Genomic DNA, 54916 nt, shown 5'->3' with positions numbered 1-54916 from the left:
CGAGGCGGGGACCCTGGCAGCACCAGACCACGGCGTTGCCGTGCAGCTCGCAGGGCAAGAGGCCAAAGCGTGGGCACGTCTCGGCGACCGACGACGCGTAGAAGTCGCGCTGGATCGGGGGCGCAACCTGCTGGAAGGGATGCCGCATCCCGAGAACCTCGACAACCACTTTGTGGTGGACCCGGCGAAGTTCGACTTCTACTCGATGGACTGCTACCGCCTGGTGGGCGAAGACAGGCTGGCCCGGACCCTGGCGGAGGAAGTTCTCCGGACCGGCACGGACTTCGACGGTACGGAGCGTTCCCCCATGCGCAACGCGGAAGCGCGGGTGACCTTGGGTGTCACGGCCGCGCGGGAAGGCGACCTGGACCAGGCACTCATCATGGGCGAACGTGCTCTCCAGGGGGAACGCCGTTCGGTCCCCTCACTCATCATGACGAGCCGCGAACTCGCAGCCGAGATGAGGCGCCGCTACGCCTCTGAGCCTGCCGCCCAGGAGTACCTCGGACACCTTCGCGACCTTGGGCAGACCACCCCTGGCTTCCTACCTCAGTAGGTCACGCTCCGTCTTGTACGGACCCCGTTTTCCTCCCCTCTGGGAAGTCCGCTACATCCGCTACGCCGCTACACGGCAGCTCAGACCCATGATCTCTGTAGCGGGCATGTCGGGTGTAGCGGACGCGGCCCGCTACACCCGAGCGTCTCGGCTACCGGCCGTGGTCGCGCTCGCAGTCGTTCGGCTGGAGGGGCAATGAGGACCGCCCTACGGGCGGGCGACCTTCGGGGCACCTCAGCGCCGTGGGAGCTCCCCGCCGTGGGCGCCTGCGAGTCTCGCAGGGTCGGGCAAGACTCTTCAGGGGGGCGGCCCTATCCCCTGAGGGCCGCTACTTCCGCTACCGCCGCTACCGCGCAGGTCAGACCCGTGATCGAGGTAGCGGGAACGGGTAGCGGTAGCGGATACCCCCCGCCTGGATTGCCTGAGGCCACTTCTTCAGCGGGGAGTGCCGCCCCCCTGGATTGCCTGAGGTTCGAGCAGCACTCCAGGGGGCGAAGAGCAAGAGGAGCACCCGGCGCGCTGGTGCTCCTCTTGCTCTTCGGACGCACTAACAGACAGATCTCACCCTCTCTTTTTCCTAAGTAAGAAATCCTGCGTCACCTGCGTCACTGCGTCACCGAATACTCTCTGACCTGCACGTATGGGGGTGACGCAGACGGCACCCTCTGCGTCACCCGCGTCACCGATGACGCACGCCTGCGTCACCAGTGACGCACTCGCAACGCTCTGCGTCACCCGGAAACTGCAGGTCAGACGGCCTGGGTGACGCAATGACGCAGGTGACGCAGAAATCCCCACCTCGGACAGACACAGCAATCCAGGCGGGGGGTATCCGCTACCGCTACCCGTTCCCGCTACCTCGATCACGGGTCTGACCTGCGCGGTAGCGGCGGTAGCGGAAGTAGCGGCCCTCAGGGGATAGGGCCGCCCCCCTGAAGAGTCTTGCCCGACCCTGCGAGACTCGCAGGCGCCCACGGCGGGGAGCTCCCACGGCGCTGAGGCGCCCCGAAGGTCGCCCGCCCGTAGGGCGGTCCTCATTGCCCCTCCAGCCGAACGACTGCGAGCGCGACCACGGCCGGTAGCCGAGACGCTCGGGTGTAGCGGGCCGCGTCCGCTACACCCGACATGCCCGCTACAGAGATCATGGGTCTGAGCTGCCGTGTAGCGGCGTAGCGGATGTAGCGGACTTCCCAGAGGGGAGGAAAACGGGAGCGCCGAATCGTCATCGCGTACAACGCTCGCGCCGGTAAGCGGAATCGCTATGTTGACTCCTCAGGGAGGCAGGCATACCCCCTTCCGGAAGCCTCCGGAAGGGGGGTTTCGCTGTCTGACCTGCACGCCTCCCTGCCTCCCTGATCTCTGATCTACGCAGGTCAGATACGGGGAGGCGCCCCAGGGAGGCACACAGGGAGAACTCCCTGCCTCCCCGTCGCCTCCCCGGGCGCCTCCCCGGCGAAGCGGAACGAAACGGCGCCCCGTAGATGAAGCCGTGCAACCGCTCGACCGGGGTGTCACGGTCCGCCGGATGCCGGCTGTCAGACTGCGTCAGTCCCCGCTGTCAGGAAGCGTGACACCCCTGCCCGCCTAGAGATTCCGGTGTCACGGCCCCTGACTGTCAGAAGGTGTCAGGCAGGCTCTAACACGGCGGTCCGCTCGGCGTGCGGATCGCCGTGCGGCGGTGTGACGAGCGACTGTGAAGGCGCGTCACACGCGCTCCCGCCTAGGGGTTTTGGTGTGACGCGCCCTCACACCGTGACGGGCGTTGGACGGCGTTACGCACTATCTGCGATACAGGAAGCCGTTGACCACTGCCCGACGTTACGAAAAGTGCTGGTCAGAGAGCAATCGCAAGCCTGATCACGAATGTGCTCCGGAGCCGTGTGCGCAGGTTCGAATCCTGCCGGGGGCACACTGTGTAAGTGTGACCTGGACCCCGTCACCAGCGGAGACGCTGAGGGCGGGGTTTTTGCGTTCCGGTCTTGCCGGCTCATGTCGAGGCGTGCGCTCCCCAGTCCCACAGGGCCTGCAGGACAGGCCCGAGGCGGTGGCCGCTCGGGGTGAGGGTGTAGCGCACGCGCGGCGGCCAGCCCGGGCGGCGGTCGCGTGCGACGACTCCGGACTCGCGAAGCTGTGACAACCGGTCGGACAGCACCTTGTCCGACACCGTGGGCAGGGCCGCGCGCAACTCGCTGTAGGAGCGGTCGCCGCGCAGCAGTTCACGGACCACCAGCGTGGTCCAGCGGCCTTGCAGGGCCGCCAGCGTGATCTCCACCGGGCACTCGGGAGTGGGTGCGGTGACGTCCGCGCGCGGGTCGTCGGGGAGCCCTGCCGGGTGACCAACCGTTCGGTGAGTCACGAGATCGCCTCCTAGCGTGTGGGGCAGTTCGATTCTCCCGGCCCGGAAGGACGTCTGTCGATCATGCGAAGCCTGGCCGATCGGCCCGAAGAGGTGCCCGCGGTGTTCGCGGAGCGGTTCAACAGCGGGGACGCCGTCGCGTTGGCGGAGGTTTACGAGGACTCCGCGGTGCTGGTCCCGCAGCCGGGGACGCCGGTGACCGGCCCGGATCTGCGTGCCGCGAACGGCCGTCTGCAGGAACTGGGGGTTCTCATCTCGGTCCGGCCGCGGCACGTGTACCGGAGCGGGGACGTGGCGCTGCTGATCGTCGACTGGGTCATCGACGGGACCGGCCGGGAGGGACAGGCGGTGCACGTCGAGGGCACTGCCACCGACATCGCCAGGCAGGGTTCGGACGGCCGGTGGCGGTATGTCATCGACAACCCCTTCGGCACCGGCGCACAGCCTGGCTCGCCCTCGCCCGCGCCGATGAACCGGGCGTGAGCACGTCCGCGGTCCCCTGACGGTCACAGACCGTTGACGGTCAGTCCTGCGAGTACGCCGTAGCCCACGGGCAGGACGTAGGCGACGCGGGAGGCCGCCGGGTGCTCCCTGACCCGCTCGATCAGTGCCGCCGTCGCGATGCCGAACACCGCGGCGAACAGGACGAGATCGGACCAGTCGACCGCCTGCCAGTGCCCGGCCGCCAGGGCAGTCACCACCATCGAGCCGCCGAACAGCGCGCCGGCCGACAGGGCTTCGTTCTCCACGACCGCCGGTCGCCCGGCCGTATCGGTGCGGAACGCCTGCCGCACGAGGCGGGCGGCCACCGCCATCGCGGCCAACGTCGCCACAACGAAGGAGAGTTGGAAGAGCAGTGTCATGACGCGTACCTCCTTCCGGGGCGATGCGACGTCCCGTCACGGAGCCACCGATCGTCGCGATCACCCCGGCCTGCACGGCCTCGTCGCCCGGCATGGCCTGGCGATGCCGACTGCTCCCGTCCCTGGTTGCGCAAACGTATCGACCTGTGAGCAGGTCCTTCAATTTCAAGGCAGGTGAGCATGATCACCTGTGAGATAGCAATGAAGAGGCAACCTTTCTTTCGATACGCCACTCCCTGTGCCGGTTTCGCCGGCGTGCCTCCCCGTCCGCCCGGGAGGGGAGGCACGCCGGCCGTACGCCGGTCGACTCACGCCAGGGCCAGTACCGCCCGTACGACCTGACGCAGCATCGCCTCCGGGTCCGGGGCCGGGCCCGGGGAGCGCCAGGCGACGAAGCCGTCGGGGCGGACGAGGACCGCGCCGCCGCGGGTGACGCCGTGGGACCTGGCCCAGTCGGTGTCCTCGTCGTCCGCGGGGGTCAGGTCGGCGTCCGGGCCGGCGCCCACGCGGTAGGACTTCAGCGGGACGCGCAGGTCGGCCGCCAGACGGGTGGCCGCCTCGTGCCAGCCGGTGGGCTGGGAGGCGTCGCTGAGGAGGACGAGGGAGTCCTCGTAGAGGTCGAGGGTGGAGACGCGGGCGGCGTCACCGTCTCCGGGGCGGTGGAGCCAGAGGTGGGGGGCGCGGCTGCCGGGGGCGCCGGTGAGGTCCAGGCCCTCGGGGACGACGGGGGTCGCCGGGTCGGCGCCGACCACCGCGCCCTGGGGGTAGCGGTAGCCGAGGGCGACGTTGAGGATGCCGCGCTGCGGGCCACCGCCGGGACCGCCCGGGCCGCCGGGTCCGCCGGGTCCACCGGGTCCGCCCGCAGGTCCCTGCCCCGGCCCTCCCGCAGGTCCGCCCGCAGGTCCCTGCCCCGGCCCTCCCGCAGGTCCGCCCGCAGGTCCCTGCCCCGGCCCTCCCGCAGGTCCACCGGCAGGTCCGCCGGCAGACCCGTGCCCAGGGCCGCCTCCCATCCCCGGCGGCGGCGCGAAGCCCGGATGGCTGTGTTCCACCGAGCGGCCCGCGGCTCGGGCGCTGGTGGCCTCCGCCACCGGGCGGCGTTCGGTGTCGTAGGTGTCCAGGAGGCCGTCTCCCGCCCAGCCCTCCAGGACCGCGGCCAGTTTCCAGGCCAGGTTGTGGGCGTCCTGGATGCCGGTGTTGGAGCCGAAGGCGCCAGTGGGGGACATCTCGTGGGCCGAGTCGCCGGCCAGGAAGACGCGGCCGGAGCGGTAGCTGCGGGCGACGCGCTGGGCGGCGTGCCAGGGAGCCTTCCCGGTGATCTCGATGTCGAGGTCCGGGTCGCCGATCGCGCGGCGGATGTGGTCGGCGCAGCGCTCCTCGGTGAAGTCCTCGACCGTTTCGCCCTGTTCGGGGTGCCAGGGGGCGTGGAAGACCCAGTTCTCGCGGTTGTCGACGGGCAGGAGCGCGCCGTCGGCGTCCTCGCTGGTGAGGTAGCAGACGATGAAGTGGCGGTCGCCCACGACGTCGGCGAGGCGGCGGGAGCGGAAGGTGAGACTGACGTTGTGGAAGAGGTCGCCGGGACCGCTCTGGCCGATGCCGAGCTGCTCGCGGACGGGGCTGCGGGGGCCGTCGGCGGCGACCAGGTAGTCGGCGCGGATGGTGGTGTGCTCGCCGGTCTCCCGGCTCTTCACGATGGCGGTGACGCCGTCGGCGTCGGCCTCGAAGGAGAGCAGTTCGGTGCCGAAGCGCAGGTCGCCGCCGAGGTTGGTGGCGTGGGTGAGGAGTTCGGGCTCCAGGTCGTTCTGGGAGCACAGGCACCATGAGCTCGGGCTGAAGCGGGCCAGTCCACCGCCCGCGTCCATTTCCTTGAACAACCACTCACCCGCGTCGCCGACCAGGGTGGGCGTCTGGAGGATGCCGTGGTTCTCGGCCAGGGTGGCGGCGGCCTTCCTGATGTCCGGTTCGGTGCCGGCCACGCGGAAGATCTCCATGGTGCGGACGTTGTTCCCGCGCCCGCGGGGGTGAATGGACGTGCCGGCGTGGCGTTCCACCAGGGTGTGCCGGATGCCCAGCCGCCCCAGGAAGACCGAGGTCGACAGGCCCACCAGGGACCCGCCGACGATGAGTACCGGGACGCGGTGGACCACGCCCCCGGGGACGGCCCCACCGGGCCGCTCGGCTCTTTCGTTCATTGATCGTCCTCCGTTGTGACGGATGTCGTCCTTCGCGGAGCGCGCGTTCGGGCTCCGTGCGTCGGACCGTCGTCGCTGGACTCGTCCGGCGACAGGTGCGCGCCGGGTCTACATGCATGCCCCCTGCGGCCCGGTGAGGCCCGCGGCGGCGCAGGCTTCACCCGCTTAACCCTCCTGGTTCGCGGTCACCGCGTGCACGGCTCACGATCGTGCTTACCGCGACCGCCGCACCACGCCGGAGCAATCGCGCACACCGCGACGATCGCGCCCCAGTCCACGAGGAAGTTCCCCGGAGAAGAGGTGGGCCGGATGACGGTCTCTCCCGTCGTAGCGACGGATACCGCGTCGGCGGATGCCCAGACCACAGGAGTCACGGCAGCATCGGGCACCGTGTCCGCGGACACGGGCGGCGTGACGGTATCCGCGTTCGACGGATCCCGCGTGCGGGTCGTCCTGATGCTGGACATCCACGACGGAAAGCAGCAGGAGTTCCTGGACGCCTACGACGGCATCCGCGACCGGGTCGCCGCCGTTCCGGGACACGTCAGCGACCAGTTGTGCCAGTCGGTGGACAATCCCACCCAGTGGCTCCTCACGAGTGAGTGGGAGAGCGCGGAACCCTTCCTGGCCTGGGTGAACAGCGAGGAGCACCTCGACACGGTGGAGCCCTTGCAGGACTACGTCAGGGACACCCAGTCCCTGCGTTACAGCGTCCTGCGGGAAACCGCCGCCGAACAGCCCCCGTCCGCCGCGGACGGCGCGGCGCTGCGGGCCGCTCCCCGGATCGGCGGCAACGTCGTACGGCACGCCCTGACCTTCACCGTGAAGCAGGGCAGCGAGGAGGAGGTCGCCCGGCTGCTCGCGGGCTACACCGCGCCCGAGGCCCGCGTCGACGAATCCGGCCGGCTGCTGCGCACCTCGGTCTTCCTGCACGGCACCCGGGTCGTGCGGGCCGTGGAGGTGCGGGGCGACCTGCAGACCGCGCTGCGCCACGTCGCCCGGCAGCCCGCGGTACGGGCCGTCGAGGAGGCCCTCAACCCGTATCTGCAGCAGGAGCGGGACCTGCGCGACCCCCGGGCCGCCCGGCGGTTCTTCACCCGGGCCGCCATGCCGGCCGTCCACCACGTGGCGTACCGCGAGGGCTCCGGCGCGCGCACGGGGCGGCTGGCGCTGCTCTACCCGGTGCGGGCCGGCGCCGGTCCGGAACTGGCCCGGCTGCTCGCCCGCCAGGACGCGGTCGCCGCCCACGCCCCGGACAGCCCGGTCCTCGCCGCCACCGTCTTCCACCGCGACGACCTCGTCGTACGGCTCGTCGACGTGGACGGCGAGCCGGAGGACGCGCCGGCGTTCGTCCTGGGGCTGCACGGGTCCGCCGACACACCGGGAGGCCTCGGGGACGCCGGGGCCGCCGTGGCGGAGCGGCTCCTCGACACCGCCGCCGTCGGCATCGACGGCCCCCTGACGGAGGGCCGGACGCTGTCGCTGCTGCTCGCGCGGGCCCGCATGACGCCCCTGACCGACCGGCGCTCGCCCGCCACCTGAATGGCGCGCCGCCGGGAAGCTCCTCGCCCGACCACCCACCGGGCCGACGGCACCGGCCCCGCGACCGATGTGACCGGCTTCCGCGACCGACCCCCGCGAACCGGACCTCCGCGACCGCCCCCACGACCCGACCACGACCCGACCCGCGACCCGACCCGCGACCCACCCCCGGCAGCCGGCCCGGGCCCGACGACGCGCCCGCCCCTGCCACCACTGCCAGGGCCGGCACGGCTGCCACGGCCCGCGCACGGGTCGCCCCGACCTTCCCACCGCCTCCCCTCACCCGGAGTGAACGACATGACAGACCAGCAGGTACGCATCGTCTCCCTCGGCGACATCGCGCCGAACCGCCGCCGCGGCGGAGACCTCCGCGCCCTCCTCACGCCCACCACCGCCGGGTCCACCAGCGGCTTCATGGGTGTGGCCATCGTGCAGCCGGGCGAGCGCATCGCCGAGCACTACCACCCGTACTCCGAGGAGTTCGTGTACGTCACGGACGGTGCGCTGGAGGTGGACCTGGACGGTGTGCCGCACGCCCTCGGCACCGGGCAGGGTCTGCTGATCCCGCAGGACATGCGCCACCGCTTCCGCAACACGGGGGACACCGAGGCCCGGCTCGTCTTCCACCTGGGTCCGCTGGCCCCGCGGCCGGAGATCGGGCACGTGGACACCGAGGACGCGGCGGGCAACCCGCTGCCGCTCCCGGAGCACGCGGGCTGCGCCGGGCACGAGCGGCCCGCCGCCACGGCCGAGGCGGTGTCATGACCCGGCGTCGGGTCGCCGTCACGGGCATAGGCGTCGTCGCCCCCGGCGGGATAGGCGTGCCCCAGTTCTGGGGGCTGCTGTCGGACGGCCGTACGGCGACGCGCCGCATCTCCCTGTTCGACCCGGCCGGGCTGCGTTCGCAGATCGCCGCCGAGTGCGACTTCGAGCCGCTGGAGCACGGGCTGGACCTGGCGACGGTCCAGCGCAGCGACCGGTACGTGCAGTTCGCGCTGGTCGCCGCCGCCGAGGCGGTGGGCGACGCGGGTCTCGACATGGCCCGGGAGGACCCCTGGCGGGCCGGTGCCACGCTGGGCACGGCGGTCGGCGGCACCACCCGGCTGGAGCACGACTACGTGCTGGTCAGCGAGCGCGGCTCGCGCTGGGACGTGGACGACCGGCGGGCCGAGCCGCACCTGGAGCGGGCCTTCACCCCGGCCACCCTCTCCTCCGCGGTCGCCGAGGAGTTCGGCGTGCGCGGGCCGGTGCAGACCGTGTCCACCGGGTGCACCTCCGGCCTGGACGCGGTGGGGTACGCCTACCACGCCGTCGCGGAGGGCCGCGTCGACGTGTGTCTGGCGGGCGCGGCGGACTCGCCGATATCGCCGATCACCATGGCCTGCTTCGACGCCATCAAGGCGACCTCACCCAGCAACGACGACCCCGAGCACGCCTCCCGGCCCTTCGACGCCGACCGCAACGGCTTCGTCATGGGCGAGGGCGCCGCGGTGCTCGTACTCGAGGATCTCGAGCACGCACGGGCCCGCGGTGCCCACGTGTACTGCGAGATCTCCGGCTACGCCACCTTCGGCAACGCCTACCACATGACCGGGCTCACCAAGGAGGGCCTGGAGATGGCACGGGCCATCGACACGGCGCTGGACATGGCCGGGCTGGACGGCTCCGCCATCGACTACGTCAACGCGCACGGCTCCGGCACCCAGCAGAACGACCGGCACGAGACCGCGGCCGTCAAACGCTCGCTGGGCGAGCACGCCTACGCGACGCCGATGAGTTCGATCAAGTCCATGGTGGGCCACTCGCTCGGCGCGATCGGCTCCATAGAGCTGGCCGCGTGCGTGCTCGCGATGCACCACCAGGTGGTGCCGCCCACGGCCAACTACACGACCCCCGACCCCGAGTGCGACCTGGACTACGTGCCGCGCGAGGCACGGGAGCGGACGCTGCGGCACGTGCTGTCGGTGGGCAGCGGCTTCGGCGGCTTCCAGTCCGCGGTCGTGCTGAGCGGCTGTGAAGGAGGGCTGCGATGAGCGGAGCACAACGGACCAGGCGCCGTGCGCAGGACGGAAGCAGGCGTGCCGTCGTCACCGGCCTCGGCGTGGTGTCCCCGCACGGCATCGGTGCCGAGGCGCACTGGAAGGCCGTCGCCGACGGCGCCAGCGTCCTCGGGCCCGTCACCCGCGAGGGGTGCGAGCACCTGCCGTTGAAGGTGGCGGGCGAGGTGCGCGGCTTCGACGCGACCGAGACCGTCGAGGGGCGGTACCTCGTCCAGACCGACCGGTTCACGCACTTCGCGCTGACCGCCACCGACCTGGCGCTGGAGGACGCCCGGTTCGGCCGGGCCGACGTCGAGTCGCCGTACTCGGTCGGGGTGGTCACCGCGGCCGGTTCGGGCGGTGGCGAGTTCGGGCAGCGGGAGCTGCAGAACCTGTGGGGGCAGGGCTCGCGGTACGTCGGCCCGTACCAGTCGATCGCCTGGTTCTACGCGGCCAGCACCGGCCAGATCTCCATCCGCAACGACTTCAAGGGTCCGTGCGGGGTCGTCGCCGCCGACGAGGCGGGCGGCCTGGACGCCCTGGCGCACGCGGCGCTGGCCGTGCGGGGCGGCACCGACACGGTGGTGTGCGGCGCGACGGAGGCTCCGCTCGCCCCGTACTCCGTCGTCTGCCAGCTGGGCTACCCCGAGCTGAGCGCGGCCGGTGACCCCGACCGCGCCTACCGCCCGTTCACCGAGGCGGCCTGCGGGTTCGCGCCGGCCGAGGGCGGTGCCGTGCTCCTGGTCGAGGAGGAGCGGGCGGCTCTGCGGCGCGGGGCGGACGTGCGGGCGACGATCGCCGGGCACGCGGCGACCTTCACCGGGCCGTCCCGGTGGGCCGAGTCCCGCGAGGGGCTGGCGCGTGCCGTCCAGGGCGCGCTGGCCGAGGCCGGGTGCCGGCCCGAGGAGGTGGACGTGGTGTTCGCCGACGCCCTCGGGGTGCCGGAGGCGGACCGGGCCGAGGCTCTGGCGCTCGCCGACGCGCTCGGTGCGCACGCGCGGCGGGTGCCGGTCACCGCGCCCAAGACCGGCACCGGACGGGCGTACTGCGCGGCCCCGGTGCTGGACGTGGCGACGGCGGTGCTCGCGATGGAGCACGGGCTGATCCCGCCGACCCCGCACGTGTCCGACGTCTGCCACGACCTGGACCTGGTCACCGGCCGGGCCCGGCCCGCCGAGCCGCGTACGGCACTGGTCCTGGGCCGCGGGCTCATGGGCTCGAACGCGGCGCTCGTCCTGCGGCGGGGCGGCTCCGCACCGCTCACCGCCTGAGACCCGACCGACCGACGCCATCCGAGTGAGCGCCCGCCCGAGGGCGGGTGCCACCCCGAGTGAAGGAGGACCCGCATGACCGACCAACTGGACTACCAGGTGACCGTCGAGGAGCTGTCGGCGCTGATGAAGCGCACCGCCGGCGTGCACGTCGATCCGGTCACCCTCCGGCAGCAGGCCGACGACGGCTTCGACACCTTCGGCCTGGACTCCCTGGGCCTGCTGGGCATCGTGGCCGAGCTGGAGAAGCGGTACGGGCTGGGCCTGCCGGAGCAGGCCGAGCGCTGCAAGACGCCCGCGGATTTCCTCGCGCTGGTCAACGGCGCCCTGAAGACGGGAGTGTGAGATGGCAGGCCACACCGACAACGAGATCTCCATCGCCGCGCCGATGGAGCTGGTCTGGGACATGACCAACGACATCGACAACTGGCCGCGGCTGTTCAGCGAGTACGCCTCCGTGGATGTGCTCGAACGCGACGGCGACCGGGTGACCTTCCGGCTCACCATGCACCCGGACGCGGACGGCAAGGTGTGGAGCTGGGTCTCCGAGCGGGTCGCGGACCCGACGACGCGCACCGTGCGCGCCCACCGGGTCGAGACCGGTCCCTTCCAGTACATGAACATCGTCTGGGAGTACGCGGAGACCGCGGACGGCACGCGGATGCGCTGGATCCAGGACTTCGCGATGAAGCCGGACGCCCCGGTGGACGACGCCTGGATGACGGACAACATCAACCGCAACTCGCGGACGCAGATGGCGCTGATCCGGGACCGCATCGAGCAGGCCGCGGGCGAGCGGCGGACCGCCGCGGTACTCGCCGACTGACACCCACGGAGGGCATCTCCCCATGCACCACACCCTGATCGTCGCCCGGATGGTCCCGGGGGCGGCACCGGACATCGCGAAGGTGTTCGCCGAGTCGGACAGCGGCGAGCTGCCCCACCTGGTGGGCGTCAACCGGCGCAGTCTCTTCGAGTTCGGTGACGGCGTGTACATGCACCTCATCGAAAGCGACGAGGACCCGGCCCCGGCGATCGGCCGGCTGACCGGTCATCCGGAGTTCCGCAAGGTCAGCGAGCGGCTGGAGCCGTACGTCTCGGCCTACGACCCGGCCACCTGGCGCGGCCCGAAGGACGCGATGGCGCGCTGCTTCTACCGCTGGGAGCGCGGCACCGTCGGCTGACGGACCGGCGGTGGACGCACCGCGCCGGGGCCGACCGGCTCACGCCGGGCGGCCCCGGCGCACGTGTGCGTGCCCGAACGGACACAGCCGGTCGCCCGTTCTCCTGTCCGCCGCTCGCGGACCGTCCGGACCGTCCGAAGGTTGCACCCCTGAACCGAACAGGCGTGCGAGAAGCCCCACTTCGGAGCCGATGACGTTTCGGCACGTCCTTCCGCTTTGATCGTCGTGGCGACAAAAGCACAGCGGAGTCCGCTGTGCGCGCCCCGCCGACCAGCAGAGAGGACGCACGTCGTGGGCCGATCCACCGCCCGCCAGACCCGCCGAAGAACGACGCCGGGCGGTGACCGGCGCGCCTCCCGCGCCCGCAGGAAGAGCCTCCGCCGGTCCACCCGCCTGGTCCTGGGCGGCCTGACCTCCGGTGCCGTCCTGCTCGCGGCGGGCGCCGCCGTCGCGCACTGGGAGCACACCCGGCCCACGGTGACCGACGACCAGGCGGCCGACGTCGCCGACGCCCTGGACGCCGCCGGGGGCACGGACGCCCCCGACGCCCCCGACGCCCCGTCCGGGACGCCGTCCGGGACGAGCCCGAGCCCCTCCGCGTCGCCGTCCGTCAAGGCGTCCCCCTCACCGTCGCCCTCCCCCTCCGTCATCGCCGTTCCCGCGACCGGCCCCGGCACCTTCGTCACCGCCGAGGCCGACGGCTCGACCGTGGGTGACGGCAGCCGCCTGCGCCGTTACAAGGTCCTGGTGGAAGAGGGCATCGACATCGGGGCGAGCGCCGCCGCCGCCGAGATATCCGACGTGCTCGCCGACCGCCGCGGCTGGACCAGGGACGGGATCAACTCCTTCCGGCTGGTCAGCTCCGGCTCGTACGACTTCGTGGTGAAGATCGCCACGCCGGGCACCGTCGACGAGATCTGCGGCGCCTACGGCCTCAACACCCGGGGCGAGGTGAACTGCGCGGTCGGCACGGACGTCGTGGTGAACCTCAAACGCTGGGTGCTGGGCTCGCCCCAGTTCGACGGACCGATCGGCGACTACCGGGCGCTGATCATCAACCACGAGGTCGGTCACCGCATCGGCCACGGCCACGAGACCTGCCCGGGCCCCGGCCTGCCCGCCCCGGCGATGATGCAGCAGATCAAGGGGCTCAAGGGCTGCGTCGCCAACGCCTGGCCCTACGACCGGGACGGCGACTACCTCGGCGGGCCCTCGGTCGCCTGAGCGGCGGACGGTTCGGGGGACAGCGGGCGGGGCCGGGGGCGATGATCGGCCCATGACCACCACACCGCGTTTCGATCCCCGCGCCCTGCTGGCCGAGAGCCGGCTCGGCGTGCTCGCGACGATCAAGGCGGACGGCCGCCCGCAGCTCTCCCCCGTCATGCCCGCCTACGACCCGGAGGCTGACGTCATCCGCGTCTCGACCCGTGACGGCCTGGCCAAGACGGCGAACCTGCGCCGGGACCCGCGGGCCGCCCTGGAGGTGACCGCCCCGGACGGCAGGTCCTGGGCCACCGCCGAGGGCGTAGCGACCCTCACCGGCCCGGGCACCGACCCGCACGGCCCGGAGGTCGAGGCTCTGGTGGAGTACTACCGCGCCGCCGCCGGCGAGCACCCGGACTGGGACGAGTACCGGATGACTATGGTGTCCGACCGGCGGGTGCTGCTCACCATCGCGGTGGAGCGCGTGTACGGGGCCGACATCGGGTGAACGGCCCCCCAGCGCGATTTCCTCGCGGCGACGGTGAAGGATCCGCGCGCCGTTTCCGTACCTCCTGGCGTACCCGTCCCCGTCCACGGACGTGGACGAGACTCTCGCGTCGCCCTGGAGGCATCATGCGGCTGTCCCGCAACAGGATCGGAGCCGTCGTCCTGTTCGGTGTGATGACCCTGACCCTCACCGCGCTGGCCTTCCCGGCCGTGCTCGGTCTGGACAAGGCCGACGGAAACCAGGACCGGGTCATCGCCAGTACGAAGTTCGGGCCGGTCACCGAGGCCGACCGGGACTTCGTGGTGAAGGTCCGGGCCGCCGGGCTGTGGGAGTACCCGCTGGGCGAGATGGTGATGGAGCGCGGCACGACGAAGGAGATGAAGACGGCCGGTGAGCACCTGGTCGTCGGGCACGCCGGGCTGGACGCGATGTGCCGGGAGATCTCCCCGGAACTGGGCATCACGCTGCCCAACCGGGCCTCCCCGCAGCAGGAGGGCTTCGTGGCGACGGTGGACGCCAAGAGCGGCAAGGAGTTCGACTCGTCGGCCGTGAACATCATGCGGGTGACGCACGGTCAGATCTTCCCGGCCATCGCCAAGATCCGGGCCACCACGAAGAACACGCTCGTGCGGCAGCTGGCCGACCTGGCCAACGACACCGTGCTGGACCACATCACAGTGCTGGAGAAGACCGGACTCGTCGAGTACGACAAGGTCACCTTCCAGCAGACCGGGCCGGCGAAGCTGCCGAGGGAGAAGGTCACGCCGCCCCCGCCGCAGCCGGGCGAGCGGGTGCTGGTGCTCAAGCCGCGCCCCGACCTGGACGTGAACACCGCCTCCCCGACGCCCACACCGTCACCGGCGGCCGGGTGACCCGAGCGGCCCGCCGCCGGGCCGGTGCCGGGCGTCGCGGGCGGCGGTGACGTCCGCCGTCCCGCCCGGCGGGTAACGGTCGGCGAGCGCGACCAGCTTGGTGTCGCCTCTGGTGAAGAGCCCCATCGGTCGACGCCGGCCAGGCCCTCGGCGGACGTCTCACGCTCCGGCACATGCCCTTCCTCCGTGCCGAAGTCCCTGCTCACTCACCTGATCGGCACACCAGGGCAGCACGTCCGCGCACCCTCTGCCGGCACCCGGGGAACGGCGGCCACCTCCAGTACATCTTTCCCCTGTGCAAGGGTGGGAACGGATCCCCGGACCCGGAGGACGGCGATGACACGAGGGACACCCGCGGTGGCACCGGGAACGGCCCGGAGCCCCCGCGCGTTCACGGGGTTGGCGGTGGACGGTCAGCGGGCGCCGCTGCGCGGGGCGAAGACGGAAGGAAGAGCGGGATCATGACCGCTTCCGGGCCTAGCGGCGGCGCGACACCGAACGAGCCGCACGAGCCGGGCGGTGTGCCGCCCGTGTCCGAGGACGTCTGGCGGAAGTTCCTCGAGGACGACGAGCGCGCCATCCGCGCCTCCGCCTTCCGGGAACCCGCGGCGCGCGAACGGACGCCGGGATGGCGACCCGCGCCGCCCCCCGCCGCGGTCGGTGAGCTGTGGCGCCCGGAGGACCCGTGGCCCGGACCGTCCTGGCGCGAGCTGGACGGCCGCGCCCGAGTCCGGCGGATCGGCCGGGTGATCGGCACGGCCGCCGCGGTGGCCCTCGCCCTGACCGCGTGGTCCCAGCTGTCCACCGGCCCCGGCACGCCCGGTGGCGGACCGGCCGACACGATCGGGCGGCGCCTGGAGGAGAGTCCCGTGCTGCCCAGCGCCGCCACCCCCGCGCCGACGGCGTCCGCCGCCACCAACCCGGCGGCCTACGAGCCCGACCCGTCCGCCGTTCCTCGGGCGTCCCTCTCCCCCTGGACGTACGACTGAACGCTCGTTTAGCATGTTGTACATGCGTTCAACCCCGGAGGACCGGACCACCCGGGCCCTCATCCGCGACGAAGCCCTCGGCCTGTTCGCCGCCCGCGGGCCGGACTCGGTGACCGTGCGGCAGATCGCCACGGCGGCCGGCGTGTCGCCCGGGCTCGTGGTGCACCACTTCGGCTCGAAGGACGGGCTGCGCCAAGAGGTCGACCAGTACGTCGCGGCCGCCTTCGAGGCGATGCTGGGCGAGCTGACCGGCGAGGGGAGCGACGCGCCGCTCGACTCCGGCGCCGGGGCCGCCTCCCTGAGCGCGGCGTTCACCCGCCACTTCCCGGCGGGCTCGCCGCTGCCCGGCTACCTCCGCCGCCTGCTGCTGGCCGACTCGGAGGCCGGGCGACAGCTGTTCGGCCGCCTGTACGAGCTGAGCCGCGCCGCCCTGAAGGACCTGGCGGCCGCCGGGCTGGCCGTACCGGGCCGGGACCCGGCGGCCCGCGCGGCCCTGCTGCTCGCCAACGACCTGGCCGTGTTCCTGCTGCGCGACCGCATCGGCGAGGTGCTGGGCACCGACCCGCTGTCGGCCGACGGCATGGCCCGCTGGGCGCCCGAGGTCCTCGGCATCTACACGGGCGGGCTGAACGCGCCACCTCCCCCGGTGGGACCCCGAGAAGCCTAGGAAGGCAACGGTGACCGCACATGCCGACCGACCCGCCACCCACACCGCGCACACCGTCCACGCCGCAGGCACCGTCAGCACGACGGCCGCCGTCCACACCCGCCGCGCCCGACCCCGCCTCCTCCCCCGTCCTGCACGCCCGTGACCTGCACAAGGCGTACGGCAGCCACCGGGTCCTGCGCGGCGCCGACCTCACCGTCGCCCCCGGCCAGCTCGTCGCGGTCGTCGGCGAGAACGGCGCCGGGAAGTCCACCCTCCTGAAGGCGCTCGCCGGCACCCTGCCCCTGGACCGCGGCGAGGTCCGGCTGACCGGGACGCTCGGCTACTGCCCCCAGGACCCGGTGCTGAACGGCAGCCTGACGGTCGAGCAGCACCTGCGCTACTTCGCCGCCGCCCACCGCCTCCCCGGCCTGGACCGCGGCCGGGACCTCGTCCGTGCCCTGGGTTTCGAGCGCTACGAGCGGACCCCCGCGGGCGAGCTGTCCGGCGGGACCCGGCAGAAGCTCAACCTCGCCCTGGCCCTGCTGCACGACCCCGACGTACTGCTGCTCGACGAGCCCTACCAGGGCTTCGACTGGGAGACGTACCTGCGCTTCTGGGACCTCGTGGAGGGTCTGCGCACCCACGGCAGGGCCGTCGTGGTCATCACCCACCTCGTCTTCGAGCAGGACCGGTTCGACCTGCTGGCCGACCTCGCCGAGGGCCGCCTCACCGCGCGTGCGGCGGCCGGAAGGGAACACCGCCGTGTCGACGCCTGACCTGACCACCCGTCCGGGACCGCTGTACGGGCAGTTCCCGACCGCCCTGCGCTTCTCGGTGCGCGACCAGACCCGCAACCGGCTCGCCGGCCTGCTGCTGGTGGTGTTCGTGCCCGTCTGGTACCTGGTCATGAACGCGATGGCCGGGGGCGAGCCGCTGGACTTCAAGCTGTACGCCACCGGTGAGGTGCTGCACGTCGACGGCGGACACCTCACCCTGATCACGGCGGGGCTGAACTCGGTGACGATGATCGCCGGGTTCGTCGTCTTCGACGCCGTGCGCAAGTCGCTCGCCTTCGACCGGCGCCTCGTCTTCGCCGGGTACCGGCAGTCCACCCTCATCGGTGCCAAGACCCTGGCGGTCGCGGCGGTCGCCACGGGTATCGCCCTCTACACCGCGCTGGCGGTGCTGGTCTTCTGGCGCCCGGCGGCGGGCGCGTGGTTCGCCGTGCTCGCCGGGTTCACCGTCATCGCGCTCGCCTACGGCGCCCTGGGGCTGCTCCTCGGCGTGCTGGTCAAGCGCGACCTGGAGGGCTTCTTCCTGATCATCATGGGCGGGCTGATGGACACGTTCCTGCAGAACCCGCTGGGCAACCCGCTCGCCAACGAGCCGATCCTGCAGTGGTTCCCGTCCTTCGGCCCCATGCAGCTCGCGGCCGGCGGCGCCTTCGCGGACGGCGCCCTGTGGGGGCACCTCGGGCTGGGACTGGCCTGGGCCGCCGGGTTCAGCGCGGTGGGGCTGGTGATCTTCCGGGTGCGGACCCGCGACCGCGTCCGCTGAGGCGTCAGGCGCTGTGCTTGCGGGACGACGTGGTCTTCCTGGCGGTGCCCTTGCCGGCCGTACTCTTGCCGGCCGCGCTCCCGTTGGCCGCCTTGTCCGCCGTCTTCTTCGCGGAGGCCCGGCCCGCCGCCTTCTTCGCGGAGGCCCGGCCCGCCGCCTTCTTCGCGGGCTGGGCGGACTTCGCCGTGGACTCACGGGCGGCCGGCGACCGCGGCTTCCCGGACGCCGTCTTCTTCGCGGCCGTGGACGCCGACTTCCTGCCGCCGGTCTCCCCGGATGCCCGACGGGCCGGCCGCTCACGCTGCGGCAGGGTCCTGACCTCGGCCTCCTCGGCCCGCCCCGCGCCTTCCCCGCCCCGGGACTCCCGGGCGGCCCGCACGCTGCTCTCCAGCGCGGCCATCAGATCCAGCACCTTGCCGGGTGCCGCTTCCGCGGGGGCCCGCGGGGGTGCCTCGCCGGCCGCCTTGGCGGCGATGACCTCCTCCAGCGCCTCGCGGTACTCGTCGTGCAGGTCGTCCAGGTCGATCCCGCCGAGCGTGTCCATCAGCGCGTCGGCGAGGTCCAGCTCCTGGTCGCGGACGGTGACGCCGCTGTCGGGGACGACCCCCTCCGGTGTGCGCACCTCGTCCGGCCACAGCAGCCCGTGCATCGCGATGGCGTCGCCGACGACCCGGAGCATGCCGAGGCGCTCCCGGCCCCGCAGCGCGAACTTGGCGATGGCGACCCGGTCGCTGCGCCGCAGCGCCTCGCGCAGCAGCGTGTACGGCTTGGCGGCGGTCGCGCCGTTCGCCGCGAGGTAGTACGCGGAACCCATCTGGAGCGGGTCGATGCGCTCCTGCGGGACGAACGCCACGATCTCGATCGTCCTCGCGGTCGGGACCGGCAGGTGGGACAGGTCCTCGTCGGTGATCGGGATCATCGAGCCGTCGGCGTCCTCGTAGGCCTTGCCGATCTCGGCCTGGCTCACCTCGCGGTCCTCCAGCTCGCAGACCTTGCGGTAGCGGATGCGGCCGCCGTCCTCCGTGTGGATCTGGCGGAAGGAGACCGAGTGGCTCTCGGTCGCGTTCATCAGCTTGACCGGGATGCTGACCAGGCCGAAGGAGATGGCGCCGTTCCAGATGGATCGCACGTGCCGCACCTTTCCTGTCGGCCGACTGCCGGGTGACCGTCGGGCGATCTGTCAGTGTTTCGTGAGATTGTCATGGTATGGCGCCTATCACCGAGGTGGAGGGGCGGCGGGTCGCACTCAGCAACCTGGACAAGGTGCTGTACCCCGAGACCGGCCTCACCAAGGGCGAGCTGCTGCACTACTACGCGACGACCGCCGGGGTGCTGCTGCCGCACCTGCGGGACCGTCCGGTCTCGTTCCTGCGTTACCCGGACGGTCCGGACGGCCAGGCCTTCTTCACCAAGAACGTGCCACCGGGTACGCCCGAGTGGGTCACCACGGCCGAGGTCCCCCGTTCGGAGGGACCGGCCCGGATGGTGCTGGTGCAGGACCTGGCGAGCCTGATGTGGGCGGCGAACCTGGTGACCGAGTTCCACACCCACCAGTGGACCGCGAGCGACCCCGACGAGGCCGACCGGCTGGTCTTCGACCTCGACCCCGGCCCGCCCGCGACCGTCGTGCACTGCTGCGAGGTGGCGCTGTGGCTGCGGGAGCGGCTGGCGGCGGACGGGATCGAGACGTACGCCAAGACCTCCGGGGCGAAGGGGCTGCACCTGCTGGCGGGGGTGCGGGGGTCCTCGTCGGAGCGGGTGTCGGAGTACGCGAAGGCGCTGGCCGTGGAGGCGGAGCGGGCCCTGCCGAGGCTCGTGGTGCACCGGATGACGCGGAGCCTGCGGCCGGGGAAGGTGTTCGTCGACTGGAGCCAGAACGCCGCCCGCAAGACCACGGCCACCCCGTACACCGTGCGGGCCCGCGCGGTGCCCGCCGTCTCCACCCCGGTGACCTGGGAGGAGGTGGCCGGGTGCGGGCGGGCGGAGCAGTTCGTCTTCCGGACCGAGGACGTGGGACCACGCGTGCAGGACCACGGCGACCTGATGGCGCCGCTCTTCGACCGGCGGCGGGCGGCCGCACTGCCCTGACCACGCGGGGCCTGTGGGTGCCCCGCGTGCGCCGGGCGGGTCCTCAGACGGGTGTCCAGGTACCCCGGTCCCGGGCCATGGCGTGCAGGGCCTCCACGTCCGCCGGTTTGAGCGTTCCGCCCAGGCGGGCCAGGTGCGGCAGCTCCCCGTCGGTGAGGACGCGGACCGAGCGCGGCGGCTCCTGGACGGTCACGTCCGCCGGGTCGACGAGGACCAGGACGGCGTGGACCTCGGCCGTCAGGGCGTGACAGGCGCGGTCGGCGTCGGCGCGGACCCGGCGCAGCAGGGGCAGGGGCTCGCGGCGGCCCAGCGCGACCAGGGGGCCGGTGACGTGGACGCGTTGCCGGCGGGCGGGCAGCGTGTGGACGGCGAAGAGGCCGCCGGGGCCGATCAGCAGGTGGTGGATGCGGTCGCCGCCGGGCAGCGGGACGGAGTGCAGGGTGCGCCAGCCGGCGCCGTCCAGGCGGTCCAGGGCCGCTCCCGCCGCCTGCTCGGCCGCCAGCGCCCGGCGCCGCGGGTCGGGGCGCAGCCGGTGCGGCGGGCCGGGCTCGCGCTCCAGGGCGACCAGGAGCTGCTCGCCGGGCCGGTTGGGCGCGAGGTCGTCGTCCGGGTGGAGGGTGAGGCGGGCCAGCTCGGCGGGGGTCGGGACCGGTGGCGGGCCGACCGTGACCGGGCCGGTGAGGAAGGGGCCCAGCGCCGCGAGGACCTCGCTCTCCCGGTCCTCGCGCAGCAGGTTGACGCGGGCCGTCTCGCGGTCGTACCAGGCGACGCTCCCGCCGTCCGGGAGGCAGACGTACAGCCGTTCCTGACCGTGCCGCCAGGTCGGTATGACGCGCAGTCCGTTCATGCACCATCACCCCACGACCATGGGAACAGGCGGGGTGCTGCCCGGGCAAGGACCGGGCTACCTTTGACAGCGGTTGGGAAGATCCGGGCCGGACAGTCCCCGGGCCGGTCTGCTCGGACGGGTGTGGGGAGGCGCCGTGCGTACCCGTGGGCAAGGACCCGACGTACCGGCTCCGGGCCGGCCGTGGACGGAGATCGTGCCGGGGCTGTGGATGGGCGGGCACGAGTGCCGGCGGCAGGCCGGGCGGGTGGAGCCCGTCGTCGTGCGGGACGAGTTCGATCTCGTGCAGACCCTGCTGCGGCTGCCCGGACACGGGCCGGATCCCGGTGTCGAGCACCATGTGTGGCCGATCCCCGACGGCCCCCTCGACGGCACCCAGCTGGCGGGGGTGATCCGGCTGGCCCGGGCCGCGGGCGAGGCCCTGGACGCCGGCCGCACGGTCCTCGTCCGCTGCTTCCACGGGTACAACCGCTCCGGTCTCGTCGTCGCGCACACGCTGATGCGGCGGGGCGCCGACGCGGACGAGGCGGTACGGCTGATCCGGGCCCGCCGCTCGCCGTGGGCGCTGCACAACGAGCTGTTCGTCGAGTACCTGCGGGCCGGCCTGGACACCGTGCGGCTGCTGGAGGAGCTGGCCGAGTAGCCCGCCTCGCGGGGCCGCGCGCAGAATGGACTCCCGTACGAACGATCTACGAATGATCACCGAACGCCAGGAGTGCAGTGGTCCCGAGCCGCCGCGGGCGTCCCGTCCGCGTCCCAGCCGCCCTCGCGCTGCTCGCGACGGTGACGGCGACCGGGGCGCTGGCCGCGTGCGGCGACTCGGGCGGGCTGCGCGGCGCGGGCGCGACACCGGCCGCGCAGAGCCCGGCCCGGCTGTGGCCCGACCTGACGCCGGCGTCGAGTCCCGCCTACGACATCGGCGAGGTCGACCACGAGGCGGTCGAGGGCGTCGCGGTCCCCGGCGGCGACGTCCGCCGGGCGGACCCGGTGGCCGTCGTGCGGGCCGAGATCGCCGCGCACCCCGGCGAGTACCAGGGCGCCGGGGCGCCGTACCGCGAGACGGCCGACCGGATGGCGGACTGCGGCGAGGGCGCCGGGGGCGGCCGGTGTCCGGTGCTGCGGCCGTACTACCGCGACCTGACCGGCGACGGGCGCCCCGAGATGGCCCTGGGTTTCCGGCTGCTGCCCGAGAAGCTGACCGCGGTGCGCGTCTACACCGTCGACGGGGACCGGCTGGTGCGGATCATGTCCTACGAGGACGCGGTGAGCGCGGTGGCGCTGGCCGGACGGAAGGTGATCGTCCGTTCCCCCTCCGAGGTCGCGGGCTACGAGTACCGGCTCCAGTGGACGTGGGACCCCGACCAGCGGGCCATGCTGCTGACCAGCGACGAGATGCTGCCCACGGACCAGGGCGGCAAGCGTACACAGCGACCGTCGGCGTCCGCGTCCCCGTCGGCGAGCGCCCGGTGAGGCTCGCGCTCCCCCGGTGGACCGGACCGCTCGCGGTGAAGGCGGCCGTCTTCATCACCGTGATGTGCTGCGCGCTCGCCGCGCTGCTCGGCGTCCTGGTGCACGTCTCGGTGACCAACCAGACCGTGGGGCAGGCCCGGGACACGGCCCTGAGCCGGCTGCGGGAGGCCACCGAGGCGTACGAGGCCGGGGACCCCCTGCGGCGGAGCGCCGGCGTCGATCCGCCGGGGCTGCCCGGGTCGCTGCGGGAGCTGGCGGTGTCGGGCCGGCGCGGCACGATGGTCGCCGAGTACGACGGGCGCCCCACGATGTGGGCGGCGGGGCCGGTCACCGGCGGCCGGGCGCTGGCGGTGCGGGTCGACCACACTCAGGGCGAGCGCACCATCGACGGTCTGGACGGCGCGATCGTGTGGTCGTCGGCGCTGGCGATCGGGGCGACGCTGCTGGTCGGCGCGTTCGCCGTGACGCGGGTGACCAGACGGCTGCACGCGACGGCGCGGGTGGCCCGGCGGATCAGCGCGGGCGACCTCGACGCGCGGGTCGGCGATCCCCGCGCGTCGGACCCGACCCGCCCCCAGGACGAGGTGGCCTCGGTCGCCGCCGCGCTGGACTCCATGGCGGCGTCCTTGCAGGGCAAGCTGCTCGCCGAGCAGCGGTTCACCGCGGACGTGGCGCACGAGCTGCGCACCCCGCTCACCGGCCTGCACGCGGCGGCCGAGCTGCTGCCGCCGGGCCGCCCGACCGAGCTGGTGCGGGACCGGGTGGCCGCCCTGCGCACGCTCACCGAGGACCTGCTGGAGATCTCCCGGCTGGAGAGCGGGCGGGAGCGGCTGGAGACGGAGCCGGAGGCGCTGGGCGACCTGGCCGCGCGGGTCGTGCGGGGCTCCGGCACCGGCACGCGGGTGGAGGTCGTACGGGACGCGCGGGTGGAGACCGACCGGCGGCGGCTGGAGCGGGTGCTGGGCAACCTGGTCGCGAACGCGCACCGGCACGGGCGGGCGCCGGTGGTGCTGACCGTGGACGGCCCGGTGATCACCGTACGGGACCACGGGGACGGCTATCCGGAGTACCTCCTCGTCCACGGGCCGCAGCGGTTCCGCACGGAGAGCGGGACCAAGGGGCACGGTCTCGGGCTGACCATCGCCCTCGGGCAGGCGGAGGTGCTGGGCGCCCGGCTGGAGTTCGCGAACCCTCCGGACGGCGGGGCGCTGGCGACACTGACCCTGCCCCGAAAGCCCTGACGCGCCCCGTACGGACGGGACCGTGCCCCGATGGCGCAGTGCGACGGGCGGACCGTACCCGTCGCTCCTAATGTGGCGATCAGTCACGCCCCGTCCGCTGCCCGGGAGGTACTCCCATGTCCCTGCTGAACGCACCGTCCCCGCGCTCGTCCCTCTTCCGCGGCCTGGCCACCGCGGTCGCCGCCGGGGCGCTCGCCACCGCCGTCGCCGTCACGCCCGCCGTCGCGAACGACGAATGGGGCGGCGACTCCGGTTCCGGCAGCTCCTCCGCCGGCCCCACCGGTGGAAACGGCGGTGACGGCCGGCACGAACAGGGCCGGTACCGGGGCGTGGTCACCGCCGACAGGCTCGCCCTGCGCACCTCGCCGACCCGCGGCGGGGAGGTCATCCGGTACGCCCACCGGGGCGAGACCGTGCACATCTACTGCAAGACCCCCGGCGACAAGGTGCACGGCAACCCCCTCTGGTACCTCCTCACGGACGGCACCTGGGCGTGGGGCGCGGCCCGCTACATCGACAACATCGGTCCCGCGCCGCGCTGGTGCTGATGCGAACGACCGCCACACCACACCATTTGGGTAAGTTCCGGACATGACGAAGGCCGGAACCGGAACCGGAATCACCGTGGCCCAGGCGGACACGCCCGCTCCCGTCGCCCGGCTCCCCCGGCGCCGCGGCATCGAACTCGCGCTGATCCTGGTGGCCGTGCTGCTGTCGGTGTTCGGCTACTGCAACGTCGGTCTCGCCCAGCACGGCACCCTCCCGCCCGGCGCCGCCGGTTACGGCGCCGGGCTCGGCGTGCTCGCCCTCCTCGCCCATCTGGCGGTACGACTGCGCGCCCCGTACGCCGATCCGCTGCTGCTGCCCATCGGCGTGCTGCTCAACGGCCTCGGCCTGGTGCTGATCTACCGGCTCGACCTGGAGACGCCGGGCGACCGGGCGGCCCCCACCCAGCTGGTGTGGTCGACGCTGGGCGTCGCGCTGTTCATCGTGGTCGTCCTGCTGCTGCGCGACCACCGCGTCCTGCAGCGCTACGCCTACGTCTGCGTCGCCGCCGCGCTCGCCCTGCTCATCGTCCCGATCTTCTTCCCGGCGGTGAACGGTGCCCGGATCTGGATCCGGATCGAGGGCTTCTCCATCCAGCCCGGCGAGTTCGCGAAGGTGCTCCTCGCCGTCTTCTTCGCCGCCTACCTGGCCGCCAACCGCAGCGCCCTGGCGTACGCGGGCCGCAGGGTGTGGCGGCTGCAACTGCCGACCGGACGCGTGCTCGGCCCGATCGTCGCGGTGTGGCTGGTCAGCGTCGGCGTCCTGGTCCTGGAGCGCGACCTCGGCACCTCGCTGCTCTTCTTCGGCCTGTTCGTGGTCCTCCTCTACGTCGCCACCGGCCGTACCGGCTGGATCGCCGTCGGCCTGCTGCTGGCCTCGCTGGGCGCGGTCGCCGTGGGCTGGCTGGAGCCGCACGTGCACAGCAGGGTGGAGGACTGGCTGCACCCCTTCGCGTCCATCGAGGCGGGCGACGGGCCGGGCCAGCTGGCCCAGTCCCTCTTCGCCTTCGCGGCGGGCGGGGTGACCGGCACCGGCCTCGGGCTCGGGCACTCGATCCTCATCGGCTTCGCCGTCAAGTCGGACTTCATCCTGGCGACCGCCGGGGAGGAACTGGGCTTCCTCGGCCTGACCGCGATCTTCCTGCTGTACGCGCTGCTCGTGGAGCGCGGCTACCGGGCGGGGCTGGCCGCACGGGACCCCTTCGGCCGGCTGCTCGCGGTCGGCCTCTCCTCGATCGTGGCGCTCCAGGTGTTCGTCATCGCGGGCGGGGTGACCGGGCTGATCCCGCTGACCGGCATGGCGATGCCCTTCCTGGCACAGGGCGGCTCGTCGGTCGTCACCAACTGGGCGATCGTGGCGCTGCTGATCCGGGTGAGCCACGCGGCACGGCGCCAGGCGGGCCCGTGACCCGGCACATCCGGCACGCCGCCGTCTTCTGCGCCCTGCTGCTGGTCGCCCTGCTGGTGAACGCGGCCCGGGTGCAGATCGTCCAGGGCCCGGAGTACGACGACAACCCGGCCAACCGCCGCCCCGACATCGCCCGCTACCAGCAGCCGCGCGGCGACATCCTGGTGGGCGGCGAGCGGGTCACCGGCTCCCGGGACACCGGCGAGCACCTGCGCTTCGAACGGACCTACGCGGACGGTCCGTTGTACGCGCCGATCACCGGTTTCGCCTCGCAGGCGTACGGGACGACCCTGCTGGAGCGCGCCGAGGACGGCCTGCTCTCCGGCGCCGACCCGCTGCTCGCGCCGCTCCCCTACTGGAACGACGTCACGGGGGCGCACAACCCGGGCGGCGACGTCGTGACCACGATCCACGAGGCGGCACAGCGGGCGGCCTTCGAAGGGCTCGGCGGACGCAAGGGCGCGGTGGCCGCGGTCGAACCGTCCACGGGCCGCGTCCTGGCCCTGGCCTCCACCCCCTCCTACGACCCCCAGCTGCTGTCCGGCAACAGCGCGGACGCCACCCGGACCTGGGCCCGGCTGAACGGCGACCCGGACCAGCCGATGCTCAACCGGGCGGTTCGCCGCACCTATCCCCCGGGTTCGACGTTCAAGGTGGTCACCGCCGCCGCGGCCCTGGACGCCGGCGTCGTACGGGACCTCGACACACCGACCCGCTCGCCCGATCCGTACACCCTTCCCGGCACCCGGACCCGGCTGACCAACGAGACCGACGGCTGCCGGGACGCCACGCTGCGGGAGGCGTTCGAGTGGTCCTGCAACACGGTGTTCGCCAAGCTCGGCGTGGACGTCGGGGTGCGCGACATGGCGGCCACTGCCAAGGCGTTCGGCTTCAACGACGACGGGCTGCGCATCCCGTTCGCGGTCTCGCGGTCCACCTTCGACACCTCGGTGGACCGGGCGCAGCTCGGGCTCTCCTCGATCGGGCAGTACAACACGCGGGCGACCCCGCTGCAGATGGCGATGGTGGCGGCGGCGGTGGCGGGCGGCGGCCAGGTGCGCTCGCCGTACCTGGTGGAGCGGACCCTGAGGGCGGGCGGCAGCCTGGTCGCGACGGCCGGTTCACGGCCTTCCCGGGAGGCGATGCGGCCGTCCACCGCGGCGCGGCTCAAGGAGCTGATGCGGGGCGTGGTGGAGAACGGCACCGGCGCGAACGCGGCCATCCCCGGTGCCGTCGTCGGCGGCAAGACGGGCACCGCCCAGCACGGCGTCGGCAACTCGGGCACGCCGTACGCCTGGTTCGTCTCCTGGGCGCAGGGCGAGCGGGACCTGGAGCCGAAGGTGGCGGTCGCGGTGGTGGTGGAGGGCTCGGCGGCGGACCGGGAGGACATCAGCGGGGGCGGGCTGGCGGCGCCGATCGCCCGGGAGGTGATGAAGGCGGTGCTCGATGGATGAGACGGGGGGTACCGCCGCCCCGGCGCACCGACCTAACGTTCGGTACATGACTGAAGCCGTCGCGCACGAACTCGCCCAGGTCAACATCGCCCGCCTCAAGGCCCCCCCTCGGCACCCCCCTGTTGAAGGACTTCGCCGACTCGCTCGACCCGGTGAACGCCGACGCGGACGCGGCGGACGGGTTCGTGTGGCGGCTGCAGAGCGAGGAGGGGGACGCGACCGGCATCGCGGTCTTCGAGGACTCCTGGCTGATCATCAACATGTCGGTGTGGCGGGACGCGAACGCGCTGACGGCTTTCATGTACCAGGGGCGGCACCGGGAGATGTTGGCGCGGCGCCGGGAGTGGTTCGAACGGGTCTCCGAGGCGATGACGGCCCTGTGGTGGGTCCCGGCGGGACACCGGCCGACGGTCGCGGAGGCGGAGGAGCGGCTGCTCCACCTGCGGGCGCAGGGGCCGACGCCGTACGCGTTCACCTTGCGGACGTCGTTCCCGGCGGGGGCGTCGGTGCCGGTCGCGGGTGAGGTGCCCGCCGGGCTGGGGTGCTCGGTCTAGCGGCGGCGGTCGACCGCGGTGAGGTCGATGTCGATGGGGAAGGGGACGGTGAGTTTGAGGCGGTTGTGAAAGATGCCGGTCAGACAGTACGCCTGGGTGGCCGGATCGATCTCGTACACATAGACAACCGGAAGCCCTTCATTCTCTTCCACGCGCCAGTAGTAAGGAATACCCGCCTGCGCGTACTTCCGCGGCTTCACCTCTCGGTCCCGGTCCTCCGATTCCTCCGACACGACCTCGACAGCGACCACCACGTCTTCCGGCAGGTACCAGGTCTGCTTCGGACCAGTGTCGGCATCCGCACGGAACACGAGAACGTCGGGCTCCGGGCGGTTGCGCTTGTTGAGCTTGACGGTCATCTCCCGGATGACATCCAGCTCCTCCGGCGCCTGCGCCAACAGCGCGTTGTCCAACAGCCGGACGACACGTGAGTGGGAGTTGGTCTGCGGACTCACGAAGACAAGACTCCCGTCGATCAGCTCCGTGTGCGGAGGCAGGTTGGGAAGCTCGTCGAGGTCGTCCGCCGTCCAGCCGCCCTCCGGCGGACGGGGCCACTGGTAATCGTCGTCCAGCCCGTAGTCGCGTGCGGCGCTCATGATCGCTCCCATGTGCCGGGGTCCGACTGACGTGGTCAGCGTACCCAGGGCGAACGCCCCGCCGAGCGCTCCACCGAGTGATGCCGCGCCGGACGGTTGACGACCGCGCCACCTTTACCCCCGGTCAACAAGTCCCGCCCAAGGGATTGACGCGCTTGCTGACGCGCAGTCTCATAAGTCGGAGTGAGTCAGAGTGACCGCGGGTAACACGACGAGGTGGACACCATGAGGACCCTGACGGAAGCCGACGCGCTCGACGGCCTGCGCGACGCGCTGGGCCTGCTCAAGGACCGGGAACAGGTGGCCGAGCGGCTGCTCGAATCCTCCGCCAGGCACTCCTTCGACCCGGACAAGGAACTGGACTGGGACGCGCCCTTCGAGGAGGGCAAGTGGTTCTGGCCGCCGGAGCTGGTGTCGTTGTACGACACTCCGCTGTGGAAGCGGATGGGTGAGGAGCAGCGCGTCCTGCTCTCCCAGCACGAGGCCGCCGCGCTCGCCTCGCTCGGCATCTGGTTCGAGCTGATCCTCATGCAGCTGCTGGTCCGGCACATCTACGACAAGGCGGCGACGAGCGCCCACGTCCGTTACGCGCTCACCGAGATCGAGGACGAGTGCCGGCACTCGAAGATGTTCGCCCGGCTGATATCCCGGGGCGACACGCCGTGGTACCCGGTGAGCCCCGTCCACCAGCACCTGGGCCGCCTCTTCAAGACGATCTCCACCACGCCGGGCTCCTTCACCGCGACCCTGCTGGGCGAGGAGGTCCTGGACTGGATGCAGCGGCTGACCTTCCCCGACGAGCGGATCCAGCCGCTGGTCCGGGGCGTCACCCGCATCCACGTCGTGGAGGAGGCCCGGCACGTGCGCTACGCCCGTGAGGAGCTGCGCCGTCAGATGGTGACCGCGCCGAAGTGGTCGCGGGAGTTCACCCGGCTCACCTCCGGCGAGTTCGCCCGCGTCTTCTCCGTCGCCTTCGTCAACCCCGAGGTGTACACCAACGTCGGCCTGGACAAGCGCGAGGCCATGGCGCAGGTCAAGGCCAGCGGCCACCGCCGGGACATCATGCAGACCGGCGCGAAGCGCCTGACCGACTTCCTGGACGACATCGGGGTGCTGCGCGGGGTCGGGCGGCGGATGTGGCGGTCGTCGGGGCTGCTGGCGTAGTCCGCCCGGTCCGTTCCGCCGGTACGGGTGGCCGCCGGGGTCCGCGGGTTACGCTGCGGGTCATGACCCCGCAGGCCCCCACCCCCGCCTACCGCCGGCTCAGTGTCGAGGAGCGCCGCGTCCAGTTGCTGGAGGCCGCGCTCGCCCTCTTCGCGCACCGGCCGCCGGAGGAGGTCTCCCTGGACGACGTGGCCGAGCAGGCCGGGGTCTCACGGCCGCTGGTGTACCGGTACTTCCCGGGCGGCAAGCAGCAGCTGTACGAGGCCGCGCTGCGGTCGGCCGCCGACGAGCTGCGGCTGTGCTTCGACGAGCCCCGCGAGGGCCCGCTGCTGGCCCGGCTCTCCCGCGCCCTGGACCGCTACCTCACCTTCGTCGACGAGCACGACACCGGTTTCAGCGCCCTGCTGCGCGGCGGCAGCGTCGCCGAGACCTCCCGGACCTCCTCCATCGTGGACGGCGTACGCCGGGCCGCCGCCGAGCACATCATGAGCCACCTGGACGTCGCCGAACCCGGCCCGCGGCTCCACATGACCGTCCGGATGTGGATCACGGCGGTGGAGGCGGCCTCGCTGATGTGGCTGGACGAGGACAAGCAGCCGTCCCTCGCCGAGATGCGGGACTGGCTGGTGGAGCAGTTCCTCGCCGTCCTGACGGTCACCGCCCGCCGGGACCCGCAGACGGCGGCGCTGGTCGAGGCGCTCGCGGCGGACCTCTGACACCGGCCGGCGGATCACCGAGACTGGTGCCGTGAAGAGCGAAGACACCCCCTTCGAGGGCGGCCCGATGGACGGGCGGGTACTGCCCGTGCTGGTCGGGATGACCGGGCACCCGCCGAAGACCTACCGCGTCCCCGTACCCGACCCGGACGGCGGGCCGCCCACCGTGCTCGTGTACCGGAGGGAGCCCCGGGACGCGCGGGGCGGGCTGCGGTTCGCGCGCTGGAAGTACGTCCACGACCCCAATGGCAAGAAGGCCTCCGGCCGGAAGTGGCCCTGGTCGAAGCCGGACCGCCCGGCAGCCGCCGAGCCAGACGCCACGCCGGGCGGCAAGCCGGACGACGCCGACGGGTGACCCCGTTGCGCCGAACCGCGCACACCCGGCGCGCGGAGCCCGCCGGCCCGCCACATGCTCACCGTGCGGAGCGGACCCACCGCCCCGCACCGGAGGTGATGGCGTGTCAGGAATGCTTCTGCGTCTGGTGTGCACGGCCGCCGTGGCGGCCGGGATCGTGTTCGCGCCCGGACCCGCCGCGGCCGACCCCGCGCCCGGCACGGCCGACGACCGTACCGTAGCCGGGTTGCTGACGGACCTTCAGCGGCTGTACCGGGAGGCGGAGAAGGCCACCGAGACCTACAACGGCACCGAGGAGCGCCTGAAGAGGCAGCGCGCCGAGGTGCGGCGGCTGGACGCGGAGCTGGCGCGGACCCGCCTGTCCCTGCACGACAGCCGTGGCGCGGCCGGGCGGCTGGCCCGGCAGCAGTACCAGAGCAGCAGCAACCTCTCCCCATACCTGCGCCTCCTGCTGGCCCGCGACCCGCAGCACGCGCTCGACCAGGGCCATGTGATCGGCCGGCTGGCCCGGAAGCGGGTCGAGACCGTGGGCCGGCTGACCGGCGCGGAGAAGAAGGCCGAGGACCTGGCCCGGCGCTCCCGCCAGGCTCTGGACCGGCAGGTCGCGCTCGCCGAGAGCCAGGAGGAGCAGCGCGACGACGTGCGCGAGCGGCTGCGCGCCGTGGAGGAGCTGCTCGCCTCGCTCACCCCCGAGGAGCTGGCCGCGCTGGCGGAGCTGGAGGAGAGCGGGATCGCCGAGGAGCAGGAGCGGTTTCTGGCGTCCGGCGTGCTCGGCGACGACGACAAGCCGTCCGCCGGGGGCGAGAGGGCGGTGCGCTTCGCGGTGGAGCAGCTCGGCAAGCCCTACCAGTGGGGCGCGGAGGGCCCGGCCTCCTACGACTGCTCGGGGCTGACCTCCGTGGCCTGGCGGCGGGCCGGGACGCCGATCCCCCGGACCAGCCAGGAGCAGTGGGCGCGGCTGGAGCGCGTGCCGCTGGACGAGCTGCGCCCCGGTGACCTGGTCGTGTACTTCCCCGAGGCCACCCACGTGGCGATGTACCTCGGCGACGGCATGGTCGTCCAGGCACCGCGTCCCGGCGCCGAGGTCAAGGTGTCACCGATCGCCGCCAACCCCGTGCTGGGCGCCGTACGGCCCGACCCGGGCGGGGAGCCGCTCGGACGGTACACGCCGCCGAGGCTCCCCGCGGGGGCGACGGACGGGTCGGACCGGGGGTACGCGGAGGCTCAGGCGCCCGCGGCGCCCGAGACCTCCATCAGGTAACCCTCGGTCTTCGCCGGGTCGTAGAAGAAGTTCTCGAAGTCCGCCGGGTCGTTGAAGCCGTTGGCGAAGCGGTCGGCGACGGGCTGGAGCTGGCCGGCGGCGCCGATCAGGTTGAGGACGTGTTCCGGCGGCGGGGCGAGCATGGTGTTCGTCCACTTGGTGACGTGCTGGGCCGTCTCCCAGTAGCGGTCGAAGGTCTGCTGCATCCAGGCCTCGTCGAACTCCTTGTCGCCGTGCTCCAGGATCGACGCGAGGTAGGAGGCGGCGCACTTCGAGGCGGAGTTGGAGCCCTGGCCGGTGATCGGGTCGTTGGCGACGACCACGTCGGCGACGCCGAGGACCGCGCCGCCGCCGGGCAGGCGGCCGATCGGGTTGCGCACGGTCGGGGCGTAGCGGCCGGCGAGGGTGCCGCCGGCGTCGGTCAGTTCGACCTTGGTGGCCCGCGCGTACTCCCACGGGAGGAACTTCTCCATGAGTTCCAGGGTCAGGGAGAGGTGCTCCGAGGGGTCCTTGACGTCCTTGAAGGCGTCCAGCGGGCCGCCGGGTATGCCCTCCCAGAAAAGGATGTCGGCGCGGCCCGAGGTGGTGAAGGTCGGCATGATGAACATCTCGCCGACGCCCGGGACCAGGTTGCAGCGGACGGCCTCCGTCTCCGGGTGCTCGGGGCGCGGGCCCATCCCGTGGACGTAGGCGACGGCGAGGGCGCGCTGGGGCTCGCTGTACGGGGAGCGGGAGGCGTCGCGGCCGAACATCTGGACCAGTTCGCCCTTGCCCGCCGAGACGAGGACGAGGTCGTAGGCGCGGGAGAAGTAGTCCAGGTCGCCGACGGCGGCGCCGTGGATGACGAGCTGGCCGCCGCGCTGGGCGAAGGTCTCCATCCAGCCGGCCATCTTCACGCGCTGGTCGACCGACTGGGCGAAACCGTCGAGGCGGCCCAGCCAGTCGATCGCCCGCTGCGAGGGACCCGGGTCGAAGGAGCCGGGGGCCGCCACCGAGACGCCGAGTCCTTCGATCTTCGGGGCCTGGGACTCCCAGAAGTTCAGCTGGAGGTCGCGCTCGTGCTGGAGTGCCGTGTGGAACATGCACTGCGTCGACATGACCCGGCCGGTGCGGATCTCGTCCGCGGTCCGGTTGGACATCAGGGTGACCTCGTAGCCGTGCGACTGCAGGCCGAGGGCGAGCTGGAGACCGGACTGGCCGGCTCCGACGACGAGTATCTTCCGCATGCGGTTTCCGTCTCCTACTCGGGGTCGTCTACTCGGGTGTTTCGTCGAGCGCGTGGCCCACGAGGGACAAGAGGGTCTCGATGGCCGAGATCCGGCGGCGCGCATCCATGATCATTACAGGTATGTGCGCGGGGATCGTCAACGCCTCCCGCACGTCCTCCGCCTCGAACAGCTCGCTGCCGTCGAAGTGGTTCACCGCCACGACGTACGGCAGTCCGCAGCTCTCGAAGTAGTCCAGGGCCGGGAAGCAGTCCTTGAGGCGGCGGGTGTCGGCCATGACGACGGCGCCGATCGCGCCGCGCACCAGGTCGTCCCACATGAACCAGAACCGCTGCTGGCCCGGCGTGCCGAACAGGTAGAGCACCAGGTCGTCGTCGAGCGTGATGCGGCCGAAGTCCATGGCCACGGTGGTGGTCAGCTTGCCCGGCGTGGCGGTGAGGTCGTCGGTCTCCTCGCTCGCCTCGGTCATCAGTGCCTCGGTCTGCAGGGGCGTGATCTCCGAGACGGCGGTGACCAGGGTGGTCTTGCCGACGCCGAATCCGCCGGCCACCACGATCTTCGTGGCGATGGGCGCACGGGTGCGGTCCGCCTGCCAGGGCTGCATGGGCTCGTCCGGGTCGACGAGCGGGGAGACGCCGGAGGCGGCGGCGTCAGAGACGACGGAGTCCACTGAGCACCCTTTCGAGCAGAGCGCGGTCCGGACGGCCCGTTCCGTGGCCGGTTCCGGTGCCGTACACACGGATCTTTCCCTGGTCCGCCAGGTCGCTGATGAGGACGCGGACCACGCCGAGCGGCATCTTCAGCAGCGCGGCGATCTCGGCCACCGTACGCATGCGGCGGCACAGTTCGACGATGGCCCGCATCTCCGGCATCACGCGGGAGGTGAGGCTGCCGTTCGTCAGTTCCCTGCGCTCCTCGGCGGCCTCCAGCGCGGCGGTGCCGGCCGTGGCGCCGACGAACGTCTCCACGAGCAGGACGTGGCCGAAGCGGGTGCGGCCGCCGGTGAGCGAGTAGGGGCGTACGCGGGCGGGCTTGCGGTCGGCGCCGCGCACGGGGAGGTTCCCCCGGCCGTTCTTGGGGGTGCCGCTCATCGGAGACTCCCCGTCGACTCGGACTCCAGGGACTGCCGCAGCTCACTGCGGAGTTCGGGGGTCAGCACGTGCCCGGCGCGGCCGACGAAGAGCGCCATGTGGTACGCGACGACGCTCATGTCGCAGTCCGCGGAGCCGTGTACGCCCAGCAGCGAGCCGTCGCTGATCGACATCACGAAGAGGCTGCCCTCGTCCATGGCGACCATCGTGTGCTTCACGTTGCCGTAGTCCATCAGCCGGGCGGCTCCGACGGTGAGGCTGCCGACGCCGGAGACGACCGTGGCGAGGTCGGCGGCGGAGCCGCGCGGTCCGGTGCGGCGCACGGCCTGTGCCTCGCGGGCCGCCTCGTTCCGCTCCTGGTCGGAGGAGAGGAGCAGCAGGCCGTCGGAGGAGACCACGGCGACCGATTGGATGCCGGGGACCTCCTCGACGAGGTTGGTCAGCAGCCAGTGGAGATTGCGGGCTTCACTGCTCAGTCCGAAGGTACTGGGCGCGGTCAACTGCTTGCCTCCTCGACAGTGCCCCCCGTGGCTTCTTCGGTTGTCCCCGCCGCGGCGGACGGCGCCTCGTGCTGCTCCGTCCGGTCGGCGATCTCCGCCTCGACGTCGCGCCGGCCGGCCTCCGCACCGCGGCGGAAGCCTCCCAGGCGACGGCGGAGTGCGTCGGCGTCCACGGAACCCGAGTTGCGCGGTTTCGGTGCCGCGGCGGGGGTGGTGAGTTTCGGGGTCCGCTTGGGCAGGCCCTTGTCGGTGACTGGTTCGTCCGGTTCGCCGTCGGCGTCCTCGCCGGTCCGCGGCGTGCCCTCGTCCGGCGTGCGGTCGTGGGCCTCGGGGCCGATGGCGTACGGGTCGGATGCGGGCTCCGGTTCCGGGGCGCGCATGGGCTCCGGGGCGCGCATGGGCTCCGGTTCCGGCTCGGGCTCCGGCGTCCGGGCCTGCCGTCCCGTCTGGGCCGGGATCAGCAGGGCCATCGTGGAGTCGTCGGGGAGATCGTGGCCCGGGGCGGGCGCGGTCTCCGGTTCCGGGGCCGTCTCCGGTTCGGTGGCGGCCGGGGGCGTTTCCGGGTCCGCCGCCGGGTCCGTGCCGTGCGGCTCCGTGCCCTCGGGCGCCGTGCCCTGCGGCTCCCCGGCGTCCTCGGACGCGTCCGTCGCGTCGGCCTCCGCACGCCGTACGGCCTGCTCCGCCGAGGCGACCAGCGGGTCCGCGTCCTTGTGCGTGCCCTTCTCCGCACGGCCGTGCAGGACGTTGGAGTTGGCCTCCGCGTCGGCGCCCGGCAGCGAGAAGGACCCCGTGTCGGTCATCGGCACGCTCGGTGCCGGCGCCGCCGGCGGGGCCGCCGCGAGCAGCGGACCCGGGAGCACCACGACGGCCGCGACACCGCCCTGCTTCTGCTCCCGCAGCCGCACCCGTGCCCCGTGCCGGTGGGCGAGCCGGGCCACCACGTACAGGCCGAGCCCGAGACCGTCGTCGCCCTCCTGGTCGTAGGGCGCGTCCGGGTCGAAGTCGGTGAGGCGGGCGTTGAGGCGCTGCAGGCGTTCGGTGGCCATGCCGATGCCCTCGTCCTGGACGGAGAGCATCACCTCGCCGTTCTCCAGCAGCCAGCCGGAGACCTCCACGGGCAGGTCCGGCGGCGAGAAGGAGGTGGCGTTCTCCAGCAGCTCGGCCAGCAGGTGGGAGAGGTCGTCGGCGGCGAAACCGGCAACGTGCGCGTGCGGCGGCAGCGCGGCGATGCGGACCCGCTCGTACCGCTCGATCTCGCTGACCGCGGCCCGGACCACGTCGACCAGCGGTACCGGCGAGGCGCTGTGCTGGACGTGCTCGGTGCCGGCGAGGACCAGGAGGTTCTCGCTGTGCCGGCGCATGACGGTGGCGAAGTGGTCGAGCTTGAACAGGGTGGCCAGGCGGTCCGGGTCCTGCTCGCGCTCCTCCAGGCTTTCGATGACCGCGAGTTGCCGCTCGACCAGGCCGAGGGTGCGCAGCGCCAGGTTCACGAAGGTGGAGCCGATGCTCTTGCGGACCACGTCCAGCTGGGCGGCGGAGCGGTCGAGTTCGGCACGCAGTTCCTCACGGGCGTCGGCCATCTTCTGCCGCTGGCCGACGAGGTGCTTGCGGTCCGACTCCAGGGTGTTGACGCGCTCGGCGAGCGTGACGGCGTGCGCGTGCAGGGCGTTGACGGAGCGGACGACCTGGGCGAACTCGTCGTTGCGCCCGGTGAAGGCCACGGCCTCCTCGGCCGTCGGGTCCTCGGCGCCCGCCAGCCGGGCCGAGCCGCGGCGCAGCACCGACAGCGGGCGGGTGAGGGTGCGGGCCATGGCGGTGGCGATGCCCACGGCGACCAGGAGCAGGGCGGCGAGGGCGGCGATCCGGATCTCCAGCGCGGTGACGTCGTCGTCGCGCAGCTTCTCCAGGTCCGTGACGCGCTTCTCGTAGAGGGCGGACTCGGCGCCGCGCATCGCGTCGACGCGGGCGGAGAGCGCGGCGTCGAGCCGCTTGGTGCTGGTCTCCAGGTCGTCGTCGGAGAGCGTCGGCTCGTCGGTGAGGGCGGCGAGGTACTTGTCGGCGGAGTTGACCTCGGGCCCGGCGACGGTGGCGTCGAAGCGGTCCCGCGCCTCCTTGGGCGCGCCCTCGCGGAAGTCGGCGAGGGCGGCGTCGGAGCGCACCCGGGCCTGCTGGGCGGCGGCGGCGAGCGCGTCGCGCTGCTCGGCGTCGGCGTCCGAGGAGGTGGACGTCTCCGTCGGCAGGCCCGTGATCGGGTCGATGACGGTCTCGGTGGTGCTCGGCACGTTCAGGGCGGCGAGCAGCAGTCCGCGGGTGGCGGAGGCCTGCTGGACGGCGGTGTCCAGCTCGGCGAGGGCATACGCTCCGGCCCCGGCGCGGGGCGGCATCTGCTCGGCCAGTTCCTCGGCCAGCGCGTGGAGTTCGGTGATCGCCTCCGAGTACGCCTCGTGCGCTTCGAGGGCGGTGCTCTTGCCGGTGAGGGCGGCCCGGCGCAGGGCGGCGATGGCGTCCAGGTCCTCGCGCAGGGAGGCGGGCGTGTCGGTGTCGGCGCGCAGCTCCTCGACCTGCCGGTCGACGCGGGCGCCGCGCTGCTCGGAGGGCGCCTTGGACTTGGGGCGGCCCGCGGCGATGTAGGGGGTCACCTCGTCGCGTTCGTCGGCGAGGGAGTGGGCGAGGGTCAGCGCGCCCTGGGTCCGCTCGGCGAGCGTGACCAGTTCCTGGGAGTCGTGCAGCTGCCCGGAGGCGGCCACGACCGACGGTGCTCCGGCTCCGGCGACGGCGGCGGCCACGACCGCCACGGCGACGATGAGCCGGTTGCGTACGTGGGTGGGGCGGCCCTTGCCGACGGGGGCCGCCGGCGGCGCCGGGGTGGAGGTGCCGGGGGTACGCTCCGCGCTCCCCGCGGGGGCCGTCTGCTTGTCTGTGCGACGAGGCCGCGTCTTCTGCACCGGTGCTCGCATTCCTGACTCGTGTACCCGTGGGCGCGGGTGGCGCTCCGTCAACTGGCCGGCCGGCGCGTGCACCCTCCACCACGCTCCGGGCAGCTCCCCGGCCGCCGGCTGCGCGTCGGAGGGGGGCACCGCGTGAGCAGGGCAGGCCCGCCACCGGTCCCCGACCCTCCCAGTGCCGGTGGGTGGTGGGCGCGCATCGTCCGACCCGCCACCCGAAGGAGTGAACCCCGGACGGGAGTTGGTGGGCAAGTTCCCCTGGCTCGTGCGACTCGCCCGCGCGGCGCGCCGGTTGGACGTCTGGGACGGGCGGTGGCACTATGTGCCGCCACGCGTTGCCGGAGTGCCGAATTCCACCCCAAAAGCGGCGCCTCACCTGCGCCACCGCGCCGATTCCGGGAGAAGCCGGGGAGGGTGCCGGGCTTTTGCGGAGCCTGTGAAGGGGTCGTGCAGACTGGCCGGATGCGTACGGAACTCGTCTCGGAACCCGGACTCGCCGACCACCCCAACGAGGACTTCGCGAGCGTCGGACTACCGGCCTCGGGACAGGGCGGTTCGCTCGTCGTGCTGGACGGCGTGACACCGCCGCGAGGCGAGACGGGGTGTCTGCATTCCGTGCCCTGGTTCACCGCGCGCCTCGGTGGTGCGCTGACCGAACTGACCGTTTCAATGCCGGATGTTCCCCTCGACGACGCCTTGGCCCGCGCCATCGCGCGTACCTCGGCGGCACACGCGGAAACCTGTGAACTTTCTCACCCCCGCACGCCGCAGGCAACCGCGGTCGTCGCCCGCTGGTCCCCCGCGTCGGTCGAGTACCTGGTCCTGTCCGACTCCGCCCTGCTGGTGGAGGCGCCCGACGGTGCGGTCACGGCCGTCCTGGACGACCGGCTGGCCCGGCTGCCCCGCTCGGCCCTCGCCACGGACGCGCTGGTGGACGCCCACTACCGCAACAAGGAGGGCGGCTTCTTCACGGCCGCGGCCGACCCGTCGGTGGCGGCGCGGGCGGTGACGGGGGTGCTGCCGCGGGGCGAGGTGCGGACGCTGGCGGCGCTGACGGACGGGGCCGGGCGGTGGGTGGAGAAGTTCCGGGAGGGCGACTGGGCGGACTGCCTGGCGCTGGTGCGCAAGCAGGGCGCGCGGGCACTGGTGGACCGGGTGCGGGAGCTGGAGCGCGCCGACGCGGCGGGCACCCGGTCGTTCCTGGGCCGCAGCAAGACGCACGACGACGCGACGGTGGTGTACGCGGAGCTGTGAACGTGCCGGCAGGCGGCGCCGTTTGCTCCCGGTCGGCGGTGCCCGGCGGCGCTACCGCTCCATGCCCCGGTTCAGTTCGCGCAGCAGCCGGGCCAGTTCGGTCACCTCGCGCGGGTCCCAGCCGGCGAGCCGCCGGGCGTACCGGGCGCGGCGCGCCTCGCGCACCCGGCCGACGCGGGCCTGGCCCTCCGGAGTGAGGGTGACCAGCCAGGCGCGGCCGTCCGCGGGGTCGGGTTCGCGGGCGACGAGGCCGAGTTCCTCCAGGGCCCGCAGCTGGCGGGACATGGTCGCCTTGCCGACGCCGATGTAGGCGGCGAGTTCCGTGGCCCGCTGCCCCCCGCACTCGCCGAGCCGCACGAGGAGGCCGTACGCGGACGACTCCAGGTCCGGGTGGACCTCGCGGGCCATCTCGCCCTGGTTGGCCCGGGCCCGTCGCAGCAGGACGGTCAACTCCCGCTCCAGCGCCAGGAACTCCGGTTGGTTCACACCACTGCCGGACACCGCGGATTCGACTCCGCGACCGTCGCCGTTCCCGTCCTCGTGCACGTCAGCCCCTGCCTCGATTTTCCCGGTCCTGAAAGTTTCCGCCACAAGGCGCCATCGCCGCAGCTCGGCAAGTATTTCGCAGGCTTAGACCAACGGCGGCTCCCGGTCCCTCTTCCACCCGGCGTTCTACGTGCGTAGCGTTCCCTCCGGGACAAGCGGATGGCATGCGCACGCCACCTCGGCGCGTACGCCCCGCACGGTCTCTCCCCACCCGCGCATCCCCCACCGAGCACCACCGAGCCATCGGAGGCACGTCATGCTCGTGCACAGATCGGGATCGGCCCGCGGGCGGCGCTTCGCCGTCACCGGGACTCTGCTCGCCGCGTTCTCCCTGCTGTTCGCCGTCCCCGCCCACTCCTCGTCGGCCGCCGACACCCCGCCGCGCGGGTCCGCCCACATGGGCATGGGCGTCGTGGAGCACGACGGACAGCACGGCACGCCCGTCCCCGGCCGCGCCGTCCAGACGGAGGGCGTGGACGTCTCCAGCCACCAGGGCAACGTCGCCTGGTCGACCCTGTGGAACAGCGGGGTCAAGTGGGCCTACGTCAAGGCCACCGAGGGGACGTACTACACCAACCCGTACTTCGCCCAGCAGTACAACGGCTCGTACAACGTCGGCATGATCCGCGGGGCGTACCACTTCGCCACGCCGGACACGACGAGCGGCGCCGCCCAGGCCAACTACTTCGTCGACCACGGCGGCGGCTGGTCCCGCGACGGCAAGACGCTGCCGGGCGCGCTGGACATCGAGTGGAACCCGTACGGGGCCACCTGCTACGGCAAGACGCAGAGCCAGATGGTCTCCTGGATCCGCGACTTCCTGAACACCTACAAGGCCCGCACCGGCCGCGACGCCGTGATCTACACGGCCACCAGCTGGTGGACCCAGTGCACCGGCAACTACGGCGGCTTCGCCGCGAACAACCCGCTGTGGATCGCCCGGTACGCCTCGACGGTGGGGACGCTGCCGGCGGGCTGGCCGTACTACACGATGTGGCAGTACACCTCGTCCGGGCCGACGGTCGGGGACCACAACAAGTTCAACGGAGCCCTGGACCGGGTCCGGGCGCTCGCGAACGGCTGACGTTCCCGGCGCGTACGGCGAGGGCCCGGACTCCGCGTGGAGTCCGGGCCCCTTCCCTTCACTCATCCGGCCGCGTGGCCCGTCACGCCGCGACCGGAACCTCCCGCTCGGCACCGTTCGTCGCCGGTGCGAGCGCCAGTTCCAGGACCTGCCGGACGTCGGTGACGGCGTGGACGTCGAGCTTGTCCAGCACCTCCGCCGGGACGTCGTCCAGGTCGGGCTCGTTGCGCTTGGGGATGATCACCGTGGTGACGCCCGCCCGGTGCGCCGCGAGCAGCTTCTGCTTGACCCCGCCGATCGGCAGCACCCGGCCGGTCAGCGAGACCTCACCGGTCATCGCCACGTCCGTGCGGACCAGCCGCCCGGAGAGCAGTGAGGCCAGCGCCGTGGTCATGGTGATGCCCGCGCTCGGCCCGTCCTTGGGGACCGCGCCCGCCGGGAAGTGGATGTGCACGCCCCGGTCCTTCAGGTCGGCCACCGGCAGCTCCAGCTCGGCACCCCTGCTGCGCAGGAAGCTCAGCGCGATCTGCGCCGACTCCTTCATCACGTCGCCGAGCTGACCGGTCAGGGTCAGGCCCGCCGCGCCCGTCTCCGGGTCGGCCAGCGACGCCTCGACGTACAGGACGTCACCGCCCGCGCCGGTGACCGCCAGACCGGTGGCCACGCCCGGCACCGAGGTGCGGCGCTCGGCCGGGTCCTGGGCGGACTCGGGCACGTGGTGCGGCCGGCCGATCAGGGCGCGCAGGTCGTCCTCGGTGACCGTGAAGGGCAGCTCCCGCTCGCCCAGTTCGTGCTGGGCGGCGACCTTGCGCAGCAGCCGGGCGATGGAGCGCTCCAGGGTGCGCACGCCCGCCTCGCGGGTGTACTCGCCGGCCAGCTTGCGCAGCGCGCCCTCCTCGACCTTCACCTCGTCCCCGTCGAGTCCGGCCCGCTCCAGCTGGCGCGGGAGCAGGTGGTCGCGGGCGATGACGATCTTCTCGTCCTCGGTGTAGCCGTCGAGGCGGACCAGCTCCATGCGGTCGAGCAGGGCCTCCGGGATGGCTTCCAGGACATTGGCGGTGGCGAGGAAGACCACGTCGGACAGGTCCAGCTCGACCTCCAGGTAGTGGTCCCGGAAGGTGTGGTTCTGCGCCGGGTCGAGGACTTCCAGCAGGGCGGCGGCCGGGTCGCCCCGGAAGTCGGAGCCCACCTTGTCGATCTCGTCGAGGAGGACGACCGGGTTCATCGAGCCGGCCTCCTTGATCGCCCGCACGATCCGGCCGGGCAGCGCGCCGACGTAGGTACGCCGGTGGCCGCGGATCTCGGCCTCGTCGCGGACGCCGCCGAGGGCGACGCGGACGAACTTGCGGCCCATCGCGTGGGCGACGGACTCGCCGAGCGACGTCTTGCCGACGCCGGGCGGGCCGACCAGGGCCAGGACCGCGCCGCCCCGCCGTCCGCCGACGACGCCGAGGCCCCGGTCGCCGCGCCGCTTGCGCACCGCCAGGTACTCGGTGATCCGCTCCTTCACGTCCTGAAGGCCCGCGTGCTCGGCGTCGAGCACGGCCTGGGCGCCCTGGATGTCGTAGGCGTCCTCGGTCCGCTCGCTCCACGGCATCTCCAGGACCGTGTCGAGCCAGGTGCGGATCCAGGAGCCCTCCGGCGACTGGTCGGAGGACCGCTCCAGCTTGTCGACCTCCTTGAGCGCGGCCTCACGGACCTTCTCGGGGAGATCGGCCGCCTCGACGCGGGCCCGGTAGTCGTCGGACTCCTCGCCCTCCTGTTCGCCGTTGAGCTCGCGCAGTTCCTTGCGCACGGCTTCGAGCTGGCGGCGCAGCAGGAACTCGCGCTGCTGCTTGTCGACGCCCTCCTGGACGTCCTTGGCGATCGTCTCGGCGACGTCCTGCTCGGCGAGGTGGTCGCGCAGCTGCCGGGTGGCGAGCCTCAGGCGCTCGACCGGGTCGGCGGTCTCCAGCAGTTCGACCTTCTGCTCGGTGTTGAGGAAGGGCGAGTAGCCGGAGTTGTCGGCGAGCGCGGAGACGTCCTCGATGGCCTGGACGCGGTCCACCACCTGCCAGGCGCCGCGCTTGCGCAGCCAGGCGGTGGCCAGCGCCTTGTACTCCTTCACCAGCTCGGTGACCTGGCCGGGCAGCGGGTCGGGCACGGCCTCGTCGACGCGGGTGCCCTCGACCCACAGGGCGGCGCCGGGGCCGGTGGTGCCGGCGCCGATGCTCACCCGGTGCCGGCCTCGGATCAGGGCGCCCGGGTCACCGTCGGCGAGGCGGCCGACCTGCTCGACGGTGCCCAGGACGCCGGTCTTGGCGTAGGTGCCGTCGACGCGTGGGACGAGGAGCACCCGGGGCTTGCCGGGCTCGGACCTGGCGGCGGCCTGGGCGGCCTCCACCGCGGCCCGTACCTCGGCGTCGCTCAGGTCCAGGGGGACGACCATCCCGGGCAGCACCACTTCGTCGTCGAGCGGCAGCACGGGCAGGGTGAGCGGTGTGAAGGCGTCGGACTCAGCAGCCATGATCTCCCCTTCGGCAGTCAAGTTGAGTTACACCGACTCAATGAAAGGGAGTCCCCGATTGTTCCCCAAAGCCTGTTCGCTCTGAGCGATCAAGCCACGACGGCCCCGCCTTCCGGGAGAGCACCGACGAGCCGCCCGGCATTCCTTTGCCAGGATGGGCCGATGCCCATCACTTCCTCCCACGACGTCCCCGAAGTGCTGGACCGCCGCGAGGGCCCGCACGGCGAGGTCGTCCTGCGCCGGCACGGGGCGCTGCTGCAGATCATCGCGAACGGCTGCTTCCTGATGGACACCTCCGACGGACGCTCGGAGCGGCGGCTGGTCGACGCCGCGGCCGAGGCGCTCGCCGCCTCCGGCGGGCGGTCCGCACCGCACCTGCTCATCGGCGGTCTCGGCGTCGGCTTCTCGCTCGCCCACGCGGCCGCCGACCCGCGCTGGGGCAGGATCGCGGTCGTCGAACGCGAGCGGGCCGTCATCGACTGGCACCGGGGCGGCCCCCTGGCGGAACTCTCCGCCGAGGCGATGGCCGACCCCCGCACGGAGGTCGTCGAATCGGATCTGGTCCGTTACGTCAATGAGACTTCCGACACGTACGACGCGCTCTGCCTGGACATCGACAACGGCCCCGGCTGGACCGTCACCGAGGACAACGACGGGCTGTACGCACCGGCCGGACTGGCGGGCTGCGCACGGGTGTTGAGGCCCGGCGGGGTGCTCGCCGTATGGTCCGCCCAGCCCTCTCCGGAATTCGAAGAAACCTTGCGTAATGCCGGGTTCCAGCAGGTGCGTACCGAAGAGATCCCCGTTGCCCGGGGCGTTCCGGACGTCGTCCACCTCGCCGTCGGGCCTGGATAGCAAAGGCGCGGCCGATCCCCGTACGCTGCTGCCCTGACGCGCTCATTCAAGCGTCAATCGCAGTCATGCGCAGAACAGGGATCACCCCACTGATTCCGGTAAGCACACCTCAGGGGCGGGCGATGGAGCAGACACAGACCTCCCACAACGGCACGGCGACGGCGACGCAGGGCGCCCAGCGGCGGGTGCTGGTGGTCGAGGACGACCAGACGATCGTCGACGCCATCGCGACCCGCCTGCGCGCCGAGGGGTTCCTGGTGCAAACGGCGGGCGACGGGCCGGCCGCGGTCGACACGGCCGAGGCCTGGCAGCCCGACCTGCTGATCCTCGACATCATGCTGCCCGGCTTCGACGGCCTGGAGGTCTGCCGGCGTGTGCAGGCCCAGCGGCCGGTGCCGGTGCTGATGCTCACCGCGCGGGACGACGAGACGGACATGCTGGTCGGCCTCGGCGTGGGCGCCGACGACTACATGACCAAGCCGTTCTCCATGCGCGAGCTGGCCGCGCGCGTGCACGTGCTGCTGCGCCGGGTGGAGCGGGCGGTGGTGGCCGCCTCCACGCCGCGCAGCGGCATCCTGCGCCTCGGCGAACTGGAGATCGACCACGCGCAGCGCCGGGTGCGGGTGCGCAGCGAGGACGTGCACCTCACGCCGACCGAGTTCGACCTGCTGGTCTGCCTGGCGAACACGCCCCGCGCGGTGCTCTCCCGCGAACAGCTGCTCGCCGAGGTCTGGGACTGGGCGGACGCCTCCGGCACCCGGACCGTCGACAGCCACATCAAGGCACTGCGCCGCAAGATCGGCGCCGAGCGCATCCGCACGGTGCACGGCGTGGGGTACGCGCTGGAGACGCCGACGCCATGAGCCGAGGGCGGGATGCCGCACGGAGGAGCCCCGGCCCCCGGAGAACCGGGGACCCCTGGGGCGGCGTACGCCCGTTCTCGATCAAGACCAAGCTGGGCGCGCTGGTCGTCACGTCGGTGCTGATCACCACCGGGCTGTCGGTGATCGCGGTGCACACCAAGACGGAGCTGCGCTTCATCACCGTCTTCTCGATGATCGCCACACTGCTGATCACCCAGTTCGTGGCGCACTCGCTGACCGCGCCGCTGGACGAGATGAACGCCGTGGCCCGGTCCATCTCGCACGGCGACTACACCCGCCGGGTGCGCGAGAACCGCCGCGACGAACTGGGCGACCTGGCCGTCACCATCAACCGCATGGCCGACGACCTGGAGGCCCAGGACCTCCAGCGCAAGGAGCTGGTCGCGAACGTCTCGCACGAGCTGCGCACCCCCATCGCGGGCCTGCGGGCGGTGCTGGAGAACATCGTCGACGGGGTCACCGAGGCCGATCCGGAGACGATGCGCACGGCGCTCGCGCAGACCGAGCGGCTCGGCCGGCTGGTGGAGACGCTGCTGGACCTCTCCCGCCTGGACAACGGCGTCGTACCGCTGCGCAAGCGGCGCTTCGAGGTGTGGCCGTACCTGTCGGGTGTACTGAAGGAGGCCAACATGGTCGCCTCCGCACGCGCGGGCATCGCCTCCGGGTCCGGCAGCCACACCCGCACCGACGTGCACCTGGCGCTCGACGTGTTCCCGTCCGACCTCACCGTGCACGCCGATCCCGAACGCATCCACCAGGTCGTCGCCAACCTCATCGACAACGCCGTGAAGCACAGTCCGCCCCACGGCCGGGTGACGGTCAGGGCGCGGCGCGGCGAGTTCCCCGAGTCGCTGGAGCTGGAGGTCCTCGACGAGGGGCCCGGCATTCCGCGCTCGGAGTGGCGCCGGGTGTTCGAGCGGTTCAACCGGGGTTCGGTGTCCCGGCCGCACGGTCCGGGCAGCGACGGCGGCACCGGTCTCGGCCTGGCGATCGCCCGCTGGGCGGTGGATCTGCACGGCGGCCGGATCGGCGTGGCCGAATCCGAGCGGGGCTGCCGGATTCTCATCACTCTTCCGGGCCTGCCGACGACTCCGAGTTGACGTAGGGTTCGAAGCGGAGCGCCAAGATCCACTGGTGTCCGCGCTGACGGACACGTGTGATCAGGCACAGGCCCGCGTTTTCCCGGCGCCGGGTCGCGGTCTCCCCTTCCCACACGCAACGGAACCTCGCTTGTTTCCCGCCATTTCCAGCGCCGAAACGCAGTCTGCGATGTGACTTACGCGACGATGAACGGGCCCGGTCTGACCTTCCGGGCCGGGGAGGCGTAGCCTTGATTCCCGCTGTCCACCATCTTGTGAAGCGGAAGAGGGCGGTTCTCGCCGTGTCGCCACAGTCCCCCAGTAACTCGAGCATCTCGACCGACACCGACCAAGCGGCCAACGCGGGCAAGAACCCCGCGGCCGCCTTCGGTGCCAACGAATGGCTCGTCGACGAGATCTATCAGCAGTACCTCCAGGATCCGAACTCCGTGGACCGAGCCTGGTGGGACTTCTTCGCCGACTACAAGCCCGGAGCGGCCGCTGCCCAGTCCGCCTCCGGCACCGCGGCCACGGACTCCGGCAGCGCCCCCCAGGCCTCCCCCGCACCGCAGGCGCAGGCGCCCGCCCCGGCCCAGCCGAAGGCGGCGCCCCAGCAGGCCGCCCCCGCGAAGCCGGCCGCGCAGCCCGCCGCTGCCGCCCCCGCGGCTCCGGCCGCCCCGGCCGCGAAGCCCGCCGCACCGGCCAAGCCCGCCGCGGCCAAGCCGCAGGCCAAGGCCGCCGCGCCCGCCAAGGACGCCGACACCGCGCCCGAGGGCCCGGAGACGGTGACCCTACGCGGCCCCGCCGCCGCGGTCGCGAAGAACATGAACGCCTCGCTGGAGCTGCCCACGGCCACGTCCGTGCGCGCGGTCCCGGTGAAGCTGCTCTTCGACAACCGCATCGTCATCAACAACCACCTCAAGCGCGCCCGGGGCGGGAAGATCTCCTTCACGCACCTGATCGGCTACGCGATGGTGCAGGCCATCAAGGCCATGCCGGCGATGAACTACGCGTTCGGCGAGAAGGACGGCAAGCCGACCCTCATCAAGCCGCCGCACGTCAACCTCGGCCTCGCCATCGACCTGGTCAAGCCCAACGGCGACCGCCAGCTGGTCGTCGCGGCGATCAAGAAGGCCGAGACCATGAACTTCTTCGAGTTCTGGCAGGCCTACGAGGACATCGTCCGCCGCGCCCGCGACGGCAAGCTGACGATGGACGACTTCTCCGGCGTCACGGTCTCGCTGACCAACCCCGGCGGCCTCGGCACCGTCCACTCCGTGCCGCGCCTGATGCCCGGCCAGTCGGTGATCATGGGCGTCGGCTCCATGGACTACCCGGCGGAGTTCCAGGGCACCTCCCAGGACACCCTGAACAAGCTCGGCATCTCGAAGGTCATGACGCTCACGTCGACCTACGACCACCGGGTCATCCAGGGCGCCGCCTCCGGCGAGTTCCTGCGCCAGGTCGCCAACCTGCTCCTCGGTGAGAACGGCTTCTACGACGAGATCTTCAAGGCGCTGCGCATCCCCTACGAGCCGGTCCGCTGGCTCAAGGACATCGACGCCTCGCACGACGACGACGTCACGAAGGCCGCCCGGGTCTTCGAGCTGATCCACTCCTACCGGGTCCGCGGCCACGTCATGGCCGACACCGACCCGCTGGAGTACCAGCAGCGCAAGCACCCCGACCTGGACATCACCGAGCACGGGCTCACCCTGTGGGACCTGGAGCGCGAGTTCGCGGTCGGCGGCTTCGCCGGCAAGTCCCTGATGAAGCTGCGCGACATCCTCGGCGTGCTGCGCGACTCGTACTGCCGCACCACCGGCATCGAGTTCATGCACATCCAGGACCCCAAGCAGCGCAAGTGGATCCAGGACCGCATCGAGCGCTCGCACACCAAGCCGGAGCGCGAGGAGCAGCTGCGCATCCTGCGCCGTCTGAACGCGGCGGAGGCGTTCGAGACCTTCCTGCAGACCAAGTACGTCGGCCAGAAGCGCTTCTCCCTGGAGGGCGGCGAGTCCGTCATCCCGCTGCTGGACGCGGTCATCGACTCGGCGGCCGAGTCCCGCCTGGACGAGGTCGTCATCGGCATGGCCCACCGCGGCCGGCTGAACGTCCTGGCCAACGTGGTCGGCAAGTCGTACGCGCAGATCTTCCGCGAGTTCGAGGGCAACCTCGACCCGAAGTCGATGCACGGCTCCGGCGACGTGAAGTACCACCTGGGCGCCGAGGGCACCTTCACGGGCCTCGACGGCGAGCAGATCAAGGTCTCGCTGGTCGCCAACCCCTCGCACCTGGAGGCGGTCGACCCGGTCCTGGAGGGCGTCGCCCGCGCCAAGCAGGACATCATCAACAAGGGCGGCACGGACTTCACCGTCCTGCCGGTGGCGATCCACGGCGACGCGGCCTTCGCGGGCCAGGGCGTGGTGGCCGAGACCCTGAACATGTCGCAGCTGCGCGGCTACCGCACCGGCGGCACGGTCCACGTCGTCATCAACAACCAGGTCGGCTTCACCGCCGCCCCGGAGTCCTCGCGCTCCTCGATGTACGCCACCGACGTGGCCCGCATGATCGAGGCCCCGATCTTCCACGTGAACGGCGACGACCCGGAGGCCTGCGTCCGCGTGGCGCGGCTCGCCTTCGAGTTCCGCCAGGCGTTCAACAAGGACGTGGTGATCGACCTCATCTGCTACCGCCGCCGCGGTCACAACGAGACCGACAACCCGGCCTTCACCCAGCCGCTGATGTACGACCTGATCGACAAGAAGCGCTCGGTGCGCAAGCTCTACACCGAGTCCCTCATCGGTCGCGGCGACATCACCCTGGAAGAGGCAGAGCAGGCGCTCCAGGACTACCAGGGCCAGCTGGAGAAGGTCTTCACCGAGGTCCGCGAGGCCGTCTCCCAGCCGGCCGCCGCGGAGCCCTCGGACCCGCAGGCCGAGTTCCCGGTCTCCGTGAACACCGCGGTCACCGCCGAGACGGTCAAGCGGATCGCCGAGTCCCAGGTCAACATCCCCGACCACATCACCGTGCACCCGCGGCTGCTGCCGCAGCTGCAGCGCCGCGCGGCGATGGTCGAGGACGGCACGATCGACTGGGGCATGGGCGAGACGCTCGCCGTCGGCTCGCTCCTCCTGGAGGGCGTCCCGGTCCGGCTGTCCGGCCAGGACTCGCAGCGCGGCACCTTCGGCCAGCGCCACGCGGTGGTCATCGACCGCGAGACGGGCGACGAGTTCACGCCGCTGCTGTACCTGTCCGAGGACCAGGCCCGGTACAACGTCTACAACTCCCTGCTCTCCGAGTACGCCGTGATGGGCTTCGAGTACGGCTACTCGCTGGCCCGCCCGGACGCGCTGGTGATGTGGGAGGCGCAGTTCGGCGACTTCGTCAACGGCGCGCAGACGGTCGTGGACGAGTTCATCTCGTCGGCCGAGCAGAAGTGGAACCAGACCTCCGGCGTCACCCTCCTGCTGCCGCACGGCTACGAGGGCCAGGGCCCGGACCACTCCTCGGCCCGCCCGGAGCGGTTCCTCCAGCTCTGCGCGCAGAACAACATGACGGTCGCCATGCCGACCCTGCCGTCGAACTACTTCCACCTCCTGCGGTGGCAGGTGCACAACCCGCACCACAAGCCGCTGGTGGTCTTCACCCCGAAGTCGATGCTGCGCCTGAAGGCCGCGGCCTCGAAGGCGGAGGAGTTCACGACGGGCCAGTTCCGCCCGGTCATCGGCGACGACTCGGTCGACCCGGCCGCCGTCAAGAAGGTCGTCTTCACCGCCGGCAAGGTCTACTACGACCTCGACGCCGAGCGGAAGAAGCGCGGCGTCACGGACACGGCCATCATCCGCATCGAGCGCCTGTACCCGCTGCCGGGTGCCGAGCTCCAGGCGGAGATCGCCAAGTACCCGAACGCCGAGAAGTACCTGTGGGCCCAGGAGGAGCCGGCGAACCAGGGTGCCTGGCCGTTCATCGCGCTCAACCTGATCGACCACCTGGACCTGGCCGTCGGCGCCGACGTCCCGCACGGCGAGCGCCTGCGCCGCATCTCGCGGCCGCACGGCTCGTCCCCCGCCGTCGGCTCCGCCAAGCGGCACCAGGCGGAGCAGGAGCAGCTGGTGCGTGAGGTGTTCGAGGCGTAGCTCCCCGGCGGCGGCGCACACCGCCGCGCAGCGCGTCCGGGCCGGGCCGCATCCCCTCGTCGGGGGTGCGGCCCGGCCCTTTGCCTGCACTTATCCTTGACGGCATGTACTTCACCGACCGTGGCATCGAGGAGCTGGAGAAGCGGCGCGGCGAGGAGGAGGTCACCTTCGAGTGGCTCGCCGAGCAGCTGCGGACCTTCGTCGACCTGAACCCGGACTTCGAGGTGCCGGTGGAGCGGCTGGCCACGTGGCTGGCGCGGCTGGACGACGAGGACGAGGACGAGTAGGCAGGCACAGCCCGTACGGGTTGACGGCGTCCCGGGGAGCCGTCAGGAGCGCTTGGAGAGGCCGTACGCCGTCCCGAGCGCCCCGTGCGCGATCAGCAGGGCCCCCGCGGTGGTCCAGCCGCCGCTGTGGCGCCGCAGGCCCCAGGCGGTGAGGGGCAGACCGGCCGCCATCTGTGCCAGGGCCAGGGCGCGGGCCCCGGGGCCGCCCACCCAGGGCATCCAGGCGGCGAGGCGGCTCTCGTCGGCGGTCGGGCGGCGTCCGGGGGCCTCGGTCCACCGGGAGCCGGGCAGGGCGCCGGCGGCCGGTCCGAGGCGGTCCGCGCCTTCACCGGGGCCGAGTCCGGCGGGGAGGGTGATCCCCGCGCGGGTGAGCACCGCCAGCAGTCCGCGCAGTCTGGCGAGCGAGTCGGCCTCGCGGTCCGGGCGGGTCAGCCCGTCCAGCGCCTGGAGATCCAGAACGGGGTCCAGCCCGAGCCGGGCGGCGAACGTGCGCATGGCCTCGTCCTCGCCGGCCGGGGTGCCGTCCGCGAGCCACACGTAGCCGACGGGGCGGCGGAAGCCCGACGCCAGGGTGTAGCCGGCCCGGTCGGCGTCCCACCACAGGGCCAGTACGGGCCAGTCGGCGCCGACGGCGAGCGCCGCGGCCCAGCCGGTGACCACGCGGTCGACCGGCTCGTCGCCGTGCCGCCAGGGCCCGCCCGCCGGGACGAGCACACTCCACCGCTCGCCGGCCGGGACGAGTGGCATGCGTTCGCCCAGCAGCGGGGCGACGGCGGCGACGGAGTCCGGATCGGCGCGGCACAGGAGCAGGGCACCGGAGAGGGGCGCGGACTCTTCTGTCGACATGCTCACAAACTAGATCAATCCTCCCTCCTCGGCCGGTCACGCGTCACCGGGACGAGTGTCTTGACTTTCGGGAGCCGCGATATATCGTGAATGGAGAAGGACGCGATATGCCGCGTTCGGTCGAGGAGGTCTGCACCATGTCCGAGTGGTCCGTCGCGGAGCCCAGGAAGCTCACCTTCGACGAGTCCGTCAGCGAGCTCCAGGTACGCATCGTCCATGGAACAGTGAACGTGGTGGGCACGGACGAGGGTTCCGCCCGCCTGGAGGTCTCCGAGATCGAGGGGCCGCCCCTGATCGTGACCCAGCAGGACGGCGTGCTCACCGTGGCCTACGAGGACCTGCCCTGGAAGGGCTTCCTCAAATGGCTCGACCGCAAGGGCTGGCGCCGCAACGCGGTGGTCTCCCTCGCCGTTCCGACCAGCACCCGCGTGGAGGTCGGGGTGGTCGGTGCGGCGGCCGTCGTCTCGGGGCTGGAGGGTCGCTCCGAGGTGAAGGGCGTCTTCGGGGACACCACGCTGGTGGGCCTCACGGGCCCGGTCCGCGCGGACACCGTCTCGGGGAACGTGGAGGCGCAGGCGCTCGCCGGCGACCTGCGCTTCAATTCGGTCTCCGGGGACCTCACGGTGGTGGAGGCGGGTTCCTCCGTGCGGGCCGACTCGGTGAGCGGTTCGATGGTCGTCGACCTGGACGCGACGGGCGGGCCGACCGACATCAGCCTGAACAGCGTCTCGGGCGAGATCGCCATCCGGCTGCCGCAGCCGGCCGACGCGGAGGTGGAGGCCAACACAGCGAGCGGCTCCGTCTCCAACGCCTTCGAGGACCTGCGGGTGACCGGCCAGTGGGGCGCCAAGCGGATCACCGGCCGGCTCGGCGCGGGCAACGGCCGGCTGAAGGCCACCACGATCTCCGGCTCGATCGCCCTGCTGCGCCGCCCGGTGACGGAAGAGGCGTCGTGGGAGGACGATACGCCGGGCCCGGCGTCCGGCCCGGCGGGCGACGCGTTGGACGACTCGGGGGACAATTCCGCTTCCGGCCGGGACCACGGCGCCACCGGCGCCCCGGCCGACAGCACGACCGACAAGAAGGTGCTCTGACATGCCCCCCGTCTTCGCGCACGGCCGCCTCCGCCTCTACCTCCTCAAGCTCCTGGACGAGGCACCGCGCCACGGCTACGAGGTGATCCGTCTCCTGGAGGAGCGCTTCCAGGGCCTGTACGCGCCGTCGGCGGGCACGGTGTACCCGCGCCTGGCCAAGCTGGAGGCCGAGGGCCTGGTCACCCACACCACCGAGGGCGGGCGCAAGGTGTACGCCATCACGGACGCCGGCCGTGCCGAGCTGTCCGACCGCAGCGGTGAACTGGCCGACCTGGAACTGGAGATCCGCGAGTCGGTCGCCGAACTCGCCGCCGAGATCCGGGCCGACGTCCGCGGTGCCGCGGGCGACCTGCGCCGGGAGATGCGCGCCGCGGCCAGTGCGGCACGCCGGGGCACCGGCTCCGGTGCGCAGGGCGAGGACGACTCCTTCTCCACCGGCACCGCGGGCGCCGACGACAAGGAGGCCTGGCGCGCGGCCAAGGAGGAGATGCGGCGCGTCAAGCAGGAGTGGAAGGAGCAGGCCCGCCGCGCCAAGGACGAGAGCCGACGCGCCCGAGAGGAGGCCCAGCGGGCCCGGCGCCAGGCCAAGGAGGCCCAGGAACGGGCCCGGACGCAGGCGCAGGAGGAAGTGCAGCGCATCGCCCAGCGGGTCCAGGAACAGGTGCAGGACCACTTCGCACGGGGCGACTGGCCGACGGGACTGCGCGAGGGGCTGAGCGAACTGGCCAAGGAGGTCGGCGACTTCGGCAAGGACTTCGGGAAGGAGTTCGGCAGGGACTGGGGCTTCGGCCGCTCCGAGGACGGCGCGTCCGGCCACCGGGCCGAGTACTCCGCCACGCCCGAGGACTTCCCGGCCGATTACGCGCCCGCCTGGGCCCACGAGGACGCCGCGGAGTCCACCGGCGACCCCGCCCGCGACCTGGACCGGCTGCTCGACCGATTCCGGGACGACATCCGGGACGCGGCCCGGGACCACGGGGTCACGGCCGACCAGCTCCGCGAGTCCCGGCGGCACCTGTCTGCGGCCGCGGCTCACATCGGAGCGATACTGCGCGGCCCCAAGCCCTGAGCCGGGGGCCGCGGAGCCGCCCCCGTCAGGCGCAGGCCTCCCCCGGGTCGCCGCCCAGCGCCCTGGTCAGCGACTCGTACGTCACCCCGTGGTCGGCGAGCACCTCGGCGGGCACACCTGGCCGGATGGTGAGGGCGAGCAGGATGTGCTCGTCCCCGATCCACCGGTCGCGCCGGTCGACGGCGACCCGGAGGGCCTGCTCCAGCACTTCCTTGGCGCCCTTGCTGAAGCTGCGGTGTCCGGACCACCAGCGCCGGTCCTTCCGGTCGCCGGACATCGCGCCGACGCCATGGGCCTCCTCCACCCGGGCGACGACCTCGGAGACGTCGATCCCGAGCCCGGCGAGTGCGTCGGCCTCGGCCTGCGACAGCCCGGCACGGCGCCGCGCCTCCGCCAGTGCCTGCCGCACCGCGTCACCGCGCCCTCCGGCTCCGAGCACCCCCAGCGCCCCCAGCGCGAAGGAGCCACGGCTGCCCTCCCGGTCGAGCAGCGCCAGCAGCAGATGCTCGGGGCCGACGGTCTGCGCCCGCGCCTCCTCGGCGTGCCGGACCGCCTCCTGAACGGCGTCCCGGGCGTCCTTCGTGAACCGATTGAACATCAATGCCTCCCGTACTTCTTGTGCACGGCCTGCCTGCTGACCCCGAGTTCGGTGGCGATCTCCTGCCACGACCACCCCTGATTGCGTGCGCCGCGCACCTGCACCGCCTCGAGCTGCTCCAGCAGCCTGCGCAGTGCGGCGACGGCCCGCAGCCCGACCCGGGGATCGCGATCACCCGCACGCGTGGCGAGATCGGTTGCTTCGCTCATGCAGTCAACATAGGTTGACACCCGGATCCTGTCAACGCCGGTTGACAGGATCCGGGTGCGGGAGGCACCTGGAGAAGACGTCAGGAACCGCTGAGCACGATCTTGCCGAACTGCTCCCCGGAGGCCATCCGCTCGAAGCCCTCGCGGGCCCGGTCCAGCGGGAGCACCTCGTCGATGACGGGACGGACACCGGTGGCGGCGCAGAAGGAGAGCAGGTCCTCCAGCTCGTCCTTGGTGCCCATCGTGGAACCGACGACCTTGAGCTCCAGGAAGAAGATGCGGGTCAGCTCGGCGTGAGAGGGCCGGTCGCCGCTGGTGGCGCCGGAGATGACCAGCGTGCCGCCCGGCTTGAGCGACTTCACCGAGTGGGACCAGGTGGCCGCGCCCACGGTCTCGATCACGGCGTCGACCCGCTGCGGCAGGCGCGCGCCCGTCTCGACGGCCTCCACGGCACCCAGCTCCAGGGCGCGCTTGCGCTTGGCCTCGTCCCGGCTGGTGGCGAAGACCCGCAGCCCCGCGGCCTTGCCGAGCACGATCGCGGCCGTGGCGACCCCGCCGCCGGCACCCTGCACCAGCACCGAGTCCCCCGGACGCACCCCGGCGTTGGTGAACAGCATCCGGTACGCGGTCAGCCAGGCGGTCGGCAGACAGGCGGCCTCCGCGAAGGAGAGCTCCTTCGGCTTGGGCAGGATGTTCCAGGTCGGCACGGCGACCCGCTCGGCGAACGTGCCCTGGTAGCGCTCGGTGAGGATCGAGCGGGGCTCCTGGGGGCCGACGCCGTGACCGGTCTGGCCGATCACGGAGTGCAGGACGACCTCGTTGCCGTCCTCGTCGATCCCCGCGGCGTCACAGCCGAGGATCATCGGCAGCCGGTCCTCGGGGAGGCCGACGCCGCGCAGGGACCACAGGTCGTGGTGGTTGAGGGAGGCGGCCCTGACATCGACGACACTCCAGCCGGGGCGGGCCTCGGGAGCAGGGCGCTCTCCCAACTCCAGGCCGGTCAGCGGCTGGTCGCGGTCGATTCGGGCGGCGTAGACAGCGAACATGACCTTGACGATAGGTAACACACCCGCCGACCGGAACCACGACACCGTGTGACACACGCCCTCTTGCCGCCGGCCACTCCGGCTGCGGCGCCCCGTTATCTTCTTCGCGGTCCTGCAAGAGGGCCGCTGGCCTCCGGGCCCGGCATGACTGTTGCCCCCTGTCAAAGGGATGACCTGGGGG

The 54916-nt window shown here is 72.5% G+C and carries 54 protein-coding genes and 1 pseudogene (1 of these 55 cut by a window edge); 37 read left to right on the top strand and 18 right to left on the bottom strand.

Annotated features, from left to right (window positions below):
* Positions 1-556 carry the 3' portion of an XRE family transcriptional regulator gene (locus tag ACFW47_RS31175; RefSeq protein ID WP_386307793.1) on the top strand. The gene continues 692 nt to the left of window position 1, outside the view, so only the last 556 of its 1248 coding nucleotides appear in the window; its start codon lies off the left edge, out of view; the stop codon is at positions 554-556.
* Positions 557-2543: 1987 nt separating this feature from the next.
* On the opposite strand, the gene ACFW47_RS31170 is transcribed toward ACFW47_RS31175, so the two are convergent.
* Positions 2544-2912 (bottom strand): winged helix-turn-helix transcriptional regulator, encoded by a 369-nt coding sequence (locus ACFW47_RS31170; protein ID WP_386307791.1) that lies wholly within the window; start codon positions 2910-2912, stop codon positions 2544-2546.
* 63 nt (positions 2913-2975) lie between these two features.
* Between ACFW47_RS31170 and ACFW47_RS31165 the strand changes: the two genes are divergently transcribed.
* Positions 2976-3395 (top strand): YybH family protein, encoded by a 420-nt coding sequence (locus tag ACFW47_RS31165; protein WP_386307789.1) that lies wholly within the window; start codon positions 2976-2978, stop codon positions 3393-3395.
* A 23-nt stretch (positions 3396-3418) separates the two neighbouring features.
* On the opposite strand, the gene ACFW47_RS31160 is transcribed toward ACFW47_RS31165, so the two are convergent.
* Positions 3419-3775, bottom strand: coding sequence for a hypothetical protein (locus ACFW47_RS31160; protein WP_386286877.1), 357 nt, complete (start codon positions 3773-3775; stop codon positions 3419-3421).
* A 308-nt stretch (positions 3776-4083) separates the two neighbouring features.
* On the bottom strand, positions 4084-5964 hold the full coding sequence (locus tag ACFW47_RS31155) for an FAD-dependent oxidoreductase (protein WP_386307787.1): 1881 nt from the start codon (positions 5962-5964) through the stop codon (positions 4084-4086).
* Positions 5965-6273: 309 nt separating this feature from the next.
* On the opposite strand from ACFW47_RS31155, the gene ACFW47_RS31150 reads away from it, so the two are divergent.
* From ACFW47_RS31150 to ACFW47_RS31105, 10 genes are all read left to right on the top strand, one after another.
* The gene (locus tag ACFW47_RS31150; protein WP_386307785.1) at positions 6274-7506 is read left to right on the top strand and encodes a SchA/CurD-like domain-containing protein; all 1233 of its coding nucleotides are present in this window, start codon (positions 6274-6276) and stop codon (positions 7504-7506) included.
* 297 nt (positions 7507-7803) lie between these two features.
* Positions 7804-8271, top strand: coding sequence for a cupin domain-containing protein (locus ACFW47_RS31145; protein ID WP_386286873.1), 468 nt, complete (start codon positions 7804-7806; stop codon positions 8269-8271).
* Positions 8268-9539, top strand: coding sequence for a beta-ketoacyl-[acyl-carrier-protein] synthase family protein (locus tag ACFW47_RS31140; RefSeq protein ID WP_386286871.1), 1272 nt, complete (start codon positions 8268-8270; stop codon positions 9537-9539). The genes ACFW47_RS31145 and ACFW47_RS31140 overlap by 4 nt, the downstream gene beginning before the upstream one ends.
* Positions 9536-10816: a ketosynthase chain-length factor gene (locus ACFW47_RS31135; protein WP_386286869.1), complete on the top strand. Its 1281-nt coding sequence runs from the start codon at positions 9536-9538 to the stop codon at positions 10814-10816. The genes ACFW47_RS31140 and ACFW47_RS31135 overlap by 4 nt, the downstream gene beginning before the upstream one ends.
* A gap of 75 nt (positions 10817-10891) precedes the next feature.
* On the top strand, positions 10892-11161 hold the full coding sequence (locus ACFW47_RS31130) for an acyl carrier protein (RefSeq protein WP_019326889.1): 270 nt from the start codon (positions 10892-10894) through the stop codon (positions 11159-11161).
* A 1-nt stretch (position 11162) separates the two neighbouring features.
* The gene (locus tag ACFW47_RS31125) at positions 11163-11642 is read left to right on the top strand and encodes an SRPBCC family protein (protein WP_219182445.1); all 480 of its coding nucleotides are present in this window, start codon (positions 11163-11165) and stop codon (positions 11640-11642) included.
* 22 nt (positions 11643-11664) lie between these two features.
* Positions 11665-12000: a TcmI family type II polyketide cyclase gene (locus ACFW47_RS31120; protein ID WP_386286867.1), complete on the top strand. Its 336-nt coding sequence runs from the start codon at positions 11665-11667 to the stop codon at positions 11998-12000.
* A 291-nt stretch (positions 12001-12291) separates the two neighbouring features.
* Positions 12292-13224: a DUF3152 domain-containing protein gene (locus ACFW47_RS31115; RefSeq protein WP_386307782.1), complete on the top strand. Its 933-nt coding sequence runs from the start codon at positions 12292-12294 to the stop codon at positions 13222-13224.
* Between the two features lie 52 nt (positions 13225-13276).
* Entirely contained in the window at positions 13277-13711 is a 435-nt protein-coding gene (locus tag ACFW47_RS31110) for a PPOX class F420-dependent oxidoreductase (protein WP_217254560.1), read from the top strand.
* Positions 13712-13836: 125 nt separating this feature from the next.
* A complete protein-coding gene (locus ACFW47_RS31105) occupies positions 13837-14583 on the top strand; it encodes a DUF4142 domain-containing protein (protein ID WP_386286863.1) in 747 nt (248 codons plus the stop codon).
* Here ACFW47_RS31105 and ACFW47_RS31100 read toward each other — a convergent pair.
* Positions 14566-14709 carry a hypothetical protein gene (locus ACFW47_RS31100; RefSeq protein ID WP_386286862.1) on the bottom strand — a complete coding sequence of 48 codons (144 nt, stop codon included), beginning with the start codon at positions 14707-14709 and terminating at the stop codon, positions 14566-14568. The genes ACFW47_RS31105 and ACFW47_RS31100 overlap by 18 nt on opposite strands.
* A gap of 335 nt (positions 14710-15044) precedes the next feature.
* Between ACFW47_RS31100 and ACFW47_RS31095 the strand changes: the two genes are divergently transcribed.
* From ACFW47_RS31095 to ACFW47_RS31080, 4 genes are read left to right on the top strand one after another with little or no spacing between them, the layout of a single operon-like run.
* Complete coding sequence (locus ACFW47_RS31095) at positions 15045-15572, top strand: hypothetical protein (protein WP_386307780.1); 528 nt, start codon at positions 15045-15047, stop codon at positions 15570-15572.
* Positions 15573-15594: 22 nt separating this feature from the next.
* Entirely contained in the window at positions 15595-16239 is a 645-nt protein-coding gene (locus tag ACFW47_RS31090; RefSeq protein WP_386307778.1) for a TetR/AcrR family transcriptional regulator, read from the top strand.
* A 20-nt stretch (positions 16240-16259) separates the two neighbouring features.
* Positions 16260-16997, top strand: coding sequence for an ABC transporter ATP-binding protein (locus ACFW47_RS31085; protein ID WP_386307776.1), 738 nt, complete (start codon positions 16260-16262; stop codon positions 16995-16997).
* Positions 16984-17778, top strand: coding sequence for a hypothetical protein (locus tag ACFW47_RS31080; RefSeq protein ID WP_386307775.1), 795 nt, complete (start codon positions 16984-16986; stop codon positions 17776-17778). Before ACFW47_RS31085 ends, ACFW47_RS31080 begins: the two co-directional genes overlap by 14 nt.
* Before the next feature lie 4 nt (positions 17779-17782).
* Here the strand turns inward: ACFW47_RS31080 and ACFW47_RS31075 are convergent, their stop codons facing one another.
* The gene (locus tag ACFW47_RS31075) at positions 17783-18907 is read right to left on the bottom strand and encodes a Ku protein (protein ID WP_386307773.1); all 1125 of its coding nucleotides are present in this window, start codon (positions 18905-18907) and stop codon (positions 17783-17785) included.
* 77 nt (positions 18908-18984) lie between these two features.
* Here ACFW47_RS31075 and ligD point away from each other — a divergent pair, with 77 nt between their 5' ends.
* Complete coding sequence (gene ligD, locus ACFW47_RS31070) at positions 18985-19866, top strand: non-homologous end-joining DNA ligase (RefSeq protein ID WP_386286853.1); 882 nt, start codon at positions 18985-18987, stop codon at positions 19864-19866.
* 43 nt (positions 19867-19909) lie between these two features.
* On the opposite strand, the gene ACFW47_RS31065 is transcribed toward ligD, so the two are convergent.
* The gene (locus tag ACFW47_RS31065; RefSeq protein WP_386286851.1) at positions 19910-20713 is read right to left on the bottom strand and encodes an NERD domain-containing protein; all 804 of its coding nucleotides are present in this window, start codon (positions 20711-20713) and stop codon (positions 19910-19912) included.
* 136 nt (positions 20714-20849) lie between these two features.
* Between ACFW47_RS31065 and ACFW47_RS31060 the strand changes: the two genes are divergently transcribed.
* The 7 genes and pseudogenes from ACFW47_RS31060 (at position 20850) to ACFW47_RS31030 (ending at position 27385) form a co-directional block, all read left to right on the top strand.
* Complete coding sequence (locus ACFW47_RS31060) at positions 20850-21356, top strand: dual specificity protein phosphatase family protein (RefSeq protein ID WP_386286849.1); 507 nt, start codon at positions 20850-20852, stop codon at positions 21354-21356.
* Between the two features lie 77 nt (positions 21357-21433).
* Entirely contained in the window at positions 21434-22183 is a 750-nt protein-coding gene (locus tag ACFW47_RS31055) for a hypothetical protein (protein ID WP_386286847.1), read from the top strand.
* Complete coding sequence (locus ACFW47_RS31050; RefSeq protein ID WP_386286845.1) at positions 22180-23424, top strand: ATP-binding protein; 1245 nt, start codon at positions 22180-22182, stop codon at positions 23422-23424. The genes ACFW47_RS31055 and ACFW47_RS31050 overlap by 4 nt, the downstream gene beginning before the upstream one ends.
* Positions 23425-23540: 116 nt before the next feature.
* Positions 23541-23972, top strand: a complete 432-nt coding sequence (locus tag ACFW47_RS31045) for an SH3 domain-containing protein (protein ID WP_386307771.1) — start codon at positions 23541-23543, stop codon at positions 23970-23972.
* A 43-nt stretch (positions 23973-24015) separates the two neighbouring features.
* Positions 24016-25377, top strand: a complete 1362-nt coding sequence (locus ACFW47_RS31040) for an FtsW/RodA/SpoVE family cell cycle protein (protein WP_386307769.1) — start codon at positions 24016-24018, stop codon at positions 25375-25377.
* Positions 25374-26831, top strand: coding sequence for a penicillin-binding transpeptidase domain-containing protein (locus tag ACFW47_RS31035; RefSeq protein ID WP_386286839.1), 1458 nt, complete (start codon positions 25374-25376; stop codon positions 26829-26831). The genes ACFW47_RS31040 and ACFW47_RS31035 overlap by 4 nt, the downstream gene beginning before the upstream one ends.
* A 46-nt stretch (positions 26832-26877) precedes the next feature.
* Positions 26878-27385: pseudogene (locus ACFW47_RS31030) on the top strand (DUF3291 domain-containing protein).
* On the opposite strand, the gene ACFW47_RS31025 reads toward ACFW47_RS31030, so the two are convergent.
* Positions 27382-27981, bottom strand: coding sequence for a Uma2 family endonuclease (locus tag ACFW47_RS31025; RefSeq protein WP_386307767.1), 600 nt, complete (start codon positions 27979-27981; stop codon positions 27382-27384). The pseudogene ACFW47_RS31030 and the gene ACFW47_RS31025 overlap by 4 nt on opposite strands.
* Before the next feature lie 225 nt (positions 27982-28206).
* On the opposite strand from ACFW47_RS31025, the gene ACFW47_RS31020 reads away from it, so the two are divergent.
* The 4 genes from ACFW47_RS31020 (at position 28207) to ACFW47_RS31005 (ending at position 31477) form a co-directional block, all read left to right on the top strand.
* A complete protein-coding gene (locus ACFW47_RS31020; RefSeq protein ID WP_386286833.1) occupies positions 28207-29145 on the top strand; it encodes a diiron oxygenase in 939 nt (312 codons plus the stop codon).
* 62 nt (positions 29146-29207) lie between these two features.
* Positions 29208-29861, top strand: a complete 654-nt coding sequence (locus ACFW47_RS31015; RefSeq protein ID WP_386286831.1) for a TetR/AcrR family transcriptional regulator — start codon at positions 29208-29210, stop codon at positions 29859-29861.
* Between the two features lie 31 nt (positions 29862-29892).
* Positions 29893-30216: a hypothetical protein gene (locus ACFW47_RS31010; protein ID WP_386286829.1), complete on the top strand. Its 324-nt coding sequence runs from the start codon at positions 29893-29895 to the stop codon at positions 30214-30216.
* Positions 30217-30319: 103 nt separating this feature from the next.
* Positions 30320-31477 (top strand): NlpC/P60 family protein, encoded by a 1158-nt coding sequence (locus ACFW47_RS31005; protein ID WP_386307765.1) that lies wholly within the window; start codon positions 30320-30322, stop codon positions 31475-31477.
* Here ACFW47_RS31005 and ACFW47_RS31000 read toward each other — a convergent pair.
* From ACFW47_RS31000 to ACFW47_RS30980, 5 genes are read right to left on the bottom strand one after another with little or no spacing between them, the layout of a single operon-like run.
* A complete protein-coding gene (locus ACFW47_RS31000) occupies positions 31441-32703 on the bottom strand; it encodes a styrene monooxygenase/indole monooxygenase family protein (protein ID WP_386286825.1) in 1263 nt (420 codons plus the stop codon). The genes ACFW47_RS31005 and ACFW47_RS31000 overlap by 37 nt on opposite strands.
* Before the next feature lie 28 nt (positions 32704-32731).
* Positions 32732-33373, bottom strand: coding sequence for an ATP/GTP-binding protein (locus ACFW47_RS30995; RefSeq protein WP_386286823.1), 642 nt, complete (start codon positions 33371-33373; stop codon positions 32732-32734).
* Positions 33354-33794 carry a DUF742 domain-containing protein gene (locus ACFW47_RS30990; RefSeq protein ID WP_386286821.1) on the bottom strand — a complete coding sequence of 147 codons (441 nt, stop codon included), beginning with the start codon at positions 33792-33794 and terminating at the stop codon, positions 33354-33356. Before ACFW47_RS30990 ends, ACFW47_RS30995 begins: the two co-directional genes overlap by 20 nt.
* Entirely contained in the window at positions 33791-34294 is a 504-nt protein-coding gene (locus ACFW47_RS30985) for a roadblock/LC7 domain-containing protein (protein WP_386286819.1), read from the bottom strand. Before ACFW47_RS30985 ends, ACFW47_RS30990 begins: the two co-directional genes overlap by 4 nt.
* The gene (locus ACFW47_RS30980) at positions 34291-37251 is read right to left on the bottom strand and encodes a nitrate- and nitrite sensing domain-containing protein (protein WP_386307763.1); all 2961 of its coding nucleotides are present in this window, start codon (positions 37249-37251) and stop codon (positions 34291-34293) included. Before ACFW47_RS30980 ends, ACFW47_RS30985 begins: the two co-directional genes overlap by 4 nt.
* Before the next feature lie 450 nt (positions 37252-37701).
* Between ACFW47_RS30980 and ACFW47_RS30975 the strand changes: the two genes are divergently transcribed.
* Positions 37702-38493, top strand: a complete 792-nt coding sequence (locus tag ACFW47_RS30975) for a protein phosphatase 2C domain-containing protein (RefSeq protein WP_386307761.1) — start codon at positions 37702-37704, stop codon at positions 38491-38493.
* Between the two features lie 51 nt (positions 38494-38544).
* Here the strand turns inward: ACFW47_RS30975 and ACFW47_RS30970 are convergent, their stop codons facing one another.
* Positions 38545-39039 carry a MarR family winged helix-turn-helix transcriptional regulator gene (locus ACFW47_RS30970; protein ID WP_386286814.1) on the bottom strand — a complete coding sequence of 165 codons (495 nt, stop codon included), beginning with the start codon at positions 39037-39039 and terminating at the stop codon, positions 38545-38547.
* Between the two features lie 256 nt (positions 39040-39295).
* On the opposite strand from ACFW47_RS30970, the gene ACFW47_RS30965 reads away from it, so the two are divergent.
* Positions 39296-40123 carry a lysozyme gene (locus ACFW47_RS30965; RefSeq protein ID WP_386286812.1) on the top strand — a complete coding sequence of 276 codons (828 nt, stop codon included), beginning with the start codon at positions 39296-39298 and terminating at the stop codon, positions 40121-40123.
* An 82-nt stretch (positions 40124-40205) separates the two neighbouring features.
* Here the strand turns inward: ACFW47_RS30965 and lon are convergent, their stop codons facing one another.
* Positions 40206-42629: an endopeptidase La gene (lon, locus tag ACFW47_RS30960; protein ID WP_386286810.1), complete on the bottom strand. Its 2424-nt coding sequence runs from the start codon at positions 42627-42629 to the stop codon at positions 40206-40208.
* Between the two features lie 162 nt (positions 42630-42791).
* Here lon and ACFW47_RS30955 point away from each other — a divergent pair, with 162 nt between their 5' ends.
* The 5 genes from ACFW47_RS30955 (at position 42792) to ACFW47_RS30935 (ending at position 49873) form a co-directional block, all read left to right on the top strand.
* Positions 42792-43484: a spermidine synthase gene (locus tag ACFW47_RS30955; RefSeq protein ID WP_386307760.1), complete on the top strand. Its 693-nt coding sequence runs from the start codon at positions 42792-42794 to the stop codon at positions 43482-43484.
* A 122-nt stretch (positions 43485-43606) separates the two neighbouring features.
* Entirely contained in the window at positions 43607-44347 is a 741-nt protein-coding gene (locus tag ACFW47_RS30950) for a response regulator transcription factor (RefSeq protein ID WP_043380000.1), read from the top strand.
* Positions 44344-45468, top strand: a complete 1125-nt coding sequence (locus ACFW47_RS30945) for a sensor histidine kinase (RefSeq protein WP_386286806.1) — start codon at positions 44344-44346, stop codon at positions 45466-45468. Before ACFW47_RS30950 ends, ACFW47_RS30945 begins: the two co-directional genes overlap by 4 nt.
* Positions 45469-45749: 281 nt before the next feature.
* Positions 45750-49586, top strand: coding sequence for a multifunctional oxoglutarate decarboxylase/oxoglutarate dehydrogenase thiamine pyrophosphate-binding subunit/dihydrolipoyllysine-residue succinyltransferase subunit (locus tag ACFW47_RS30940; RefSeq protein ID WP_386286805.1), 3837 nt, complete (start codon positions 45750-45752; stop codon positions 49584-49586).
* A 104-nt stretch (positions 49587-49690) separates the two neighbouring features.
* Positions 49691-49873, top strand: coding sequence for a DUF6104 family protein (locus ACFW47_RS30935; protein WP_003961784.1), 183 nt, complete (start codon positions 49691-49693; stop codon positions 49871-49873).
* Between the two features lie 42 nt (positions 49874-49915).
* Here the strand turns inward: ACFW47_RS30935 and ACFW47_RS30930 are convergent, their stop codons facing one another.
* Entirely contained in the window at positions 49916-50719 is an 804-nt protein-coding gene (locus ACFW47_RS30930; protein WP_386307758.1) for a hypothetical protein, read from the bottom strand.
* A gap of 137 nt (positions 50720-50856) precedes the next feature.
* On the opposite strand from ACFW47_RS30930, the gene ACFW47_RS30925 reads away from it, so the two are divergent.
* Positions 50857-51813, top strand: a complete 957-nt coding sequence (locus ACFW47_RS30925) for a DUF4097 domain-containing protein (RefSeq protein WP_386286952.1) — start codon at positions 50857-50859, stop codon at positions 51811-51813.
* Between the two features lies 1 nt (position 51814).
* Positions 51815-52882, top strand: coding sequence for a helix-turn-helix transcriptional regulator (locus ACFW47_RS30920; protein ID WP_386307756.1), 1068 nt, complete (start codon positions 51815-51817; stop codon positions 52880-52882).
* 25 nt (positions 52883-52907) lie between these two features.
* Here ACFW47_RS30920 and ACFW47_RS30915 read toward each other — a convergent pair whose 3' ends face one another.
* The 3 genes from ACFW47_RS30915 to ACFW47_RS30905 form a co-directional block, all read right to left on the bottom strand.
* The gene (locus ACFW47_RS30915; protein WP_386307754.1) at positions 52908-53480 is read right to left on the bottom strand and encodes a Clp protease N-terminal domain-containing protein; all 573 of its coding nucleotides are present in this window, start codon (positions 53478-53480) and stop codon (positions 52908-52910) included.
* Complete coding sequence (locus tag ACFW47_RS30910; protein WP_386307752.1) at positions 53480-53689, bottom strand: helix-turn-helix domain-containing protein; 210 nt, start codon at positions 53687-53689, stop codon at positions 53480-53482. Before ACFW47_RS30910 ends, ACFW47_RS30915 begins: the two co-directional genes overlap by 1 nt.
* An 80-nt stretch (positions 53690-53769) precedes the next feature.
* Positions 53770-54735, bottom strand: a complete 966-nt coding sequence (locus tag ACFW47_RS30905) for a zinc-binding dehydrogenase (RefSeq protein WP_386286798.1) — start codon at positions 54733-54735, stop codon at positions 53770-53772.
* Positions 54736-54916: the final 181 nt, after the last annotated feature.

Source organism: Streptomyces sp. NPDC058796, assembly GCF_042745235.1.
Taxonomy (GTDB): Bacteria; Actinomycetota; Actinomycetes; order Streptomycetales; family Streptomycetaceae; genus Streptomyces.
The sequence above is the reverse complement of the archived record's forward strand: the minus strand, read 5'-3'. Positions and strand labels throughout refer to the sequence as shown.

What these genes read in the sequence shown, in the direction of transcription:
- ACFW47_RS31165 (WP_386307789.1), top strand. Translation starts at nt 2,976, where the DNA reads ATGCGAAGCCTGGCCGATCGGCCCGAAGAGGTGCCCGCGGTGTTCGCG.
- ACFW47_RS31160 (WP_386286877.1), bottom strand. Translation starts at nt 3,775, where the DNA reads ATGACACTGCTCTTCCAACTCTCCTTCGTTGTGGCGACGTTGGCCGCG.
- ACFW47_RS31155 (WP_386307787.1), bottom strand. Translation starts at nt 5,964, where the DNA reads ATGAACGAAAGAGCCGAGCGGCCCGGTGGGGCCGTCCCCGGGGGCGTG.
- ACFW47_RS31150 (WP_386307785.1), top strand. Translation starts at nt 6,274, where the DNA reads ATGACGGTCTCTCCCGTCGTAGCGACGGATACCGCGTCGGCGGATGCC.
- ACFW47_RS31145 (WP_386286873.1), top strand. Translation starts at nt 7,804, where the DNA reads ATGACAGACCAGCAGGTACGCATCGTCTCCCTCGGCGACATCGCGCCG.
- ACFW47_RS31140 (WP_386286871.1), top strand. Translation starts at nt 8,268, where the DNA reads ATGACCCGGCGTCGGGTCGCCGTCACGGGCATAGGCGTCGTCGCCCCC.
- ACFW47_RS31135 (WP_386286869.1), top strand. Translation starts at nt 9,536, where the DNA reads ATGAGCGGAGCACAACGGACCAGGCGCCGTGCGCAGGACGGAAGCAGG.
- ACFW47_RS31130 (WP_019326889.1), top strand. Translation starts at nt 10,892, where the DNA reads ATGACCGACCAACTGGACTACCAGGTGACCGTCGAGGAGCTGTCGGCG.
- ACFW47_RS31125 (WP_219182445.1), top strand. Translation starts at nt 11,163, where the DNA reads ATGGCAGGCCACACCGACAACGAGATCTCCATCGCCGCGCCGATGGAG.
- ACFW47_RS31120 (WP_386286867.1), top strand. Translation starts at nt 11,665, where the DNA reads ATGCACCACACCCTGATCGTCGCCCGGATGGTCCCGGGGGCGGCACCG.
- ACFW47_RS31110 (WP_217254560.1), top strand. Translation starts at nt 13,277, where the DNA reads ATGACCACCACACCGCGTTTCGATCCCCGCGCCCTGCTGGCCGAGAGC.
- ACFW47_RS31105 (WP_386286863.1), top strand. Translation starts at nt 13,837, where the DNA reads ATGCGGCTGTCCCGCAACAGGATCGGAGCCGTCGTCCTGTTCGGTGTG.
- ACFW47_RS31100 (WP_386286862.1), bottom strand. Translation starts at nt 14,709, where the DNA reads ATGGGGCTCTTCACCAGAGGCGACACCAAGCTGGTCGCGCTCGCCGAC.
- ACFW47_RS31095 (WP_386307780.1), top strand. Translation starts at nt 15,045, where the DNA reads ATGACCGCTTCCGGGCCTAGCGGCGGCGCGACACCGAACGAGCCGCAC.
- ACFW47_RS31090 (WP_386307778.1), top strand. Translation starts at nt 15,595, where the DNA reads ATGCGTTCAACCCCGGAGGACCGGACCACCCGGGCCCTCATCCGCGAC.
- ACFW47_RS31085 (WP_386307776.1), top strand. Translation starts at nt 16,260, where the DNA reads ATGCCGACCGACCCGCCACCCACACCGCGCACACCGTCCACGCCGCAG.
- ligD (WP_386286853.1), top strand. Translation starts at nt 18,985, where the DNA reads ATGGCGCCTATCACCGAGGTGGAGGGGCGGCGGGTCGCACTCAGCAAC.
- ACFW47_RS31065 (WP_386286851.1), bottom strand. Translation starts at nt 20,713, where the DNA reads ATGAACGGACTGCGCGTCATACCGACCTGGCGGCACGGTCAGGAACGG.
- ACFW47_RS31045 (WP_386307771.1), top strand. Translation starts at nt 23,541, where the DNA reads ATGTCCCTGCTGAACGCACCGTCCCCGCGCTCGTCCCTCTTCCGCGGC.
- ACFW47_RS31040 (WP_386307769.1), top strand. Translation starts at nt 24,016, where the DNA reads ATGACGAAGGCCGGAACCGGAACCGGAATCACCGTGGCCCAGGCGGAC.
- ACFW47_RS31025 (WP_386307767.1), bottom strand. Translation starts at nt 27,981, where the DNA reads ATGAGCGCCGCACGCGACTACGGGCTGGACGACGATTACCAGTGGCCC.
- ACFW47_RS31020 (WP_386286833.1), top strand. Translation starts at nt 28,207, where the DNA reads ATGAGGACCCTGACGGAAGCCGACGCGCTCGACGGCCTGCGCGACGCG.
- ACFW47_RS31015 (WP_386286831.1), top strand. Translation starts at nt 29,208, where the DNA reads ATGACCCCGCAGGCCCCCACCCCCGCCTACCGCCGGCTCAGTGTCGAG.
- ACFW47_RS31000 (WP_386286825.1), bottom strand. Translation starts at nt 32,703, where the DNA reads ATGCGGAAGATACTCGTCGTCGGAGCCGGCCAGTCCGGTCTCCAGCTC.
- ACFW47_RS30990 (WP_386286821.1), bottom strand. Translation starts at nt 33,794, where the DNA reads ATGAGCGGCACCCCCAAGAACGGCCGGGGGAACCTCCCCGTGCGCGGC.
- ACFW47_RS30980 (WP_386307763.1), bottom strand. Translation starts at nt 37,251, where the DNA reads ATGCGAGCACCGGTGCAGAAGACGCGGCCTCGTCGCACAGACAAGCAG.
- ACFW47_RS30975 (WP_386307761.1), top strand. Translation starts at nt 37,702, where the DNA reads ATGCGTACGGAACTCGTCTCGGAACCCGGACTCGCCGACCACCCCAAC.
- ACFW47_RS30965 (WP_386286812.1), top strand. Translation starts at nt 39,296, where the DNA reads ATGCTCGTGCACAGATCGGGATCGGCCCGCGGGCGGCGCTTCGCCGTC.
- lon (WP_386286810.1), bottom strand. Translation starts at nt 42,629, where the DNA reads ATGGCTGCTGAGTCCGACGCCTTCACACCGCTCACCCTGCCCGTGCTG.
- ACFW47_RS30955 (WP_386307760.1), top strand. Translation starts at nt 42,792, where the DNA reads ATGCCCATCACTTCCTCCCACGACGTCCCCGAAGTGCTGGACCGCCGC.
- ACFW47_RS30950 (WP_043380000.1), top strand. Translation starts at nt 43,607, where the DNA reads ATGGAGCAGACACAGACCTCCCACAACGGCACGGCGACGGCGACGCAG.
- ACFW47_RS30945 (WP_386286806.1), top strand. Translation starts at nt 44,344, where the DNA reads ATGAGCCGAGGGCGGGATGCCGCACGGAGGAGCCCCGGCCCCCGGAGA.
- ACFW47_RS30935 (WP_003961784.1), top strand. Translation starts at nt 49,691, where the DNA reads ATGTACTTCACCGACCGTGGCATCGAGGAGCTGGAGAAGCGGCGCGGC.
- ACFW47_RS30930 (WP_386307758.1), bottom strand. Translation starts at nt 50,719, where the DNA reads ATGTCGACAGAAGAGTCCGCGCCCCTCTCCGGTGCCCTGCTCCTGTGC.
- ACFW47_RS30925 (WP_386286952.1), top strand. Translation starts at nt 50,857, where the DNA reads ATGTCCGAGTGGTCCGTCGCGGAGCCCAGGAAGCTCACCTTCGACGAG.
- ACFW47_RS30920 (WP_386307756.1), top strand. Translation starts at nt 51,815, where the DNA reads ATGCCCCCCGTCTTCGCGCACGGCCGCCTCCGCCTCTACCTCCTCAAG.
- ACFW47_RS30915 (WP_386307754.1), bottom strand. Translation starts at nt 53,480, where the DNA reads ATGTTCAATCGGTTCACGAAGGACGCCCGGGACGCCGTTCAGGAGGCG.
- ACFW47_RS30910 (WP_386307752.1), bottom strand. Translation starts at nt 53,689, where the DNA reads ATGAGCGAAGCAACCGATCTCGCCACGCGTGCGGGTGATCGCGATCCC.
- ACFW47_RS30905 (WP_386286798.1), bottom strand. Translation starts at nt 54,735, where the DNA reads ATGTTCGCTGTCTACGCCGCCCGAATCGACCGCGACCAGCCGCTGACC.